Raw genomic sequence first — 57,671 nt, 5'->3', positions numbered from 1 at the left:
GGGCGCTCGCCTGCTTCGAGATCCCCATCCTCCCATGGGGCCGTTGGGCGGGCTGTGGGCCGGCTTGCTGGGGGCCCGCCACGAGTGGGCCTTGGCCCTGGCGTGCGACCTCCCGCTGGCCGATCCTCGGGTCGCCGAGTGGCTCTTCGCCCATCGCCACGGCGCAGCCGCGGTGGTCCCGGTGGACGCCCAGGAAGGCCCCGAGCCGCTGCACGCCTTCTACCATGTCTCCTGCCTCAACGCCATCGCCGCCGCCCTCGCCCACGGCCAGCGGGCTGTGGTCGCCTTCTACCCGGCCGTCCGCGTGCGCTACATCCTGCCGGCTGCGTGGCGCCAGGTGGATCCCGAGGGCCGCTCCTGGCGGAACGTCAACACCCCCGAGGAGTGGGCGCGCCTTCAGGAGGAGATGGGCGCCTCCGCCGCGCCGCGCATGCGGGCGTAGGCCAGCGCCCCCAGCAGCCCCACGTCCTCCCCCAAGGCCGTTCGGACGATCGGGGTGATGTAGTCCGGGGTCATCGCCCGCGCCCGGGCGTAGGCCTGGATTTTCTCCAGGAACCAGTCCCCCGCCCGCATCACCCCGCCCCCCAGGATCACCAAGGTCGGGTTGAAGATATGCCAGAAACTGGCGATCCCCACCCCCAGGTAGAAGGCCGCCTGATCCATGATGGCTTCGGCCACCGGGTCCCCATGGGCAGCTGCTGCAGCGACGTCCGCCGCCGTGACCGCGGCGGGGTCCGGCCAGGGCACCGGCTCTCCCCGAGCCCACGCCTCCCGCGCCATACGGGCGATGGCCCTCCCCGAGGCCATGGCCTCCAGACATCCCGTCTGGCCGCAGCCGCATCGGGGGCCCTCACGGGCCTCAACGACGATATGCCCCAACTCGGCCCCCAGGCCCCGCGCCCCCTCCAGGAGCACACCGTGAGTGATCACCCCCCCGCCGATCCCCGTGCTGATGGTCAGATACACCAAATGGCGATGGCCGCGCCCGGCCCCATAGGCCCACTCCCCCAGCGCGGCGAGGTTGGCATCGTTGCCCACTACGCAAGGGACCCCGAACAGCGTCCGGAGCCGCTCTGCCAGGGGGACGTTCTCCCAGCCCAGATTGGGGGCGGCCAAGACGACCCCCGTCTCCGGGTCCAGGGGGCCAGGGGCGCCGACGCCGATGGCCACCACCGGCTCGTCCGCCGGCCAGACCTCCCGGATGGCTTCGGCGATCCGGGCGATCACCGCCTCCACCCCCTCCTCCGGACGGGTCGGCCGATGGGCGCGGGCGGCGATCCGCCCCTCCCCGTCGCACCGGGCCGCCCGGATGTTGGTCCCTCCCAGATCCACCGCGATGTAGGCCATGGCGCACGCCTCCCTATTTGGGATGGGCTTATCCTTTCGGCGCCGTCATGCGTAGCAGGGCCCGCCGCCGCGGCGGCGTGTAGCTGCGGCCCCCGGCCGGGACGGCCCGGGCGGCCATGGTGCGCCGGCCTGACGCCACCGCTGTGCAGACCTGGTTCGGTTGAGGGTTCTCCAGATAGCGCCGCATGGCCTCGTAGCCTGCCGCCAGCATTGGGGCCGTCTGGGAGAAGTCTAGGAACGAGATGTCGCGGAAATCCATCAGGCAGATGTGGTGAACCGTGGCCCGGCTCTGCAGGGCATCGCAGAGATCGTCCAGCGTCTGCTCGTAGAGCAGCGTTTGGTAACTGGCCATGGCGATCTCCACCACCCCCCGCCGCGGCGGGAGGTCCTGGGGGCCGTAACTCAGGTCCAGGATGTAGAGTTCCTCCGCGCCCTTCTCCAGGGCGATGGTGATGGGCACCACCGCCACCACCCCGCCGTCCACCAGTTGCATGCCCCGGAAGCGGACGGGCGGGTGGATCACCGGCACGCTGGCGCTGGCCAGGACGGGCTCCAGCAACGGGGTGGCTGGATCCTCGCCGAAGAGGATGAGGCGCTGGGTGCGCAAGTCGGCCGCCGTTACATAGCACGGCCGCCGCAGATCCCCAAAGGTGCGCACCCCCGGCGGGAGGTTCGCCTGCAGGACCCGTCGCATCCCCCCGCTGTCGAACAGGCTGTCCCGGCCGGTCGCGAGGCGCCACACAACGGTCAACAGGTTCCCCGGATAGATGTCGGAGCGACGAACCCGGAGCCAGGCCGCGGCCAGGCGCTCCAGCCCCTCCGGGGTCGGATCGGCGGCGAAGGCGACGGCGTTGAGGGCCCCGGCCGAGGTGCCTACCAGGAAGTCGGGCGCGATGCCGGCCTCCAGCAGCGCCCGCAGCGCCCCGACCTGAAGCGGGCCCCGGTTCCCGCCCCCGCTCAACACGAACGCCCGCGCCATCCGGACCGACCCCCTCCGCGACAGGGTTTCTTTCAATCATCGCCAGAGGAACGGCGATCGACAAGGGACGGCCGGCGTGGCGGTCTACTGGCCGCGCGGGCTCAGGAGGCGCTCGACGATCTCCCCCCAGCGTCGGGCCGCGGCCTCCCACGTGAACCGACGGGCCCGCTCCAGGCCGGCCCTCCGCAACGCCTCTCGCCGCACAGGGTCCGCCAGCACCGCCCGCAGCCCTTGCGCGATGTCCATCACGGACTCCGGATCCACCTGCACCCCGGCCTCGCCCACCACCTCCGGCAAGGAGGAGGTCCGCGAGACCACCACGGGGGTCCCGCAGGCCATCGCCTCCAGGGCCGGCAGCCCGAAGCCCTCATAGCGGGAGACCATAGCGAAGGCGGTGGCCATGGAATACAGGATGGGGAGGTCGTCGTCGGCCACGAACCCCAGCCAGTGGATCCGGTCCGCCATCCCGGAGCGCCGGATCGCCTCGAAGGTCCCCTCGGCCTTCCATCCCTTCTCCCCTACCAAGACCAGATGGCCCTCGGGGAAGGTTCCCTCGCGGACCACGGCAGCGAAGGCCTCGATGAGGCGCGGGTAATTCTTGCGCGGCTGCACCGTCCCGACGGCGAGCAGGAAGGGCCAGGGCCCCAGCCCATACCGGGCCCGGACCCGGGCGTGGGCCGCCGGGTCCGCGATGGGCCGGAAGCGGGGCTCCACCCCGCTGGAGAGCACGGTGACGCGCTCCTCAGGAACTCCCCAGAGCCGGATGAGATCCTGGCGGGTGGATTCGGAGTCGGCCAGCACATGGGTGGCCCGGCGCACGGCGCGGGGGACGTTCCGCCGCAAATAGGCCACCAACGGCTCCGGCAGGGTCTCGGGCATGATCTCGAAGGAGAGATCGTGGACGGTGAGCAGGGTGCGCCGCCCGGGGAGCGTCGGCGGGAGCAGGAAGTCTGGGGAATACACCAGGTCCGCCGGGCCTGTGACGGCCTCGAGGGGCAAGGGCAGGCCCAGGCGGTGCCAGAGCCAGACCATCCCCTTCTCCGGCAACGGGGCGGCCCGCCATCGGACGCCCGGGACCCGGGCCTCCAAGAGGGGAAACCGGACGGGGCCGGCGTAGAACAGCGTGTAGCGGTGTTCGGGGAAGGCCTGCAGGATGGCCCGGGTCAGTTCGCGGGCGTAACGCCCGATCCCTGCCCCTTGCCGCACTGCCGCCGTGACGTCGATCAGGATGTGCGCCATCTCCACCGCGTCCCGCGAGGGATCCCAACGCCGTCCAAAAGTATAACCGCGGGCCCTCCCAGCGGCACCCCCGCCTCGCGATATAATGGACAAAGCGTGAGCGATGGACCTTCCCGCGCAACGCCCATCCACGAGTGGTCCGCGGCGGAGAGCGGGAGAGGGGAAGGACATCGACCTCGCGCAGAACATTGTCAGCATCTACTTCGGAAGGTGTCGACCGCCTATGGCGACATCCCATCGGCATCGGGCGGCCCTGCTGCTCCTCCTCGCCGCGCTGCTGGCCTGCGCCCTTGCCCTCCGGCTGAGCGGCCTGAACTGGGACGAGGGCCAACATCTGCACCCCGATGAGCGCTTCCTCACCATGGTCACCGCCGCCCTCGGCTGGCCGCACAGCCTGGCGGAGTATTTCGACACGGCCCGCTCCCCCCTGAACCCCTACAACCGGGGTTACACCTTTTTCGTATATGGAGATCTCCCCGTCATCCTGACCCGCGGGGTCGGCGAGGCGCTGACGGGCCTTTGCCGGACATCGGCTGCCCGCTGTCCCTTCGAGACGGGCACAGCCGTCGGCTATGAGGAGATCACCCTGGTGGGCCGCTTCCTCTCGGCCCTCGTCGACACCGGCACGGTGCTCTTTACTTTCCTGATCGGCCGGACGCTGCTGGGGGCGGTGGGGGGCCTGCTGGCCGCCGCGCTGATGGCCTTCAGCGTGATGAACATCCAACAAGCCCACTTCTACACCACCGACACGTGGGCCACGTTCTTCAGCACCGTCGCCCTGTGGGGGCTGGTGCGGATGGTCCGCCGCCCCACCGCGTCCCTGGCGCTGATCACAGGGGCCATGGCCGGGGCCGCCCTGGCCAGCCGGATCAACCTCTGGCCGCTGATGGCCCTGATGGCCCTGGCGGCCGCCTGCGATGCCTGGGGCGATCCCCGACGGCTTCGGCCCTGGATCCTGGCCGGGGTCGCGGCCGCCCTCGCCTTCCGCGTCGGCATGCCCTACGCCTTCGAGGGATGGGTGCGCCCGGATCCCCGCTGGCTGGCGAACATGCGGGAGATCCAGGCGCTGATCAGCGGGGAAGTCGACTATCCCCCCGGCCATCAATGGACCGATCGCGCGCCGATCCTCTTTCCCCTCAAAAACATGGTGCTGTGGGGGATGGGGCTCCCGTTCGGCGGGGCCGCCTGGGTCGGCTGGCTGGCGCTGGGGCTGGCCCTTCGCCGACGGCTCCGCCGGGGCGAGAGGCTGGACCCCACCGCGGTCGGCCTGTTGCTTCTGTGGGCGTGGAGCGGGGGCTATTTCCTCTACATGGGAACCCAATGGGTGAAGTCGATGCGCTACTTCCTTCCGATCTATCCGGCCCTCGCCGGGATAGCCGCATGGGGGCTGAACGGCGGCCCCGGCGCGACGGCGGACAGCCGGAGGCGATGGCTGCGCCTGGGGCTGACGGCCGGGGTGCTGGCGGGGACCTTTCTCTGGGCGTGGGCCTTCACGTCCATTTACCGCCAGCCGGTCTCCCGCGTCGCTGCCTCCCGCTGGCTCTACGCCCACGTGCCCAGCGCGGTGACGCTGCTGCCCGCCGACGCCGGCGGGGCCCTCTATCCCCTGCCTCTCCCGAACCGGATCCCGGTGGCAGACGAGATCGCCTTCCCCTTCCTCTTGAACGAGCCGATGGCCATAGGGGGCATCCAGATCCCGCACCTGCGCGCCACAGGGGATTCCCCCGCGACGTTGCATGTTATCCTGGAGCGGCCGGAGGGGGAGGCCCTGGCGGCCCTCACCTTCCTGGCCCCCTCCAGCGGCCGCCACCCAGAGGGCGACGCGGCCTACGGGCGCTTCGCCGTCCCGCTTCGGCTGCCGCCGGGCCCTTACGTGGTGCGGCTGCGGGCTGGGGGCGGAGCCGTTCAACTCACCTCATCGATTCTGGCCAACGAGCATTGGGACGATGGCCTCCCGCTCCGGCTGGACGGACGGGACGCCTTCGCCATGTATGTGGGCCTGGAGATGACCTGGTATGACGAGGACACGGAGGAGAAGCGCCGCCGGGCCTTGGAATGGCTGGAGCAGGCCGATTGGATCATCCTCTCCAGCCAACGGTTGGTCTGGTCGATCCCTCGCCTCCCGTTGCGCTATCCGATGACCACCGCTTATTACCGCGCCCTCTTTGAAGGCCGGCTGGGCTTCGACCTGGCGGCGGCTTTCCACGTGAAACCCCGCCTGGGCCCGTTGGAGATCGATGACATCGGCGGCCGGATCGGCTTCGACCTTCCGCCCTTGGGGTTCCAAGAGCCCCTCTGGGGGGCGGAGGAGGCCTTCAGCGTTTATGACCACCCCCCGGTGTGGATCTTCCGCAAGCGGCCCGATTTCTCCCCCGAGGTCGTCCGGCAGGTTCTGGAAGCCATTGACCTGAGCCAGGTGGTCTGGCAGACCCCCCGCCAATACACCCAGGCCCGCCACCTGCTGATGCTGGACCCGGCGACGTGGGCGCGCCAACAACGGGCCTCCACGTGGCGGGCCCTCTTCCCCCCCGAAAGCCTGCTGAACCGGTGGCCAGGGCTGGGCGTGGCCGCATGGTTTGCTTTCTTCACCCTCCTGGGCGTGGGAGCCTGGCCGCTGACCGCGTGGGCCTTCCCCCATCTGGCCGACCGGGGCTACGCCCTGGCCCGTCTGGTGGGTCCGCTGCTCTTCGCCTTCCTCCCGTGGTGGCTGGCCAGCGTTGGCCTCATGGATTTCACCCGCACGGCGATGGCGCTGACCCTGGCCCTGGGGCTGGGGGCGGATCTCCTCCTCTGGCCTCGGGTCCGGCCGATCCTGCGGGCGGCGCTGCGGGACCCCCTGTGGCGGGCGGAGGAGGGGTTGTTCCTTGGGGCCTTTCTGTTCTGGCTGCTGATCCGCATGGGCCATCCGGACCTCTGGCACCCGGTGATGGGCGGGGAGAAGCCGATGGACCTCTCGTATCTGCTGGCCACCGTCCGCTCTCTGCGCTTCCCGCCCTACGACCCCTGGTTCGCCGGCGGCTACATCAACTACTACTACTTCGGCTACGTGATCGTCGGGGCGCCGATGAAGTTCCTGGGCCTGGATGTGCGCTACGCTTACAATGCGGCCATCCCCACCCTGTTCGCCCTCACAGTGCTGGGGGCCTTCGCCGTGGGGGCCCATCTGGCCGCGGCGTTGTGGCCCCGGCGCCCCGCGCGCCGCCTGGCGGCGGGCCTCCTGGCCGCCCTCTTCGCGGTGGGCGTGGGCAACCTGGGAGAGGTCAAGCTGCTCTCGGACCTCTTCGGGGAAGTCGGGGCGGCGGCGCGCGGAGCCTCCGCGCCCGCCCCCGGCGACGCCCTGCGCGGCCTCCGGGAGGTGCTCGCCGGGAAGGCCGACCTGCCGGCGCGGATCGAATGGTGGTATTGGAACCCTACCCGGATGATCCCCGACCGGGACGTGACGCCCATCACCGAGTTCCCTTATTTCACGTTCCTATACGCCGATCTTCACGCCCATATGCTGGCCTTCCCGCTGCAACTGGCGGCGCTGCTCATCGGCCTGGGATGGCTGCGGACCTCGCGCTGGGAGGACGGACCGGGACGGCTGGCGCTGGGCCTGGGGGCGCTGGTGGTGGGGGCGCTGCGGCCGACCAACACCTGGGACTATCCGACCCACCTCCTCCTGGGCCTGACGGCCCTGACCTTGAACGCCCTCTGGCGCCGGGATCTCCGGACGTGGCCGGGAGTGGAAGGATGGCTCGCCCGAAGCGGGGCCTTCATCGCCCTGGGGATCCTCTTCTTCGTTCCCTATATCGCCCACTACGCCACCGCGTATACCTCCTTTGAGATCTGGAAGAGCGACCGGACCCCGCTGGACACCTATCTTCTGCTGCACGGCCTCTTCCTGTGGCCCATCGGCGGCCTCCTGCTCGTGGGCGCCCGGCGGCTGGGCCGGTGGGCGCTGGCGGGCTGGCGCTCGGATCCGCTGGGCGCGGCAGGATGGGTCGTGGCGGCCGCCCTCGGTGGGGCCCTCTGGTGGATCGGTGGGCACTTCGCCCCAGCGGCCTGGATCGCCCTCCCGATGGCGCTGCTAGGGGGCGCCCTGACCTTCCTCCCCTATCAGATCCCGGAGCGCCGGATGTTGTGGCTCTGGATCGCCGCCGCCGCTGTCCTCACCCTGGGGGTAGAGGGGGTTGTCCTGAAGGGGGACATCGGCCGGATGAACACGGTGTTCAAGTTCTACCTGCAGGTCTGGTTCCTGTGGGCCATCGCCGCGGCGGTGGGCGTGGTGGCCCTGGAGGACCGAGCTGCCCGGTGGCCGGGGGCGTTGCGGATCCTCTGGCGGGGGCCCATGCTCGCCCTGCTGCTCGCCGCCCTGCTCTATCCGGTCCTGGCCACCCGCGCCCGCCTGAACGACCGCTGGGAGGTCTCGGTGGGGCCGACCCTGGACGGCTTCGCCTTCATGGAGAAGGCCATCGCTGACGAGGCGGGCGTCCGCTATCCGGCCCGGGAGGAGTTCGAGGCCATCCGGTTCTTGTGGGCCCACAGCGAGGGCACGCCCGTGGTGATCGAGTCGGTCCGCACCCCCGCCTATCGGGGGCTGCGGAGCCGGGCGGCCATGTTCGTCGGGCTCCCCGTGGTGTTCGGCTGGGATTGGCATCAGCGCCAGCAGCGCACGGTGGTCCCCGAGGATTTCATCCGGCGACGCCAGGCCGACGTCGATCGCTTCTACGAGACCACCGATCCCGAGGAGGCCATGGGGATCCTGCGACGCTACGGGGTGCGCTATGTCATGGACGGCTATCCCGAGCGGCTGTATTATCCGCCGGAGGGGTTCGCCAAGTTCCCAGTGTTGATCGCCCGCGGCGACCTCCGCCTAGCCTTCGACAACGGCGCGGTGCGGATCTATGAGATGATCTCACACGAAGCGGGAGGGGGCGGCTCAGCGCTCCCCCCGCGCCGCTAGGGCTTCGAGGAGCAGACGCCGGTAACTTTCATAGCGCCGCGGGCCGATCCGGCCGCGGGCCACGGCCCGGCGGACGGCGCATCCGGGCTCCTCGAGGTGCAGGCAATCGGAGAACTCGCAGCGGCCCAGGTCGGGGCGCATCTCCGGGAAACAAGCAGCGAGATCCTCCGGCCGGATCCCCCAGACCCCGATGTCCCGCAGGCCCGGGGTGTCCGCCAGATATCCGCCGTCGAAGGGGATCAATTCGCTGCGGGTGGTGGTGTGCCGCCCAGCCCCCGTCCGCGGGTTGATCGACCCGATCCGGAGGGCCAGCCCCGGCTGCAGGGCGTTGAGGAGGCTGGACTTGCCCACGCCCGAGGGGCCGATGAAGGCGGTGATCCGTCCCCGCAACTGTTCCCGCAGAGCCTCCAGGCCCGCTCCGGTCTGGGCGCTGGTGTAGAGCACCGAGTAGCCCAGGGCCTCGTATTCCTCGAACCGTTTCCGGAAGGCCTCCAGGTCCTCCACCAGGTCGATCTTGTTCACGCACAAGAGGGCCGGGAGGCGGTTGGCCTCGGCCACGGCCAGATAGCGGTCGATCTGGAAGGGGTCGGGCTCGGGAAAGGCGGCGAAGACGGCCACGATCTGATCCAGATTGGCGGCGATGACGTGGGCCCTCTCCGGGTCCAGGGGCTCCCGGCGGACCAGGGCAGTGCGCCGGGGCAGGAGGGCCGTGATGGCCCCCTCCCGGGGGGAGACCCGCTCGAACTGGACACGGTCACCGATCACCGGGCGCTGCAGGCCGTTGGCCTGACGGCGCAGCCGGCCCCGGAGCACGCACCGCACCACCCCATCCGATCCCTGGACATCATAGGCGGCTCCCAACGTCCGGATCACCAGGCCTTCCTCCACCCGCGTCATCCGTCGCTCCCTCCGGCCGCTTGGCGCGTTTTCATGGTCTATCTTATCCGATCGATGGACGGGGGGGCAGGCCGGCCCTGCATTACAATGATGGGGGAAGGAGACATCCTTTGGGGCCGGATGATGCGGGAACTCTACGCGGAGATCCTGCGGGCTTACGACGAGAACCGGCCGGTGGCCCTGTGCACCGTCATCCGGGCCCGGGGGTCCGTCCCCCGTCACGAGGCGGCCAAGATGCTGGTCCACCCCGACGGTCGGATCCAGGGCACGGTAGGCGGCGGCGAACTGGAGGCCCGGGTGATCCGAGAGGCCCTGGAGGCCATGCAGGAGGGTCGCCCCCGCCTGATCCGTTACACCCTCTCCGACCCCCGGCAGGGGGATCCGGGCGTCTGCGGGGGCGAGGTGGAGGTGTTCGTCGAGCCCCTGCTTCCTCCGCCGACCGTCCTGATCCTCGGCGCCGGGCACGTGGGCCGGGCGGTGGCCCATCTGGCGAAATGGCTGGGGTTCCGCGTGCTGGTCAGCGACGACCGGGCCGAGCTGTGCACCCCCGAGGGGATCCCGGAGGCCGATGGCTTCCTGATCGGCCCGCCGGAGGCGGTGCTCCCCTCGGCCCCCATCCACGCGCAGACCTACATCGTGCTGGCCACCCGCAACCATCCGTTGGATGTGCGCATCCTGCCCCTGATCCTGGACTCCCCCGCCCCCTACATCGGGGTGATCGGCTCGCGGCGGCGCTGGCTGCTGACGGCCAAGGCGCTGCTGGAACAGGGGATCCCGATGGAGCGGCTGGCGCGGGTGCGTTCCCCGGTGGGGCTGGAACTGAACGCGGAGACGCCCGAGGAGATCGCTGTTTCGATCATGGCCGAGATCATCGCCTTGCGCCGCGGCGGCAGCGGACAGCCCATGGCCATCGATCCGCGGCAGGCCTTGCGAGACCTGGCGGGGGCGTAAGGGGCCGAGGGGCGGGCACCTCACTCCCGGAGGAACTCTCGGAGCCGGCGGGCGTAGTGGGGATGCCGCAGCCGGGCGAGGGCCTGGGCCTCGATCTGGCGCACCCGCTCGCGGGTCACCCCCAGCTTGCGCCCCACCTCCTCCAGGGTGTAACTCCGGCCGTCGGCCAGGCCGTAGCGCAACTTGAGGATCCGCACCTCGCGGGGGGAAAGGGTGGCCAAGGCCTCCTGCAGGATCTCCCGGAGCATCTGCTGGTTCACCGCCTCAGCAGGCGGCGTCGTGCCTCGATCCTCGATGAAATCCCCCAGCACGCTCTCCTCTTCATCGTCGGTGGGGGTCTCCAGGGAGATGGGCTGGCGGGCCATCTGCAACAACTGCTCCACCCGCGAGCGCGGGATCCCCATGGCCTCCGCCAGTTCCTCCGGGGTGGGGTCGCGGCCCAGCTCCTGGGCCAGCTGGTGCTGGAGCCGCAGGAGGCGATGGATCTGATCCCCCATATGGACCGGGACACGGATGGTGCGCGACTGATCGGCGATGGCGCGGGTGACCGCCTGCCGGATCCACCAGGTGGCGTAGGTAGAGAACTTATGGCCCCGGCGCCAGTCGAACTTCTTCACCGCCCGGATCAGGCCGATGTTCCCTTCCTGGATCAGATCCGAAAGGGGCAGGCCGCGGCCGGCGTATTTCTTGGCCACGCTGATCACCAGCCGCGTGTTGGCCAGGATCAGGTGTTCCTGGGCTGCCCGGCCGTCGGCGGCCAGCGCCTCCAACTGGCGGCGCTCTTCCGGCGAGAGGTTCCCCTGGGCCAGCCGGCGCTCCGCCGCGCGCCCCCGCTCGATCCGCTGGGCCAGTTCGATCTCCTCCTGGGGCGTGAGCAACGGGATCCGCCCCACCTCCTTCAGGTAGAGCCCCAGGGCGTCCTCCGCGGCCAGGGCCTCCTCGAGGGCCTCCGCCTCCTCCTCGCGCCATCCCTCCTCCTCTTCCTCCTCCAGCGCCGGGGGGAACGGCTCCTCCTCTGGGGCATCTGTCACCTCGACTCCAGCCTCCAGGAGGGCGGTGAAGACCTCATCCAAGCGATCCAGATCCTCCTCCGCCTCCGGGAAGAACTGGAGGATCTCCTCAAAGGTGACGTAGCCCCGGGATCGGCCCAGGGTGAGCAGGACGTTCAGCGCCGAGGCGCTCTGGTTCTTTATCTCCGGCATGGCGGCCATCGCTCCATGTCCAGTGCAAGGGTCGGGGCCCCGCTCGCCACCCCTTAACCTCCCGGCGTCGGCGAGGGCGTGGGCGACGGCCCAGGAGTGGGCGTGGGGGTGACCGTCGGCGTCGGCGTGACGGTGGGGGTCGGCGTCGGCGTGGCCAGAGGTGGCTGCGTGATCAGTTTCTTGGCCTCGTCGATGGCGAACGTCCCCACCACATAGACCGCCGGATCCCCCTCCTTACGAACATAATACCCTCCGCCGACTGGCGTCTGCACCCCTACCGTCAGGGTGAAAACGCGATCGGTGGCGCTGATCACGATCGTATAGGTCGGCGTGACCAAGCCGTAGGCCGAAAGGTCCACGGCGTCGGAGATCACCTGCTGCACGAACAAGGTGGCCAGACCCCCGGCCAGGGCATCCAGCGTGTCCTGACGGACCAGATGCCGGGTGGGGACCGTCAGGAACCACTGCCCGCTGGCGTCCCGCTCCACTTCCGCCTCGAGGCGGTTCTGGTGGTCGATGACCCGGATCCGCTGGATGGCCGCGCTGCTGAGCTCCAGCAGGTTCCGGGACGCCCCGGACGGGGTCGGGGCCGGCCGGGCGGCGATCCTCGGTTCCAAGTATACAAAGAGGGCCAGGAGCAGGAAAGCGACCACCAGGCCCACAGTACCCCATCGTTTCATCGCCGGCTACCTCCTGTGCGGTCCTCCGAATCACCGCCGCCCCCACCAGACCGCGGCGCCGGCCGCCAGGACAGCCAACGGCATCGCCACGACCGCGATCAGGAAGACCGTGCGGATCTGAGCAGGCGTGGCGGCCAGCGCCCGGGTTGGGGACGTCGGCGACTGGCGCAGGCCCATCAGTTGCTCCGATTCCGAGAGCCAGTTGATGGCGTTCACGAAAAGGTCCAGGTTGGCGAAGGGCAGGTTGGCCCCCACATTGACGTTGGCGGCAAAATCCGCGTCGCCGACGAGGACCAGGCGGCCCTTCCCGTTGACTTGCTCCACCGCCACGGCCAGGGCCAGCGGCCCCATCTTCTTGCCCGCTGAGGCCGGAAGCCGACCCTGGTTGAGGGCCTGCCGCAGCCCGGCCAGGTCCGTCTCGCTCCAGCTCGAGGGGCTGCTCTCCACCAGGCGGATGACCCGGAAGCGGTCCGGGCTCCCCGTCTCCTCGATGGAGCGGGCCGCCGGGAAGGCGGTGGCGATGTTGCCCAACTTGGCCGTGATGGGGCTGAACCCATAGCGGCTGGAGAGGGGCGTGAGGGGATCGGTGAACATGGCGCTCGCCGGGTCGACCACCACGTCCTCCCGAAAAGCCACCCCCCATTCGGCGAACACACGGTTGACCGTGGCGGCGGTCCCCTCTCCCTCGATCTGAAAGGCCGGGTCCAGGACGATCAGCATGCGGCCCCCGGCGTTGAGGTAGCGCTGGAGGGCCTCCACCTCCCGGCCCAGCAGCGGGCGGCGGGGACCGGCCAGGACCACCACGGCGGCATCGGCGGGGACGGTGGCGGTGACGGCCAGGTTCAACGAGGCCACCTGATAGCCCTCCCGCTCCAGTGCCCGCCGGGCCTGGGCGTAGCCGTTGTCTCCTTCCTCGTTGATGTCCCGCTCCCCGTGACCCGCCAGGAAATAGACCTTGGGCTGGGTGGTGCGGAGCAGCTTCACCAGGGCCGAAGTGAACTCCTGTTCGTTGTAAAGAGTGACCTCCTGGCGGCGGTCCCCCATCACGAAAAGAATGGTGCCGTCGCGGGTCACCCCCCACTGACGGGCCAAGGAAGCCTGAGCCACCGGGTCGATGAACCGATAAGAGAACTTGCCGCCGCTGTAGTGCTGATACTGACTGAGAAGGTCCTCGGCCTCCTGGCGCGCGAACTGGAAGTTCTGGGAGAAGAAGGCCAGGGCCTCCACCGGCTGGGGGAGGTTGCGCAGGATCTCCCGCGTCTGAGGGGCCAGGGAGAAGCGCCGCTCCGCCGTCACATCCCACCGCCACGAGTGGCGGGCGGCCAGGATGTTGAGGAGGACCATGATCCCCACGAAGGCCAGGCTGGCCAGGGCCGCGTTGGCCCCGAAGGCGACGGGGCGGGCCCGGATCCGCTCTCGGATCCGCTCGGGGGCCAGGTAGAGGGCCACCCCTGCGCTGAGGGCGGCCAGGATGAGAGCGACCAGGCCGGGAGCCCCCAGCCGTCCCTCCACAACGGCGAGGACGGCGGCCGCGGCCAGGGCCAGCAAGGCCACGCCCCACAGGGCACGGAGGACCATCTCCGAGGGTCGGGCCAGCTTCATCGCCACCTCCGGGAGTTCAAGACCTGAACGGTAAGGAACAGGAAGGCTGCGATGACGGTCAGATAATACACCACGTCCGTCGTGTCGATCAGGCCGCGGCGAAAGTTCATAAGGTGGTTGCGCAGATCGAGGTGGTTCAGGATCCCTTGCAGCGTCGGATTGGTGATGGCCTCGGCCGGTAGGCTGGCCACCGCCAACAGGATGATAAGGCCGGTCCCCACCACCACCGCCACCACCTGGTTCTGGGTGAGGGAGGAGGCGAACAGGCCGATGGCGAGGAGGGCAGCGCCGAAGAGCAGCATGCCCAGGTAGCCGGAGAGGATCGGCCCCACATCCGGGTTCCCGCCCATCCAGAACAGCAAGAGCGGGTAAACCCCAGTAGCCGCCAGCAGGCCGGCGTAGAAAAGCAGGGCGGCCAGGTATTTGCCCAGGGCCACCTCCGCATCCCGCACCGGCGCCGTCAGCAGCAACTCCAGGGTCCCCAGCCGCTGCTCCTCCGCCAGCAGCCGCATGGTCAGCATGGGGGCCACGAAGAGCAGGAGGGTGGTCATCACCCCGAACACATAACGCATGGTCGGCTCAGAGCGGCTGAGGACGGTGAAGACGACGTCGCTGTAGAAGAAGAAGCCCATCATGGCCAGGAAGGCCGCACCGACCAGATAGGCGATGGGGGAAGCAAAATAGGCCCCCAGCTCCCGCCGGGCGATGGCCCAGACGTTCCGCATCGCGCCCCTCCTTCAATCCTCCGAGGTGACCTGAAGGAAGAGGTCTTCCAGCGTGAGGCCGACCGGGCGCAGTTCCATCAGGCGCCAGCCCCGGCGGGTCACCGCCTCGGCGATGGCCGGGCGCGGATCGTCGCCCGCGTCCGCCGCCACCTGCACCTCGAAGACGCCGGCCTCCAGCCGCTCCACCCGCTGCACCCCCGGCAGGGATCCCAGCGCCGAGGGGACCTCCCGGTCAGCCCCTTCCACCCGCAGGAAGATGCGATCGGGGCGCCGGCTGCGCAAGGCTTCCCCCAAGGTCATGTCCGCCCGGATCCGGCCGCGATGGATGATCAGCACCCGGTCGCAGACCTGCTGGACCTCGGCCAGGATGTGGGTGGAGAGGAGGATGGTGTGGGTCTTCCCCAGTTCCCGGATGAGGTCTCGCACCTCTCTAACCTGACGGGGATCCAGGCCGATGGTCGGCTCGTCCAGGATGAGGACATCGGGGTTGTGCAGGATGGCCTGGGCCAGGCCCACCCGCTGTCGATAGCCCTTGGAGAGCTTGCCGATCAGGACGTCCGCCCGATCCTCCAGGCCGGTGAGGGCCATAGCCCGCGCCACCGCCTCCTTGCGGTTCGGCACCCCCCGGATCTCGGCCATGAAGCCGAGGTAGGCCCGCACGCTCATCTCCGGGTAGAGGGGGACTGTCTCCGGCAGGTAGCCGATGTGCCGCCGCGCTTCCAGGGACTGGAGGACGGTGTCGTAGCCGGCGATGCGGGCGGAGCCTCGGGTCGGAGGCAGATAACCGGTAAGGATGCGCATGGTGGTGGTCTTCCCCGCGCCGTTGGGGCCCAGGAAGCCCACGATCTGCCCGCGCTCCACCCGGAAGGTTACATCCTCGATGCCGACCACCCCGTTGCCGTAGATCTTGGTCAACCCCTCCGCTTCGATCATCGATGGCCACTCCCCCTCAGGATCGGATGGGAGAACCGCAGAGGCCCACGGATGCTCTCCATGCCCCCAGGCGGGGGACGGCGTTCGGCCTCCTGCGGGCGGAACCGGAGGGCATGCAGCAAAAACCCCGCTGTCGAGGCAGCGGGGCTATCCGGGGATAGTATAGGCACCCCGCTCAGGGCCTGTCAAGTCCGGCGTGCCCTCCCCATGGGCTTCCGCCTCCAGCCATGCGATGGCCTGGGCCATCCGGGCCCGGCGGGCGCACGCCCCGCGCCACCTGGTCTCGGTCTGCTTCCGCTCCGGGAGGTATCCGATCCTCCAGAGAAACTCGCGTCGATCCCGCTGCCTCCACCGGGGTCCTCTCCCCCAGCGGCCGCCGGTGGGCGCCGCTGAAGGCAAACCGGCGGGCCCGGCCGATGATCCCCAGCGCCTCCAGCTTGTCGGCATCCACCAGCCCCCGCGCCTTCAGGGTAACCGAAGGGGGCTCCTGGAGCCGATGGGCCTCGATTCCGCCAGTCGCATCACCCGTAGGGCATGGCCGAAAGCGTGAACGGGGTGGGCATAAAAGGGCCGCACCGTCTCCGGGTCGATCCACATCCGTGCCTCCCCGCTCACAGCACCCGCATCCCGTCGCGCCCGACCTCCACGATCCCGTCAAAGACCCGCGCCGCTGCTGCCTGCCACGCCGCCGGATCCACCCCCGGCGGCACGTGGATCAGGATCAGCCGGTGCGCGCCGGCCGCCTGGGCGACCCGCCCAGCGACCTCGGGATCCGTGTGCCCGGGATAGGGGCCGGTGGCCTCGTGGAGCAGCACATCGACGCCCCGGGCCAGTTCAACCATCGCCGGGCACGGTTCCGTGTCCCCGGAGTAGGCTGCGGACCCCTCCGGCAGCTCCAAGCGCAGGCCCAGGGCGGGGAGGCTGTGGACGACCGGCGCGGCCATCAGCCGTGCGCCTGCCACCGACCCAACGGGGACACCCGGCCGCAGCGGGACCGGCCGCCACTCCACCGGGAACATGCCGGCCCAGGAGCCCCAATCGAAGAGTTCCAGCAACGCCCGGGCGCGGGCCAGGGCCGCCTCGGGGCCGGCGATCCAGAGCGGGCGCTCCCGCCGCAACAGCCAGAGACCCATCAGGAGGAGGGGAAGGCCGCTGAGATGATCCGGATGGCCGTGGGAGAGGAAGACCCCTTCCAAGCGGAGCGGATCGAAGCCCAGCCGCCGCAGGCGGTGAAGGGGGGAGCTGCCGGCCTCCACCAGGATCAGCCCGCCGGGCGCTTCAACCACCAAGCCCACCACATCCCGCTCTGCGTCGGGGACCGCCCCGGCCGTCCCCAGCAGCCAAAGGCCCACGGGACCCTCCTGCCGTTAGCCCCGTCGCTTCCCGCGGGCGTTCCCGGAAGCGCCCCGGGGGCCCCGCTTCCCTTTCTCGACAGCCATTGGGCAAAGCAGGCGGGCCAGGGTCTCGCCCGGCTTCAACGGCAGGGCGAAAGTCCCCGGACGGGCCCGGGCGACCCGCGGAAGATCTTTCACCTTCACCGCCTTCACCGTCCCCCGGCTGCCCACCGCCCACAGGGTCTCTTCCTCATCGGCGGCCTCGACCCCGATCACCGGCCCGGTCTTCGCCGAGACGGCCGCCGTCTGCACCCCCACGCCGTAGCGGCCCTGGCGCGGGTACTCCCGGGCCGCCGTCCGCTTCAGGAAGCCATGGGCCGTGCCCACCACCACGAATCCCTGCGGCTTCAGCGGGGCCGCGCCGACCACCGTGTCCCGTTCCCCCAGTTTGATCCCCAGCACCCCCGCCGCGTTCAGCCCCATCACCCGGACCTCCTCCTCGGAGAACCGGATGGCCTGGCCGCCGGCGGTGGCCAGCAACACTTCCCCATCCCCCTCGGTGGTGAAGGCGGCCACCAGGGCGTCCTCCTCGGCGACCCCCATCGCCGGGAAGGCGCCGGGGCGCTGGAGGTCCGCCCACGCGACCCGCTTGCACATCGCGTTGCGGGTCACCATGAACACATACGGGCCGGCCCCGTCCCCGCCTCCACGAGGGGGCATGGGCAGGGCGGCCATCACCCGTTCCCCCTCCGGCAAGGGGACGAGGTCGGCGACGGGGAGCCCTGCCTCGCCTTCCGGGATCCGGTGCACGGGCACCCCCGCGGCCGTCCCGCGATCGGTGAAAAGATAGAGGACCCCCCGGGTGCTGGCCCGGGCGAGGGCCACCGGCAGGTCCCCCCGGGGCCAGTCCGGGCCGCCGCGCAGGGGAGAGCGGACCAGGCGGCCGCCGGCGGTCACGACCACCCACACCGGCTGGTCCGGCATCAGGTCCTCCACCGTGAGGGCCCCCCGCGGCCGGTCCGCGATCAGGGTGCGCCGGGCGTCGCCGGATTTCGCCTTGAGTTCCTCCAGTTCGGACCGGATGACGGCCAGGATCTTCTTCGGGTGGGCCAGCAGGTCCTCCAGTTCCCGGATCCGGCGCAGTTTCTCCCGGTATTCTTCCTCAATGCGCTCCCGCTCCAGCCGGGCCAAGCGGCGCAGCGGCAGCTCCAGGATGGCCTGGGCCTGGACCTCGGTGAGTTTGAAGCGGCGCACCAGGCTGGCCCGGGCTTCCTCGGCGTCCCTCGCGCGCCGGATGAGGGCGATGATCTCATCGAGATGGGCCAGGGCGATCCGCAGGCCCTCCAGGATATGGGCCCGCTCGCGGGCGCGGGCCAGCTCGTATTCGCTGCGACGGCGGACCACCTGCTGGCGGTGTTCGAGGAAGAGTTGCAGGACCCGCTTGAGGGGGAGCAGGCGGGGCTCTCCGTCCACCAGGGCCAGCATCTGGAGGCCGAAGGTGGTTTGCATCGGCGTGTGCTTATATAGGGCGGCCAGCACCGCCCGGGGGTCCGCGGTGCGGGCCACCTCGATGACCAGCCGCATCCCCCGGCGATCCGACTCGTCGCGCAGATCCGTGATGCCCTCGAGGCGGCCCTCCCGGACCAGTTCGGCGATGCGCTCGATCAGCGCCGCCTTGTTGACCTGGTAGGGCAGCTCGGTGACCACGATGCGGGCCTTGCCCCGCTCGGCCTCCTCGATGTGGGCCCGGGCCTGGACCACGAACTGGCCCTTGCCGACGGCGTAGGCGGTCCGCAGGACGTCGGTCTCCCCATCGTCCGCGTAGCGGAAGAGGACGCCGCCGGTGGGGAAGTCCGGCCCTTTGATGAAGGCCATGAGGTCGTCGACGGTGATGCGGTCCAGGCGGCCCCAGTGGTCGATCATGTAGCACAGGGCGTCGCAGACCTCCCCCAGGTTGTGGGGCGGGATGTTGGTCGCCATCCCCACCGCGATCCCCGAGGCCCCGTTGATCAGCAACTGCGGCGCCCGCGCCGGCAGCACCGTCGGCTCCCGCATGCTCCCATCGAAGTTGGGGACGAAATTGACGGTCTCCTTCTCCAGGTCGGCGAGAAGCTCCATCGCCATGGGGGCCAGCCGGGCCTCGGTGTAGCGCATGGCGGCGGGGGGGTCGCCGTCGATGGAGCCGAAGTTCCCCTGCCCCTCCACCAGCGGATAGCGCATGGTGAAATCCTGGGCCATCCGGGCCAGGGCCTCGTAGACCGCCATATCCCCGTGGGGGTGGAACTTCCCCAACACCTCCCCCACGATGCGGGCCGACTTCTTGTAAGGGGCGTTGGGGTGCAGCCCCATCTCGTGCATCACGTAAAGGATGCGGCGTTGCACCGGCTTCAGCCCGTCCCGCACGTCGGGCAGCGCCCGCGCCACAATCACGCTCATGGCGTAAGAGAGATAGGCCTGCTGGACTTCCTCCTGGATCTCCACTGGCTGGATCCGCTCCACGGCCATCCAAAACCTCCTCCGGCGAACCTAGGACATGACCTCGGCCCCTCAGTTTAGCGCAGGATCCACGGGGCGCCACGGCCGGGTCCGGCTTCGCCCTCAGACCATCCGGGATGGCGATCGACGGCCCCCCGACGAAGGGTCCGCGCGGCGCTTTCGGACATGCTCGCGAGGCCACCCTCAAACGACATCAGGAGGCAGGGGCTCGGCTTTGGCCTGGCCCAGGATGTGCCGGGCGATGACCAGCCGCTGGATCTCGCTGGTCCCCTCCCCGATGGTCATCAGCCGCGCGTCGCGGTAGAGCCGTTCTACCGGGAACTCCCGGCTGTAGCCGTAACCGCCGTGGATCTGGATCGCGTTGCGCGTCACCCGTTCAGCCACCTCGCTGGCGAACAATTTGGCCATCGCCGCCGCCTGGGTATACGGCAGCCCCTGGTCCCGCAGCCATGCTGCCCGATAGACCAGCAAGCGGGCCGCCTCGATCTCCACGGCGGCGTCGGCCAGCATCCACTGGATGGCCTGATAGGCCGCGATGGGCTGCCCGAAGGCCGTCCGCCCCTTCGCGTAAGCCACCGCCTCCTCAAAGGCCGCCTGGGCCAGGCCCACCGAAAGGGCCCCGATCCCGATCCGCCCCCCGTCCAGGACCTGAAGGGCATATGGGAGGCCCCGCCTCGGCTCCCCCAGCAGATGGTCTGCCGGCACCCGCACATGATCAAAGGTCACGGCGTGGGTTGGCGAGCCGTGAAGGCCCATCTTCTTCTCCGGCGGGGCCACGGTCACGCCCCGGGCGTCCGTGGGGACCACCAGGAGGCTGAGGCCCCGCTTGCCGGCCTCCGGATCGGTACGGCAGAGGACGACGATGACCTCCGCAATGCTGGCGTTGGTGCACCACATCTTCTGGCCGGTGATCACCCACTCCCCTCCGTCCCGGACGGCAGTGGTCCGCACGGCCCCCAGGTCGCTGCCGCAATGGGGCTCCGTGAGGGCCAGGGCGGCCAGGCCGTGGCGGCCGTCGGTCAGCGCCGGCAGCCAGCGCCGCTTCTGCGCCTCTGTTCCGAAGAGCAGGATGGGCGCCAGGCCCAGGCCGTTGTGGGCGGCCAGGGAGAGGGCCGTCGACCCGCACCCGCGGGCCACCTCCTCGAGGGCGATCGCGGCGCTGACGTGGTCCAGGCCAGCGCCCCCGTAGGCCTCGGGGACGGTCAAGCCGAGCAGACCCAGGGAAGCCCCCTTGCGCACTGCCTCCCAGTTGAACTCCCCAGTCTCATCCACGTGGCAGGCCCGCGGCTTGAGTTCCTGCTCGGCGAAGGCCCGGACGGCTTGGCGGAACAGCCGCTGTTCCTCGCTCAGCCGGAACTCCATAGTCCCCTCCGCTCCCGAACAGGTTTGCGTCTCCATTTTTCCCCATCGATGGCCTCACCGACCCCCCGGGATCTCCGGGAAGTCCGCCCCCAGGCGGATCAGGATCTCGCAGGCGCACAGCGGGTCCGGGACCGCCGTCACGGCCGTCAACGGAAGCCCCAGCCACCCGGCGATCTGGCGTGCGGCCTCCAGGGCCGGAGGTCGGGCCAGGACCCGGGTCTCGGCGTAATCCGAGCGCTCGGCGTTCCTCACCTCGACGACCTCGACCCCCAGAGGCGCCAGGGCGGCCGCGACGCGGGCCGCCAGGCCCGGCCGCAACGTCCCATTCCAAACCGCCACCCGGACCTCCAGGCGCAACCGCTGCGGCCCGAAGAGATCCGCCAGGGCCTCCTGAACCTTCTCCGGGATCCGGACCAGAACCTCGGCGCCGTCCGGGGTGGTGTAGGGCGACGTCATCGAGGGGCCGATGACGATCATCCGGATGCGGTCCTCCGGGATCTCAGCGGCCAGCCGGGCCAGCGCGATCATCTCCTCCAGGGTGAGGTTGGTCCGCACGCCCTCCCGCACGGCCTCCCACAGAGCCGGGGCCCGGGCGATCAGCGTTGGCAGCATGTTCAGCCGCAGCACCCGTTCCCGCACCGCCCGGAGCACCTGCTGCTGGCGGCGCATGCGGTCGAAATCCCCACCCGAGGTGGCCCGCGTCCGCGCGTATTTCAGGGTCGTCCGCCCGTCCAGATGCTGGCACCCGGCCGGGAGGTGGAAGGGCTCATAGCCATAGTGGGCGTCCGGGTAGCGGGGGTCGTCGATGGTCTCGGGGACACAGAGGTCGATGCCTCCCAGGAGATCGATGGCCTTCTCGAAGGCCGTGAAGTTCACCCGCACGTAGTAGGACGTGGTGATCCCGAAGTTGTAGCGGAGGGTCTCCTGGGCCAAGGCGATCCCCCCGCCCGGGTAGCCGTAGGCATCCCCGAGGAAGTGGGCGGTGTTGATGCGGTTCTCCCCGAACCCCGGGATGGTCACCCACAGATCGCGGGGGATCGAGAGCACGCCTAGGGAGCGGGCCACCGGATCCACGGTCACCACCATCAAAGTGTCCGTCCGCCAGGGCCCGGGCTCCCCCTCCCGCTGGTCGATCCCCAGGACGAGGAGGTTGACCCGCTCCCGGCCGGTCCATTCCGGAAGCCGCAGCGGCGACCCGCCGGAGGCCATGCCCGTCGTGGCTCCCACCGCGCCTGCCGGGGCTGAGGACCGCTCCTCCAGGGCCTGCTGGAAGGCGAGGCGATAAGCCAGCCGGCCCAGCCCGAGGCCCAGCCCCAGCACCGACAGGACCCACAGCAACCGGGCTCCGCGCCACCCTAGCCCCTTCAGGAGGCCAGCCGTCCAGGGCGCCATGCTCACCGCACCGATCGGAGGTCTTGCGGGCCGAAGGGCTCGGGGAGCAGGGCCCGTAGGGAGGTCTCCCGCACCTGGCCCCGCGCGTCCACCAGGAGGATCCGCAGATCCGCCGCGAACTCGGAGAGCACCTGGCGGCAGGCGCCGCAGGGTGTGCCCCCGTTCTCGGTGGCCACGACGATGGTGATGAAGGTGCGCTCCCCCTCGGAGATGGCCTTGAACACCGCCACCCGCTCCGCGCACAGCCCCAGGGGGTAGACCGCGTTCTCGACGTTGCAGCCGGTGAACACCCGGCCGGAGGCGCTGAGGAGGGCCGCTCCCACCCGGTAGCCGGAATACGGGGCGTAGGCCCGCTCGCGCATCTGCAGGGCCAGTGCGATCAATGCGGTTTCGTCCATGCCCCGGCTCCGCCGCGAAGAGTGCATAACGATTTTAGCCCACCCCGAGGGCGCGGGCCTGGAGGCTCACCCACGGCGCAGGCCCAACCGCTGTTCCAGGAAGGCCGCCAAGCGGCCCAGGGCGTAGTTCACCCCGAAGTAGATGGCCGAGACCACATAGAGGGTCTCCAGAGGATTGCGCTCCCCCTGGAACAGGATCACCCCTCGCCGATACAGTTCGATGAACCCGATAATGGCTCCGAGGGAGGTGTCCTTCACCAGGGTGGCGAACTGGGCGACCAGCGGGGGGAGGGCCCGCCGGAAGGCCTGGGGGAGGATGACCAGGCGCATGGCCTGAAAGTAAGTGAGGCCCAGGGAGCGGGCGGCCTCCCACTGCCCGCGCGGCAGCGAGAGGATGGCCGCCCGCAGGGCCTCGCCGTTCACCGCCCCGGTATACAGCCAGAGGGCGGCGATCACCGCCGCATCCGGCCGCGTCAAGGCGTCGATCCCCAACTGACGGCCGAGGGCGCTCAGGCGCAGGAACAGGTAGAACATCAGCCCCAGGAGGGGGAGCGCCCGGATCCCCTCCACGAGGGCGATCACCGGGTAGCGCAGCCAGAAGGGCCCGCTGTGGCGGGCCATGGCGAAAAAAAGGGCCAGGGGGATGCTGGCCAGGATGGCGATGGCCGAGGCCTCCAGGGTGAGCAGCAGCCCCAGCCCCAGGAACCGCCAGGTAGAGAGGTTGAGGAATGGCTCGAAGCGGGCCGGCTGCATCCGGAAGGCGAGGGGGATCAGGATCAGCACCATCAGCACGCCCGCCAGGGTCTGCCAGGGACGCTCGCGGGTCTCCACGGCCCGGCCCCTCAGAACAGGATGCGCAGTCGGCGTTCCAGGAGGTTGACCAACCCGCTCATGGGCACGGTGATCACCAGATACAGGAGGAAGGCCAGGAGCATGGGCCAGTCGGCGAAGGTGCGCCCGATGATGAACTCCGCCTGATAGAGCAACTCCTCCACCGCGATAGCGGAGGCGATGGAGGTGTTCTTCACCAGGGCGATGAACACCGTGCCCAAGGGCGGGATCATCATGCGGAAAGCCTGGGGCAACAGCACCAGGCGGACCATCTGGGGGAAGGACATGCCCAGGGAGAGGGCGGCCTCGACCTGCCCCCGATGGATGGACTGCAAGCCGGCCCGCACCACCTCGGCGACGAAGGCCGCGGTGTAAACGCCCAGCCCGGCCACCGCGCTCTCGAAGGCGGTGGGCAGACGCAGGCCAGCTTTGGGCAGCCCGCTGTAGACAAAGACCAGCACCGGCAACAAGGGGATGTCCCGGAAGAACTCCACATAGCCGGCGGCGAACCAGCGCAGGGGCGCCACCGGCGCCACCCGGAAGACCCCGATCAAGGTCCCCAGGAACAAGGCCACCCCCATGCTGGCCAGGGAGAGGCGAAGGGTGGTCCCCAGGCCCAACAGCAGATCGCTCCAGATCTCCGCCGTGCTCATCAGCCCGACGCCCGTCGTCAGCGGGGGTAGCAAGCGGGGGCGGAGCCCTCTCCGCCCCCGCCGGGAGGCGCAGCGCTCACGGCTGGCCCACCGCCCGCCAGTCGTCCGGCGGCGGCTCGGGCACCGTGTCGCTGGGGATCCACTTCTTGTAGATCTCCTTCCAGCGACCGGAGGTCTTCAGTTCCTGGATCGCCGCGTTGACCGCCTCCAGCAGCTCCTTCTCACCCTTCTTCACCCCGACGCCGTAGGGCTCCACGGTGAAGCGGCCGCCCACCACTTTCCATTTGTCGGGCTCCTGCCGGACGAAGCCGTAGAGGATGATGTCGTCGGTGGTCACCGCGTCCACCCGCCCGGCGTCCATGGCGGCCACCGCCTCCGAGTAAGTGTCGAAGAGCACCACCTCGATGTGGAGCCCCTGCTTCTCCGAAATGGATCGGATGTTCTTCTCGGAAGTGGATCCCTTCACCGTGCCCACCCGCTTGCCCTTGAGGTCCTGAAGGCCGTTGATCGGGCTGTTCTTGGGGACCAGAAGGGACTGCCCGGCCACGTAGTAGACGATGGAGAAATCGATCTCCTTGAGACGCTCCTCGTTGATGGTCATCGTCGAGGCCACGATGTCCACCACCCCCTCCTTCAGGAAGGGGATGCGGTTCTTGGAGATGGCCTCCTTGATCTCTACCGCGTTGGGATCGCCGAAGATGTATTCGGCGACGGCGCGGCAGATCTCCACATCGAAGCCCTCCACCTGATTGGTCTTCGGGTTCAAGTAGCCGAAGGTGGGGATGTCGTATTTGGTGCCGCAGATCAGTTTGCCGCGATCCTGGATGGTGCGCATGAGGGTTCCTGGAGGGGCGAGGGGGGCGCGGCCTTTCTTGGCCGGCGGGGCGGCGCCCGGCGCCTGGCACGCGGCCGCCCACAACGCCAGCGCCATCCCAAGTCCCACGAGCGCTTTCCACATGGACCGCATAGGCACCTCCCTTCCCAGAGGGTTTCCTTCGCCCGCGCCGGGGCGCGGGGAACCACGCTAATGGCGCAAGACCTGGCTCAGGAAGGCGCGGGTGCGCTCGTGGCGGGGGCTCTCGAAGATCTCGTCCGGGGTCCCGATCTCCACGATGCATCCGCTCTCCAGAAAGACCATGCGATCGGCCACGTGGCGGGCGAACCCCATCTCGTGGGTCACCACCACCATGGTCATCCCCTCCCGAGCCAGGTCCTCCATCACATCCAGCACCTCCTTGATCATCTCAGGGTCCAAGGCGCTGGTCGGCTCGTCGAAGAGCATGATCTTGGGGCGCATGGCCAGCCCCCGGGCGATGGCCACCCGCTGCTGCTGGCCGCCGGACAACTGGGCTGGATAGGCGTGGGCCTTCTCCGGGATCCCCACCCGCTCCAAAAGCTGCATGGCCAGTTTCTCGGCCTCCGCCCGGGGAACCTTCTTGACATGCACCGGCCCCAGGATGATGTTCTCCAGCACGGTGAGATGGGGGAAGAGGTTGAACTGCTGGAAGACCATGCCGATCTCCTGGCGGAGCCGGTTCACATTGATCCGCGGGTCGTGCACCGGGATCCCATTCACCCACAACTCCCCCGAATCGATGGGCTCCAGGCGGTTGATGGTCCGGATGAGGGTGCTCTTGCCGCTGCCGCTGGGCCCGAAGATCACCACCACCTCACCCTCGTAGATGTCCAGGGTGATGTCCCGCAACACATGCAGGTTCCCGAACCACTTGTTCACCCGGCGGAACGAGATGATCGGCTGGCGTTCCATGGCCGCCCTTTCCCCTCAGGGGATATTCAGCCGGATCCCTCGGCCGGCTCCCCGCGCCGGACCCGGATCTTGCGGATGCGGCGCCCGAGGACCTCCTCGACGCGGAACTCCAGGCCCTCCTCAACAAAGGTCTCGCCGACCGCGGGGATGCGCCCCAGCCGCTCGTAGACGTAGCCGGCCAGGGTGTCGGCGCCCTCCGTCGGCAGCGCCGCCCCCAGCACCTCTCGCGCCTCATCGAGATCCACCCGCCCATCGAAGAGATACGTATGGGCGTCCAAGGGCAACACCAAAGGCTCCTCGGAGCGGTCGAACTCGTCCTGGATCTCGCCGACGATCTCCTCCAGGATGTCCTCGATGGTCACCAGCCCGGCCACGCCCCCGTATTCGTCCACAACGATGGCCATATGCACCTTCCGCTGCTGCATCTCCCGGAGCAGGTCCACGATGCGCTTGCCCTCCGGGACGAAGTAGGGCGGGCGCAACAGCTCCGCCAGGGAGGCCTCCCGCACCCCATCCCGCAACAGGCGGAGCAGGTCCTTGGCGTAAAGCACACCCACGATGTGGTCCACGGTGCCCTCGTAAACCGGGATGCGGGAATACCCGGCCTGGAGGATCACGTTGAGGGCCTCGTCCAGGGAGGCGTGAACCGGGATGGCCACCATATCGGGGCGCGGGACCATAATCTCGCCGACCACGGTATCATGGAGTTCGAAGATCGAGACGATCATCTCCTTCTCGGTGGCCTCGATGGCCCCGCCCTCCTCCCCGGCGTCCACCATGGTCCGCAGCACCGCCTCGTCGATCAGGGGAGCCCCCCGCCCGCCGGCCCGCGGGCTCAGCCCTTCCGCCAGACGCCGCAGCGGCGCGAGGACCCCCCGGACCGCGGCCAGGGTGGCTGCGGCGGGAAGGGACAACGGCTCCGCGTAACGAGCCCCCAGCGCCCGCGGCCAGGCCTCCCCGGGCCCGTGCAGCCACCCCGCCAGCCCCAGCCAGAACAGGACCATCGCCCAGGAAGGCCCGTGGCCCTGGAACAGCCAGAACGTCCCCCACCCGGCCACCGCCACATCCAGCAAGAGGAAGGACAGCCGCAAGGTCTGGAGGCGGACCGTGCTCTCCTCCGCCAGGCGATCCAGGAGGGCGGCCAGGAAACGCCCCTCCCGAACCCAAGCCTGGCGCTTCTGCGGGGGGAGCGCCCGGATCGCTGCCTCCGCCGCGCCGATCCAGGCACGCAGGGCCAGGCCCAGCAGCAGGACGAGGCCGAAGGCCCAGGGACTCCTCCCATCCATCCGTCAGCTGCCCCCTCCCTCCGTATCCAGGTAGGCGCGGATGTTGTGCTCCACCGCGTAGGCGGCCGCCTCGGCCCGGTTCGAGAGGCCAAGTTTGCTGAGGATGCTGCTCACGTAGTTGCGCACCGTCCCCTCGCTGAGGAACAGCGTCTGGGCGATCTCGCGGTTGGTCTTCCCCTCGGCGATCAGGGCGAGCACCCGCAGCTCCTGCTCCGTGAGATCCTTGAAGGCGGACGCCATGGCGCTGCGCCGGGCCGCCCGCAAGTGGCGGAGCAACTTGGGGGTCATGGAGGGGTCGATGAGGGCCTCCCCTCGGGCGACCCGCTCGATGGCCGTCACCAGTTCGTCGCTGCCGATCTGCTTCAACACGTATCCGGAGGCCCCGGCCTCGATGGCCTCCAGGAGCAACTCGTCCTCAGCGTAAGAAGTGAGCATGATCACCCGGGTCTCGGGCAGGGCCTCCACGATCCGCCGCGTGGCCTCGATGCCGTTCCCCCCGGGAAGGCGGATGTCCATCACCACCACGTCCGGCCGGTGGTCCAAGGCCTTCTGCACCGCCTCCCCCGCCGATCCGGCCTCCGCCACCACCCGGAAATCCGGGCGGCGCTCCAGCAACGCCCGAAGACCCACCCGCACCACCTCGTGGTCGTCGACGATCATGATCCGGATGGTCCGCATCCCCCCGCCTCCCTATGGGCCGGCGATCTGTGGAAAGAGCCGTCGCAACCAGCGGGGCCGGGCCATCGCCCGCGCGAGCCCAGGAAGGGCCCTCCGGGCCGCCCGCTCCCCCCGCTCCAGGATCTCCGGCGCCAGATCCAGGGCGAACACCGGGATATCCCCCGTCGGAACCCGGATCAGCCCATCGGGAGGGACTTGCGCCAGGCGGGCCTCCGCGAGGCGCCGGGCCATGATCCCTACGGACCCAAAGACCACCTCCAGGGCCCGGCTCCACCGAGCCCGACGGGTCAACCAGCGCACCAGCAACGGGCCCGGCAACCTCTCCGGGAACCGGCGGTCTCCCGATGGATCATCCACCGCCGAGAGGTCCACCCCGATAACGAAGGTGGCTCCCAGATGACGGGCCACATCCACCGGCAAAGGGTTCAGGACGCCTCCGTCCACCAGGCGCCGCCCCTCCCAGAGCACCGGCGGGAAAACCCCCGGGAAGGCGCTGGTGGCCAGCATGGCCTCCACCAGCGGCCCCCGATCCAGCCAGACCTCCTCGCCGGTGTCCAGATCCACCGCCACCGCCGCGAACCGGAGGGGAAGATCCTCCATGCGGACCGTGCCCACCGCTTGGCGCAACAGCCGCCTCAACGGCTCTGGATGGATCAAGCCCATCCCGCTCGGATCCAGCCGCATAAAGAGCCGCCAGCCGATCCGACGGGCCAGCGCCTCGATCGCCTCAGGAGACCAGCCAGCGGCGAACAGCCCGCCCACGATGCCCCCCGCGCTGGTGCCGGTGACCACCTCCGGCCGCCAGCCGGCCTCCAGCAAAACGCGGAGGACTCGAATGTGGGCAAACCCCCGCACCCCGCCCCCGCCCAAGGCGATCCCGATCCGGTGCCGCATCCAGAGGGCCGCCTTCGGATCTGTCCGGTTGATTTGAACGGCTTCCCTCCACAAATCATACACGGAATGACCGCGAATGAAGAAACCGGGCGGCGTCCCAGGAGGCGGTCCGGTGCAGTATGATCCCGCCCCGTCCCCGCGCCTCAGGGTAACCCCGCATTAAAATAAAGGGCGACCCCCGGGCCCACCGGGCGTCGAAGGCAACCGGCGAAAGGAGATCGCGCATGCAACGCCGACGCGCTGCGCGCGGGGGTCTTGTCTTTCTGTTTGGCCTCTGGGGGCTCTTCTTCTGGCCGGTATGGCTCGGCGGCTACGCCATTGCCTCCAAAGGAGGGGATCTGTGGCTTCAACTGTATCCGGTGTGGTCCTTCGTCGGCGAATCCCTCCGGAAGGGGATCTTCCCCCTCTGGGATCCCCGGATCATGGCCGGGGATCCCATCGCCGCGGAGCCCCAGTATGGCTTGTTCAACCCGATGAACGGTTTGCTCTTCGCCATCCATCCCCTTCCCGAGACCCTGGTCCACCTCCGCGTCGCCTGGCCGCTTTTGATCGGCGGCCTGGGGATGTATGGCTACCTCCGCCGGTCCCCCCGCTGGCGGTTGGGGCCGACGGCTGCCTTGACCGGGGCCGTCGCCTATATGTTCGCGGATCCCTTCATCGTCCACCTAGGCCATCCCCAGATCAACGACAGCCTCGCCTGGCTCCCGTGGGCCTTCTGGGCCCTCGATAGGGCCCTGGAAAACCCAACCTGGGCCCCCCAAGCCGCCCTCCCCCTCGCCCTCCTGGGCCTCGGGGGCCATCCCCAGACGGTCCTCTACGGCGGGGGGGCCCTGGGGCTTTATGCCCTCTGGCGGATCGGCGAGCCGCCCCGCGCCGCGGCGCTCCAGCGCGCAGGGATCCTGCTCGGCATCGGGGGGATCGCCGTGGCCCTGACGCTCCCTGCCTACCTCCCGGCCCTGGAGCGCTATCCCTTCACCGAACGGGCTGGCCTGCAACTCTCCTACGATCGGAGCTACCAGTGGCCACCGGAGATGTTCCTCGACCTGCTCTCCCCATGGGTCCACGGCCGGGGCGCGGCCTTCTTCTGGGGGCCCTGGGGACGGATCGAAAGCGCCTACGTCGGGGCGGTGGCCCTCTACCTCGCCCTCCCGGGCTTCCTGGCGGACCGCGGCCGCGCCCGCACGGGGTTCTTGGTTCTGCTGGGGATCCTCGTCGGGCTCTTCGCTCTAGGATACCACGGGCCCTTCGGCCCGCTGATCGCCCGGGTGGACCTGCTGGCCCGGATCGGGAAGACCGGGCGGATCGCCTACCTCCTGGCTTTCGTCCTGGCCATCGGGGCAGCCCTGGGGATCCATCACCTTCAGCGTTCTGCCACCTTCCGCCGAGGTTGGACGCTGACCCTGGCCCTGGGGGGGCTGGTCCTTTGGATGGTTGCCCCGGCCCTGGCGGCCAGCGCCCCTCTGGGCGATCCCCGAGCCCGGGCGGTGGGAGGCCTGCGGGCCGCGGCCGCCCTGGCCTGGGGCACGGCGGGGATCTTGGCCATGATGGGCCGACAGCGGGTCTGGAGGGCTGCCCTGCCGGCCCTCCTGGCCGTCGAATTGATCGCCAGCGGCGCCCGGGTGGAGGCCGGCCCGCGTCCCCCCGCCCATGACTTCTCGGCGCCCCTGGCCTTCCTGCACGCCGATCCCGGATGGTTCCGCGTGGACGTGGACGGAGCCGCCAGCCGAATCTGGCCGCCGGCCGCGTTGCAGGCGGCTGGCTTCGAGGTGCCCCAGGGGACCGGGAACCCGATGGAACTCCGGGAGTTCAACGTCTTGCGCTGGCGGATCCCCACGGCCGCCCACCCGGCCTATCGCATGCTGGGGGTGAAATACCTCATCGTGCCCAAAGGGGCGCCCCCGGGGGGAGAGGGCATCTGGCCGGTGTTCACCGACCACCCGGCCGTGGACATCCACCTCCACACCCGGGCCCTCCCGCGGGCCTGGCTGGTTTACCGGACGGTGGTCGTGCGCACCTACGGCGAGGCCCTGGAAGGCGTCCTGCGCCCCGACTTCCGCCCGGAGACGATCGCCCTGGTGGAAAACGGCCCGTCCTTAAACGGCGCCGGCAGCGGCCGCATCGAGGTCGTCCGATACACGCCGCACACCGTCCAACTGATTGTCCACACCGACCAGGCCGCCCTCCTCGTCCTCTCGGATGCCCTCTATCCGGTCTGGGAGGCCCAGGTGGACGAACGCCCGGCGCCGATCTACCGGACCAACGCCGTCTTCCGGGGCGTCTGGGTGCCTCGGGGGACCCACCGGGTGACGATGCAGTTCCGCCCCCGCTCGGTGGGGATCGGCGGAGGCGCTGCGGCGGCGGGCGCGCTGCTCGCCGGCCTCTGGTGGGCCATCGCCCGGAAAAGCCAACCAGTCCCGCCCGCGGAGGCCGGATAAAATATTCAACAACCCGGAGGACGTGGACATGGCGCGCTGGACCCGACGGGCGTTCTTGAAGTGGATCGGTGGGATGGGCCTTGGGGTGGCGGCAGGGGCCTGCCGCAGGGCCCTGGGCGGGCAGACGCCCACGCCTTCCCCCACCATCCCCCCCGGGCCAGGCGCGCGCCCCACGCCGTGGCCCTCGGCCACGCCCATCCCCACCGACACGCCCCTCCCCGCCTCCCCGACGCCCGCCCCGACGCCGACGAAGACCCCGTGGCCGATGTTCCCCCGGCCCAGCAAACTGGGGATCGTGGTCCAGTGGTTCCGGGACCTCCACATCGTCAACCTGATCATCAACACCCGCATGCGGGTGGTAAAGATCATCGACGACTTCGGGCAGGCGCCGGAGATCAAGGCGAAATCGCCCAACACCGTCCTCATCGGCCGCATCTTCCACAACTTCGATTTCGGGGAACACATCCGGGACGGCCGGACGGACATGCGGGCGGCGGCGGAGTGGTATGTCCACCAGTTCATGGACCGCTATCTGGCCCATCCGCACATCGACTACTGGGAGGGCCACAACGAGCCACGCCCCCACAACCACGAGGTGATGCGGCTCTACGCCCAGTTCGAGATCGAGCGGATGAAGTTGATGGCCGAGCGGGGGCTGAAATGCGTCATCGGGAACTTCCCCAACGGCTCCCCTGACCTGGAACTGTGGGTGGACTTCCTGCCCGCCCTCCAGGTGGCGAAACAACTGGGCGGCCTCCTGGGCCTCCACGAATACAACGCGCCGACCATGGACGCGGGAGTGGATCCGCAGACCGGAGAGGGTTGGTTCACCCTCCGGTATCGCAAGGCGTATCGCTATATAGTCCCGCCTGCCTACCGGGTTCCCATCGTGATCACCGAGACCGGGATCGACAACGTGCCCACCTTCCAAGGCCCGCCCTCCGAGGGCTGGCGGAACTACCTGGATTACTGGGCCCGTCAGGGCTACGGAGATCCTCATTTCTTCTACTTGAAGCAACTGTGGTGGTATGACGAAGAGCTCCAGAAGGACGATTACGTGCTGGGGGCCACGATCTACATCGCCGGCGCCTTCGATCATTCTTCCTTCGAGATCATGGTCGAGCCCTTCCGGGAGATGTTCGAGGACTACCTCCGAGCGCACCCGAATCCATGATCCCCGCGCGCTGGATCCTGGCTTCCGCCTCTCCCCGACGTCGCGCCTTGATCCAACTCCTCGGGCATCCGGTGGAACCCATGCCCGTGGCGGTCGATGAGGCCCCGCGGCCTGGGGAGGACCCCATTGCCTGCGCCGTTCGTCTCGCCGAGGCCAAGGCCCAGGCCGCCGCCCGCCACGCCCCGGAGGCCCTGATCCTGGCCGCCGACACGGTGGTCGACCTGGGGGGCCGGATCCTGGGCAAGCCCCGCGACGCCGCCGAGGCCCGGGAGATGCTTCAGGCCCTGCGGAACGCCCCTCACTGGGTTCACACGGCCCTGGTGGTGCTCCCCCCGCCCCCCGGGCGGCGACAGGTGGAGGTGGCCTCCACCCGCGTGACGATGCGTCCGTACCGCGATGAGGAGATCGAGGCCTATGTGGCCAGCGGGGACCCCTTCGACAAAGCCGGGGCCTATGCGATCCAGCACCCCACCTTCCGGCCTGCCGCCGCGGTGACGGGCTGCTACGCCGCCGTCGTCGGGCTCCCCCTCTGTCACCTGGCCCGGGCCCTCCGCCGCCTGGGCTGGACCCCGCCCGCGGACCTGCCCGAGCGGTGCCAGGAGGCCCTTCACCACCGATGCACCGTCTACCCGGAGATCCTGCCCCCGGACCCCCGGGGGATTGAACCCAGCCCCGAAGCGGGATAAAATCCAAAAGCGCTTTACTGGAGGCGAAAGGATCCTTTCTGCCCGCAGCCCTCCAGCGGCAGGCGTGGGAGGCGCGGATGGAACCCCGTCCGAACGGGTCTACGTTGCCCAAGCGCATCGCCCGGCTGGCGGACCTGGCCGGCAACTTGTGGTGGACCTGGCAGCCGGAGGCCCAGCGGCTGTTCCAGCGCCTGGATCCCGTGCGCTGGGAGGAGGTCCGCCACAACCCCGTGGCCCTGTTGCGGCAGGCCGAGCGGGCCCGCTTGAACGCGGCGGCCCAGAGCCCGGCCTACTTGGAACTCTATGACCGGGTGCTGGCCGAGTTCGATCGCGCTATGGCCGGGGAGACCTGGTTCGCCCGGACCTATCCGGAGCACGCCGGCCTCTCGATCGCCTATTTCTCCACCGAGTTCGGCATCCACGAAGCCTTCCCGGTTTACGCCGGGGGGCTGGGGGTGCTGGCAGGGGACCACCTGAAGGAAGCCAGCGACCTGGGCGTGCCGCTCGTCGGCCTCGGGTTGCTGTATCAGAACGGCTACTTCACGCAGCGCATCACCGAGGACGGATGGCAGGAGGCCCTCTACGAGCGGCTAGACCTCGAGAACCTGCCCCTCGCTCCGGTCTTGGGCCCCGACGGCGGGCCACTGCAGGTGACAGTGGAGATCGCCGGCCGGCCGGTCCGGGCGCGGATCTGGCGCCTCTCCGTGGGGCGCGTCCCCCTCTATCTGCTGGACACCGATCTGCCGGAGAACGATCCGGCGGACCGCGAACTATCGGCCCGGCTGTATGATGGGGATCCGGAGCGGCGGATCGCTCAGGAGATGATCCTGGGCATCGGGGGCGTGCGGGCGCTGCGGGCCATGGGGATCCGTCCGGCGGTCTGGCACCTGAACGAAGGGCACTCCGCCTTCTCGGTTCTGGAACGGCTGCGGGAGCATCGCTCCGCGGGGCTCTCCTTCGAGGAGGCCGCCGCCCGCGTGCGGGCCACCACCGTCTTCACCACCCACACCCCGGTCCCGGCAGGCCACGACCGCTTTTCCCTCTCTTTGGTCGAACGGGTCTTCGCCGGCTACTGGGAGCAACTCGGGCTCTCCTTCAAGGAGTTCTGCGAACTGGCCCGTCAGGACGAGCCCTGGGGCCCCACGTTCAACATGACCGTCCTGGCCCTGCGGTTCGCCGATCACCGCAACGCGGTCAGCGAGCTCCACGGCCAGGTGACCCGCCGGATGTGGGCCCAGCTGTGGCCCGACCGGCCCGTGGAGAGCGTCCCCATTCGCCACATCACCAACGGCGTCCACGTGGGTACGTGGCTGGCCCGCCGGATGCGGCTGCTCTACCAACGTTACCTGGGGCCGGACTGGCTGGAGCGCCTCGACGACCCCGCCGTTTGGGAACGGGTGCTCGAGATCCCCGATGAGGAGCTGTGGACAGTCCGGCGGCACCTGAAGCGCAAGTTGATCGCCTTCATGCGGGAGCGCGCCCGCCGCCGCTGGCAGCGCAACCATGTCCCCCCGATCCAGATCGTGGCCTCCGGGGTGCTTCTGGACCCTTACGCCCTGACCATCGGCTTCGCCCGGCGCTTCGCCCTCTACAAACGGGCCTACTTGCTCTTCCGGGATCCGGACCGCCTGCGGCGGCTGGTGAACGATCCCTATCGCCCCGTCCAGATCCTCCTGGCCGGCAAGGCCCATCCAGCCGACGAGCCGGCCAAGCGCTTGATCCAGGAGATCTACCGCCTGATCAAGGATCCCTCCTTCGGCGGCCGCATCGTCTTCATCGAAGATTACGACATGGAGGTGGCCCGCCACCTGGTCCAGGGCGTGGACGTCTGGCTGAACACGCCGCGGCGCCCCCTGGAGGCCAGCGGGACCAGCGGCCAGAAGGCCGCCTGGAACGGCGTCCTCAACCTGAGCGTGCTGGACGGCTGGTGGCGGGAGGGCTACAATGGGGCCAACGGATGGGCCATCGGCGAGGACCGAGAGTATGAGGACCCCCAGGCCCAGGACGAGGCGGATGCGGCCTCCCTCTACGAGTTGCTGGAGAAGGCGGTGGTCCCCCTCTACTACGACGTCGAAGCCGACGGCATCCCCCACCGCTGGCTGCGCATGGTCAAGGAGTCCATCCGCTCCCTGGCGCCGTTCTTCAACACCCGGCGGATGCTGAAGGAATACCTCCAGGAAATGTATCTGCCCGCCCTGGAGGCCGCCCGCGGCCTCCCCACCCCCGCCGCCTAGGGCCTCAGGCCCCGGCCTCGTCCAGCACCTCCACCACGTGTTGGACCGGGAGGGCCAGGCCGGCCTGGCGCAGGCCCATGGCCAGTTGCAGCAAGCAGCCTGCGTTGGCCGTCACCACCCGTTGCGGCGCCAGGCGCTGGACGGCCTGCACCTTCTCCGCCAACAGGGCGGCTGCGATCTCCGGATGGGTCACGTTGTAGATCCCCGCGCTGCCGCAGCACACATCCCCATCCGGGAGATCGATCACGGTGAGGCCCACGGCCTGCAGCAGGCGGCGCGGCTGTGCCCGCACCCCCTGCCCGTGGGCCAGATGGCACGGATCCTGATAGACGGCCTTCCCGGCCAGGCGGCGCGGGAGTGGGCGGAGGCCCGCCGCGTCCAAGAACTCGGTCACATCCCGCACCCGCGTGCTGAAGGCCCGCGCGGCTGCCGCCCAGCGGGGATCGCGGCCGAGCCATTCCCCGTATTCTTTCATCGCTACCCCGCATCCGGCGGCGTTGACCAGGATCGCGTCCACTTCCTCCCGCATGAAGACAGCAAGGTTGCGACGGGCCAGGGCCCGCGCCATCTCCCGCTCCCCGGCGTGAGCGTGCAGGGCCCCGCAACACCCCTGGCCGGCTGGCACCACCACCTCGAAGCCCTGCCGCGTGAGCACTCGGATGGTGGCCTCCTGGATGGGCGCCAGCAGCGTCCGCATCACACAACCGGCCAGCAGCGCCACCCGACCCCGCCGTTCCCCCACCGCCGGATACACCCGGCCGGTGGGCATGGTCCGGAAGGGGATCCGCTCGGGGAGCATCCCCTCCATCGTCCGCAGCGGCGCCGGGAGCCGGCCCAGGATCCCGGACCGCCGGGCCAGACGCCGCAATCCGGTGGTGTGATAGGCCCACAGCCCCCAGGTGAGCAGCCGCAGCAGCGCCGGGCGCGCCAGAAGGCCCGCGAAAACCACCCAGCGCGCGATCCGCTCCCCCAGGGACATCGGAAGGGTCTGGCGGACCTGCCACCGCGCGGCCTCAACCAGGCGGCCGAAGGCCACGCTGGCCGGGCAGGCGGTCTGACAGGCCCGACAGGCCAGGCAGACCTCCATGTGCTCCCGGAAATCCGGGTTGATCTCCAGACGGCCCTCCGCCACCGCCCGCATCAGATAGATCCGCCCCCGCGGCGAGTCCGGCTCCCACCCCAGCACCCGAAAGGTCGGACATTGGTTCAGGCACATCCCGCAGTGAGTGCAGCGCAGGATCTCCGCGTAGTCCGGGGGATCCTCGGAGGTGAACCCCCGCCACGGGACCGTCTCATGGAGCGCGATCGGAACCCCTTTCGCAGCCGGCCGCGCCGCCATCCGTCCCCTCCTCCCTCGGAAATGCCGGACTCCGCCTCAACGCTGGGGCTCTGCGGAGCCTTCCCCCACCTGCAGCCGTTCGATCGCTTCCCGCAGGGCCTTCTGAACCGCCTCCATCTCCGCCGCGCTGCGATAGCGCTGGCGGGGCCAGAAGAAGCCGCGCAGGCCGTCCCCTTTCCGCCGGGGCACGATGTGGATATGCACATGGGGGACGCTTTGGCTCACCCGGTTGTTGATGGCCACGAAAGAGCCTTCCGCCCCCAGCGCCACCTCCATCGCCCGGGCCAGGACCTGGGCGTTTCGGAACAGGGGCCCCAGCAGCGCGGGGGGCAGATCCATCAGGGTCTCATAATGGTCCCGTGGGACGAGCAGACAGTGCCCCGGGAACAGCGGGCGGTGGTCCAGGAAGGCCACCGACGCTTCGTCCTCCAGGACGCGGTAAGCGGGGGCCTCCCCCCGCGCGATCTGGCAGAAGAGGCAGGCCATCGGCCTGTCACCCCCTTACCATCCCAGACGTCCGGGGTTCAGCCGACCCTCGGGGTCCAGTTGCGCCTTGAGGCGCTGCATCACTGCCCGCTCCGGCCGCTGGGGCGCCCACAGGCCGAGGCGCCGCTTCAAGGGTTCCGGACCGCCCAGAATCGTGAAGTGCCCGCCCTGGGCGACGGCAAAGCCCTGCAGGCGCTCCCCCCATTGGGTCAGGGCCTCCGGATCTCCCACTCCCTGCGCGTAAACCAGGCCCACCGTCCCGTGGGCGTGCCAGCGCGCCGCCACCGCCTCATCCCACTCGATGAGGGGAATAGCCTCCGGGATCTGGGCCGGCAACAGTCCCAGGCGCACCCACAACCGATCCCGTGGGGACGGATCGGCCAGCGCCGCCAGGTCCGGTACAGCGGCCCAGAGGGCCTGGGCGTTGGCCTCCGGCAGGCGCACCCGAACCCGGGCCGGGGCGGCCAGGGCCTCGGCATCCCGGCCGATCCGATCCACCTGGGCAGGCCATCCCCCCGCCCGCACCAAGACCCACACCCGCGCCCGCGGGTCCTCTGGAAGGTCCAGGGTTCCCCGAAGGGCAGCCCAGCCCGCCGCCCCCACCAGTTCGACCGCTAGCGGGAACCCCGGATGGCGGAGCATGGCCAGGACGAGCGGCATCGCCGCTCCAGGCTCGGCGAAGCCGAAGGCCCAGGTGGCCTCTGCGCGGGGCCGCGGCCACAACTTGAAGGCCGCCTCCACGATCACCCCCAGCGTGCCGAGGGAGCCGTGGAAGAGTTTGGGCAGATCGTAGCCGGCCACGTTCTTCACCACCTCGCCCCCGCCCTGGATCACCGTGCCGTCAGCGAGGACGACGCGGACGCCGATCAGGAGATCCCGGGCAGAGCCATAGCGGGCCCGCAACGGGCCGCTCAGGCCGGTCGCCAGGATCCCCCCGATGGTCGCCTGGGCCCCCAAGGGAGGGTCCAGCGGAAGCCACTGGCCGTGCTCCGCCAGCAGGGCGTTCAGTTCCCCCAGCTGGATCCCGGCCTCCACCCGGACCGTGAGGTTGGCCGGGCGATGCCGCAGGACCCGCCGCAGGGCCGTGAGATCCAGGATCCGATCCGCGCGGGAGGGCGCGTAGCCGTAGCCCTGGTGGAGACCGCTGCCGCGGGGGACCACCGTCCATCCAGCCCGGGCGGCCTCCCGCAACCCCGCCGCCACCTCCTCCACCGTCGTCGGCCGCAGCACGGGAGGCGCCAGAGGCCCTCCCCACGCCGTCAGATCCACAGTTCCTCCTCCAGGGGGGAAGGGGTGGAAGGGCCGGATCGGATGGGCAAGGCGTCCCGGGCCTTGCGCCGGCCCCACGTCTCCAGGCACATCTTGGTTGCCGGGAACATCTTACAAGGGTTCAAGCGGTTCTCCGGGTTGAAGGCCGCCTTGATCCGAGCCATGGCCTCCAGATCGGCCGGGGAGAAGAGCAGCGGCATCAGGTCCCGTTTCTCCAGGCCCACCCCGTGCTCCCCCGTGAGGGTCCCTCCGGCCTCCACGCAGACCCGGATGATCTCCGCGCCGGCCTCCACCGCCCGCCGTGTCATCTCGGGGTCCCGCTCGTCGAAGAGGATCAGCGGGTGGAGGTTGCCGTCGCCCGCGTGGAACACGTTGGCGATGGTGAGGCCGTAGCGCCGGCCGATCTCCTGGATCCGCCGCAGCACCCTCGGCAACTGATCGCGGGGCACCACGCCGTCCTGAACCAGATAATTGGGGGCCAACCGCCCCATCGCCCCGAAGGCCCCCTTGCGGCCGGACCACAACCGCTCCCGCTCGGCGGGGTCGGTGGCGATGCGCACCTCCCGGGCGTCGTAATGCTCGCAGATCCGCGCGATGTGGCGGGCCAGGTCCTCGAGCCCCTCCGACACCCCTTCCACATCGATCAAGAGGACCGCCCCGGCGTCCATGGGATAGCCGCAGCGCTTGGCGCTCTCCACCGCCTGGATCGCCGTGTGGTCCATCATCTCGATGGCGCCGGGGATGGTGCCGTCGGCGATGATGGCTGAGACCGCCTCGCTGGCCTGGTCCACGGTGTCGAAGACAGCCAGCAGCGTCACCACCGCCTCCGGCGCCGGCAGCAGGCGGAGGACCGCCTTCGTGACAATGCCCAGGGTGCCCTCCGAGCCCACCATCAGCCCGGTCAGGTCGTAACCCGGCCAGTCGCAAGCCCGCCCCCCCACCTCGATGACCTCCCCGTCGGGGAGGACCACCTCCAGGCCCAGGACGTGGTGGGTGGTCACCCCGTAGGCCAGGCAATGGGGGCCGCCCGAGTTCTCGGCCACGTTGCCCCCGATGGTGCACGCCTTCTGGCTCGAGGGGTCCGGCGCGTAGGTCAGGCCGTAGGCCGCCGCCGCCTGGGAGACCGCCAGGTTGATCACCCCCGGCTCCACCACCGCCCGCAGGTTCACCGGATCGATCTCCAGGATGCGGCGCATACGGGTGGTCACGATCATCAACCCGCCCTGGTCGGCCACCGCCCCGCCGCTCAGGCCGGTCCCCGCCCCCCGCACCACGATGGGCAGGCCGTAGCGATGGGCGATGCGGACAGCCGCCACCACCTGTGCGGTGGAGGTTGGGAAGACCACCACGTCGGGGCGGCCCTTGTCGATGGAGGCATCATACTCGTAGAGGAGGAGCTGATGAGGCTCCCAGAGCACCCCCCGCGGGCCGAAGACCGCCAACAACTCCTGCACCAGCCGCTCGCGCTTCACCGCGCCCTCCCCCGGCCGCTCCACCCAGCCCCCAGAGAGAAACCCCCGGCGGCAGCACCGTCAGCTCGGTGGGAGCTTCGACCTCAAGGCCATGATAGCACAGTCCGATGGACGCTGTGCCGACGGCAGCGTTTTGCGCTATCATAAGCCCCGGACCAACAACGGCGAGAGGAGGTTGCAAGCGGTGAGGTCCACCATCCGCGAAGACGGGGGGAAGCCAGCGCCTGGCCCGACCGGCCTCCCGGTCGGGTGACGAGGGAGGCGGTTCCCCGCGCTGCGGGGCTAACCCGGCGCCTCGCCGGGGAAAATCGAGGGTTCGGCGGATGCCGCCGGGGGCCCGGCCGCGGCCCCCACTTCCCCCCGAAAACCTCGCCGGCCGACAAAACCGCCGGGCAACCGACGGGACAAAACGGCCGGCAGCGGCCGACCGACGACGGAGGGCGCGCCTCATGACCCCTGCCGGGCGTGGGGGATTGTTGCGTCCTCCCCGTCGGCCTCTCGCTCCCGATCGCCGCCACCCTATCCTTCCGGGAGGTCGCCATGTGCGGGATCGTCGGATACGTCGGTGAGCGCGACGCCGTGCCCATCCTGATCGAAGGGTTGAGACGGCTGGAATACCGAGGCTACGACTCCGCCGGCCTAGTGGTGGTCCAGGAAGGCCGACTGGAGGTCCGCCGGCGGGCCGGGAAGATCCAGGGGCTGATCGACCTGCTGGAGGAGGAGCCGGCCTGCGGGACCATCGGCATGGGGCATACCCGTTGGGCCACCCACGGCGCCCCGGCGGACCACAACGCCCATCCCCACCGCGATTGCACAGGCCGCCTGGCGGTGATCCACAATGGGATCGTCGAGAACTTCGCGGAACTCCGCCACGCCCTGCAGGCCGCCGGCCATCGCTTCACCTCGGAGACGGACACTGAGGTGATCGCCCACCTTATCGAGGAGGAGCTCCGGGCCGGCGCTGACCTGGAGACGGCCGCCCGTCGGGCCTTCCGGGCGCTGCGCGGGGCCCACGCCATCGTCGTGCTCTCCGCCGACCACCCGGACCGCCTGATCGCCGCCCGCATCGGCAACGCCGGCGGGGTGGTCATCGGCCTGGGGGAGGGCGAGATGTTCGTGGCCTCCGATATCCCCGCCATCCTGGAGCACACCCGCCGGATGCTCTTCTTGGAGAACCGCCAGATGGCCGTGGTGCGCCGGGACCAGGTCCAGGTGTTCACCTTGGAGGGCCAGCCCGTGACGCTGCCCGTCCAGGTCATCCCCTGGGACCCGGTGGCCGCCGCCAAGGGGCCTTACCGACATTTCATGCATAAAGAGATCCACGAGCAGCCCCGCGCGGTCACCGACACGCTGCGCGGGCGGGTGGATTTCGAGCGAGGCCGCGTGCGCCTCGAGGAGATCCCTCTCACCGCCGCCGAGGCCCGCCGCCTCTCCCGCATCGTCATCGTCGCCTGCGGCACTTCCTATTACGCCGGGCTGGTGGGCAAGTTCTATTTCGAGGCCCTGGCCCGCATCCCCACCGAGGTGGACTACGGGAGCGAGTTCCGATACCGGGATCCCGTGCTGGACCGGGACACGGTGGTGCTGGCCATCTCCCAGAGCGGGGAGACCGTGGACACGCTGGCGGCGATGGAGCTGGCGCGGGAGCGGGGGGCGCGGCTGTGGAGCATCGTCAACGTCATCGGCTCCCAGGCCCACCGCATCGCCGACGCATGCATCCTGATGCACGCCGGCCCCGAGATCGGCGTCGCCTCCTCGAAGGCCTTCACGGTCTCCATGGTGGACGAACTGTTGCTGGCCCTCCGGCTGGCCGAGCTGCGTGAAACCATGGCCCCTGAGGCCGTCCAGGAACAGGTCCAGGCCCTGGCCCGCCTCCCGGACTGGCTGGGGCAAGCCCTGGACCGCGAGCGGGAGGTCGAGGCGGTGGCCCAGGCCTACGATCGCTACGAGGATTTCCTTTACCTGGGGCGGGGCCTGCTCTACCCCATCGCCCTGGAGGGGGCGCTCAAACTGAAGGAGCTCTCCTACATCCACGCCGAGGGCTACCCGGCCGGGGAGATGAAACACGGCCCCATCGCGCTGATCGATGAGCGCATGCCTACCGTGGCCCTGGCGTTGCAGGACCCGGTCATCTATGAGAAGATGCTCAGCCAGATGGAACAGGTCCGCGCGCGGCGGGGGCGGGTGATCGCCCTGGTGACCGAGGGGGATCGGGCGGCGGCGGCCCGGGCGGACGCCGTCCTGTCCGTCCCGCCCGTCCCGCGATGGCTGCAGCCGATGGTGGCGGTGATCCCGCTGCAGTTGCTGGCTTACCATATGGCCGTGCTCCGGGGCTGCGATGTCGACCAGCCCCGTAACTTGGCCAAAAGCGTTACCGTGGAGTGACCCCACAGGGATGGCTGGGACGAGGATGGCGGAGGAGGTCCGTTCCATCGTGATGGTCGGCCCCTTCGGATTGCGCCCGCGGGGGACGATGCGGGCGCGGGCGTTGCCCATGGCCCAGGCCCTGGCCCGACGCGGGCACCGGGTGACGCTGGTGCTTCCCCCCTGGCAGAGCCCGGAGGACAGCGGCCGCGACGCGGTCATCGGGGGGGTGCGGGTGATCCAGGTGCCGCTGCCCTCCCGCCGGCCCTCCTGGGTCTTCCACATCGAACTCACCCGGCGCCTGGTGGCCGCCGTCCTGCGCGAACGACCCCAGATCGTCCACCTCTTCAAGCCCAAGGCCTACGCCGGGCTGGTCCACTGGTCCCTGTGGCACATGCGCCGCCTGGGCCGCTTCGCCGGGGCCCTGGTGCTGGACACCGACGATTGGGAAGGGCCCGGCGGCTGGAACGATCGCAACCCTTACCCGCCGGCCCAGCGCCGGTTCTTCGCATGGCAGGAACGGTGGGGCATGGCCCACGCCGATGCCCTCACCGTGGCCAGCCGGGCCCTGGAGACCCTGGCCTGGGCCATGGGCCTCCCGCCCCGACAGGTGTTCTATCTGCCCAACGCCGCCTTCTTCACCGCGCCGCCCCGGCCGCGCCCGGCCGACCCGCCGCGGATCCTCCTTTACACCCGCTTCCTGGAGTTCGACCCGGGCCGGCTGGTCCGGGTGATGACGGAACTGGCGCGCCGGGACCCGGCCCTCGAATTCCTCTACGTGGGCCAGGCCCTGGGCGACGAGGCGGAGCGGTTCCGGGAAGGGCTGGCCCACGCCGGCCTCATCCCCCGCCTCCGCTGGATCGGATGGGTGGACCCTGAACGGCTGCCGGACGCCCTCCGCCAGGGCCACCTCGCCCTTTACTTGATGGACGACGACCTGATCCATCGGGCCAAATGCCCGATGAAACTGATCGACCTGCTGGCTGCCGGCCTCCCCGTGGTGGCCGACGCCGTCGGACAAGTCCCCGAATATATCCGCCATGGGGAGACCGGATGGTTGGTCCCGCCAGGGGATGAGGCGGCAATGGTGGAGGCGGCATGGCGCCTGCTCCAGGACCCGGAAACGGCGTGGCACCTGGGCGAACAGGCCCGCCAGGACATCCTGGCCCGCCATCGCTGGGAGAACCGGCTGCCCGTCCTGGAGGCGGCTTACGCGACGGCCCTGGCGAGGGCCGATCGAAGCCAGACGCGGAGGCGGCCCGCATGACCAGAAACAGCGCCCCGAGAGGGCCCGATCAGATCCCCATCGCCGTCCGCTGGGCGCTGACCGGCCTCTGGATGGGCCTGATCTTCTTCCTCTCCGCCCAGCCGCAATTGCCCCAAGCCCCGGAGCCATGGCTGGACACCTTGCTGAAAAAAGCCGGTCACGCCGCCGAATACGCGGTCCTGGCCCGGCTGGCCCGCTGGACCCTTCAGGCTTACCCCCTCGCCCGGCCCGGGCGCTGGGCGTGGCTCTGGGCCATCTTCTACGCCCTCACCGATGAGGCCCACCAGGCCCTGGTCCCCGGCCGACACCCCCGCCTGCTCGATGTCCTCATCGACGGGATCGGGGCCGGCCTGGGGCTGTGGGCCCCTTCCCTTCCCAAGAGCTCTTCCACCCACGATTGACAAGGCCGAGAGGTTGCTTTATTCTAACATTCGGGAGGACTCAGTGGCCGCACTGGGTGGAGGGCTGGCGCTGTTGGGGCTGCTGCTGGCCTACAGGGGCTGGCGCCAGAGCCAGGCCCGGTGGGCGGCCCTTTGGGCTTTGACGCTGATCGCCCTGGCCTTCTGGGGCCTGGGGGAAAGCCTGACCGTCCTGAGCCCCGCGCCGGAGACGCGGCTCCTCTGGATCCAGTTGCGGACCCTGGGGATCGTCGGGATCGCCCCGCTGCTCCTGTGGAGCGCCGTCCAGTATGCCGGCGCCGTCCTGCAGCCCCGCCCCTGGCACCTGATCGCTGTCTTCTTCATCCCCGCCCTCACCTTCCTACTGGCCCTCACCAACCCAGCCCATCATTGGGTGTGGTCCACGCTGGAGATCGACCCCCAGGGAAGGCTTCATCTCGCCTTCGGCCCGTGGTTCTGGGTGCACACCTTTTATGCACTCCTGGCCTTCCTGGCCGCCCTGGCCTTTATGCTGCCCACCTTGGTGCATGGCGTAGCGCACAGCGACCGCCGCATCCTCCCAGGCATCGGGATCCTGTCCGTCGGCGCTGCCCTGATCATGACTGGCCTGGCAGCGAGCCTCTATGATCCCTCCTACACCCGGTTGCCAGCGCCCTGGCATGGGCTACCGGCCCTCACCTTGGGCCTGGCCACGGCTCTTATGGGCGTGGCCTTCCAGAGCCTCTTACACGCGCGTCCGATCCCCATCGCCCGCAGCCTGATCGTGGAGAGCCTTCCAGAAGGGATTCTGATCCTGGACCCCAAGGGCCGGGCGGTGGATGTCAACCCCCGCATGGCCGAAGCGCTGGGCCGCCCGCTCCCCGAGATCCTAGGGGCCCCGCTGGACGCCCTTCTCCAACCGTGGCCGGCGCTGCAGGCTTTCCTGCGGGACCGGATCCGGGATCGCCAGGCAGGGGCGACCGAGGTCCGCCATCCCACCCAGGACCGCTGGTTCGGCGTCTCCCTCCAGCCGATCCAGCGCCACGGGGAGCCCTGGGGCTGGGTGGTCCGGGCCAGCGAGATCACCGACGAGAAACAGCGGGCAATGCGGCGGGCCCGGCAGCAGGAGACCTTGCTGCGGCTGGCCAAGGACCCGGAGGTTCACAGCGGAAATCTGGAGGCCGCGATGCGGCGGGTCGCCTGGGCCGCCGCGGAGGCCCTGCAGGTCTCCCGGGTGAACATCTGGCGTCTGGACCCCGCGGCCGGCCGGCTGACCTGCCTGGTCCACGTCGATTGGCCTGAGGGGACCACGGCCGCCGGGATGACGCTGCGGGCCGACGACTACCCCGCCTATTTTGCGGCGCTGCAGGCCGGGCGCGCCATCGACGCCGCCGACGCGGAGAACGACCCTCGGACCCGGGAACTGCGGGAGACTTACCTTCGCCCCCTCGGCGTCCGCTCCCTCCTGGACGCCCCGATCCGCTGGGAAGGGGAGGTGGTGGGGGTGATCTGCCACAAACAGAAAGGGGCGATCCGCCACTGGACGGAGGACGAGATCGCCTTCGCCGCCGAGATGGCCGACCTCATCGCCCTGATCTGGGCTGGCGCGGAGCGCCGGGCGGAGGAGGAGCGGGCGCGCCACTACGCTCAGCAATTGCAGTGGCTGCAGGAACTTGCCCAGGACCTCCACCGGGCGGCCGGCCTCGAGGCCCTCTACGAGCGGGCGCTTCAAGGAGCGATCGAGGTGTTGGGGGCGGACCGGGCCGCCATCCTGGTGCGGGATCCGGATGGTGTGCTCCGCTTCAAGGCCTGGCGGAACCTTTCCGAAGGCTACCGGAAGGCCGTGGAAGGCCACTGGCCCTGGGATCCCCAGGATCCCCATCCCCAGATCCTCTGGGTCGCCGACGCCGCCCACACCGACGTCCTCGGGGAGCTCCAGGACGTGGTCCTTCGCGATGGGATCCGCGCCCTCGCCTTCATTCCCATTCAGGACAAGGGCGGCCCGCTGGGGAAACTGATGCTGTATTACGACCGTCCGCGCCCGGCCGACCCAGAGACCCTGCGCCTGGCCGAGATCCTCGCCGGCGCTGTGGCCACCGCCCTGCGCCGCCGGCGGGAGACATGGCTGTGGGAGGCGGTGGCCAGTGCCCTCCAGGAGGTCCTGAGCAGCCCGCCCGCCTTCCGGGAGCGCGTCCCCGTCGTCCTGCGGGTCGCCCGGCGGCTGTTCCGCGCCGATCGGGCCGGCCTCTGGTTCTACGAGCCGGTCCGGGAGCAGGTGGCCTGCGCCGGGGTCGAGGGCCTTTCGGAAACCTACGTGCAGCAACTGTTGGCACACTACCGCCAAGTCCCCGGTGTCCGGGCCATCGAGGTTCCCACCGTGATTCACATCCCCGACGCCTGGAACGATCCGCGAACGGCGGCCTTTCGAGATCAGATCCTGCGGGAGGGCTTCCGATCGTATGTGGTGTTCCCCTTGTGGGCGTCGACCTTCGCCCCCAGCGAGTTCCCCTTCCGCGGGGTGTTGACCCTCTACTGGGATCGTCCCTGGACCCTGGGGCCGGAGGAGTTGCTGATCGGCCAGGCCTTCGCCAACGCGGCCGCCCAGGCCCTGGCCAGCGCCCATCTGTTCGAGGAGACCCAGCGGTGGGCGCGGCAGGAGGCTGCCCTCCGTCAGGTGGTGACCGCTATCCTGCACGCGGAGGACCTGGATGCCATCCTGCAGGTCGGCCTGCGCCAGGCCATGGAGGCGACCGGGCTCCGCAGGGGTGAGATCTATTTGTGGGAGGATCTTCCCGAGCGCCTGCGCCTGCGAGCGGCCGCTGGCCCCCACCCGCCCACGTCCGAGCGATCGCCCGGCGAGGATCCGGTCGGGCTCGCCTTCCAGAAGGGGCAGACCCTCCTCTTCGGGGATCTCCCCCGGGAGGCCTCGGGAAGCCTCCGGACGCCGCCTCCCTGGCATGAGGCCCGCGCCCTGATCGCCATCCCCCTCCGGTCCCGGACCTCACCGGTGGGCGTCCTCTGCCTGCACGATCCCGAGCCGCGCCTGTTCACCGAGGAGGAACTCGCCCTGATCCAGCACATCGCCGACCACCTGGCGCTGGCGGTGGAGCGGGCGGCGCTGGTCGAACGGCTGGCGGACCAGGTCCGCGAGGTCTCGCTGCTCTATGAGGCCAGCGCCAACCTGCTGGCCTCGCGGGAGGCCTCCACCACCCTGAGCCTGCTGGGCCGCTTCCTTGTCGACATCACCGGCGGGACCTACGTCCGGTTCTACCGCTATCAGGAGGAAAGCGGGGCGCTGGAGAGGTTCGCGGAGTTTCCCAGCCCGGAGACGGCCCCAGGAGAACACGCCCGGTGGATGATCCGGACGCGATCGGCCGCCTTGCGCCTGCGGCAGGAAGCCCTTCGCGAGCGCAAACTCATCACCCTCTGGGTCTCCGACCCCACGGCTTCCTTCCCCGAGGACCGGGAGATCCTGGAGGCCCTCGGCGTGCGGCGCCTCATGGTTTTGCCTCTCGTCCGCGGCCCGCACCTGCTGGGCCTTGTGGAGATCTGGGATCACCAGGGGGATCGCCCCTTCTCCCTGGCCCAGATCGCCCTGAGCATGGCCATCGTCAACCACGCCGCGGTGGCCCTGGAGAACGCCCGGCTGGTGGAGCGGCTGGATCTCGAGCGGGGCCGGCTGCGGGCCCTGATCCACGCAGCGATGGCCGGCATCCTCCTGATCGGCACCGACGGCACCTTGGTCGAGATCAACCCGGCGGCCCTTGACCTCTTGGATCCGACAGGGGATCTTGGGAAGTGGATCGGGACCCCCTGGACGAAGGCCCTGTGGGCGTTGAAACGGCGCCAGCCGGAGATGGCCCGCCGGCTGGTCCAGCACCTGCGCGCCACGGACTGGGATCCCACCGAGGCGCGGGTGTTCTCGGTGGAGGCCAACGGACGGAGCCTCCAAGTGCACCTCGTTCCCATCCGCAGCGACAGCGAGATCGCGGGCTGGCTGGTGATGACCCACGATCTGACCCCGATCCGGATGGCCGAGCGGCTCCGGGAGGAACTGTTGCACATGATCGTCCACGACCTGCGCAACCCCATCGCCTCGATCCGCACCGCCCTGGACTTCGTGCTCGTCGAGGGGCTGGGGCCGCTCACCTCCGAGCAGCAGGAGGTGCTGCGCATCGCCCGGGACAACACCGACCGCATCCTGCGCATGGTCCACACCATCCTCGACCTCCGCCGCCTGGAGGCCGGCAAGATGGCCCTCCAGCCGAAGCCCCTGGCCCTGGCAGCGTTGGTCGGGGAGATCCTGCGGGGGATGCAGCCGCTGCTCCAGGAGAAAGACCTCCGGGTCCGCGTGGAACTCCCCGAGGGCCTCCCGCCGGCCTGGGGGGACGAAGAAGTGCTCTCCCGCGTCCTTCAGAACCTGCTGGACAACGCCATCAAGCTCACGCCGTCCGGCGGCTCGATCTGGGTGCGGGCGGACGTGGCGCGGGAGGACGGCCGCCCCTGGATCCAGGTGACCGTGGCCGACTCCGGCCCCGGCATTCCCTCGGGGTTGCGGGAGCGGCTCTTCCAGCCCTTCGTGACCGGGATGGTGCCCTACCGCGGGGTCGGCCTGGGCCTGGCCTTCTGCCGATTGGCGGTGGAAGCCCACGGCGGCAAGATCTGGGTGGAGGACCATCCCTCCGGCGGCGCCGCCTTCGTCTTCACCATCCCCGTGGCCCCCGATCGGTCCGCTTCCGGCTGAGCCCTGCCTGCTCCCTTGGCTCCCCTAGGGCTTGCGTGGTAAAATTTTTTCTGGAATTTTCGGAAATTGAGGGAAACCTTGGAGTCCCTCACGCGACGACAGCGGGAGTTCCTGGCGGCGTTCCTGCGCCTGTATCGGCGGCTGCGCCGGCCTTTGCACTATGGGGCCGTGGCCCGGGCCATGCGGATCGGGCGGGCGACGGCATACGAGATGCTGGCCGCGCTGGAGGGCCTCGGGCTGGTGGCGCGCCATTATCAAAGCCCTGAAGGCCCCGGCCGCCCTCGGGTGCTGTTCCGCCCAACCGCCCAGGCCCGCCGGATCCTGGCTGGGGTTTGGGAGGCGCCTGTCTGGCGGGCCGCCCAGGCCCGGGTGCGATCCGAACTCCAGGCCCTTCAGGCCCGGTTGGAGCCCACCGCCGTGCTGCAATGGCTGACCGCCCGGGTCGAGGAGGGATCGATCCCGGAGGGGATGGCGCGCATGGCCGCCGGGATCGGCCTGGTCCTCCGCTTCCTGCAGGCGACGGAGGGCCCCTGGCCGCTGCCCCGGGGAAAGGCCCTGGACCTAGGGGCGTTGGCCAGCCTGAGCGCGGCCCTGACCGCCCTGGCCCGCGCGGAGCCCCATCAGGTCCACGCCCTGCTCTCCCGGATCCGCTGGTTCCAGGCTCAATGGGAGCGCCTGGACCCCACGGACCGCCGCCGGTTGTCCCGCTTCACCCGCCAGATCCTTCAAGAGACCGGGAGGGCCGGATGACGTCACCGGCATCGCCCTCGGCAGAGATCGGAGGAGGGTGGTCGATGAAGGTCAGCGTCATCATCCCGACGCTGAACGAAGCCGCCTATCTTCCACATCTGCTGGAGGCCTTGGCCCGGCAAACCCGCCCGCCCGATGAGGTCATCGTCGCCGACGCCGGATCGGAGGACGGGACGCCGGCCCTCGCCCAGGCCTGGGGAGCCCGGGTGGTCCCCGGCGGGCGTCCGGCTGTCGGCCGGAACGCGGGGGCCCGCGCCGCCCAGGGGGACCTGCTCGTCTTCTTGGACGCCGACGTGCTTCCCCGCCCCGATTTCTTGGAGAAAGCGCTGAAGGAGATGGCGGACCGCGGCCTGGACGTGGTCACATGCCTGATGGAGCCACTGAGCCCACGCCCCGCCGACCGGGTGTTCCACGAGGTGGCCAATGGCTACCTGTTGGCGTTGCAATGGATCTCGCCGCGGGCCCCCGGCTTCTGCATCCTGATCCGCCGGGCGTTGCACGAGGCCATCGGCGGGTTCGACGAGACTCTGCTCCTGGCCGAGGACCACGATTACGTCCAGCGGGCGGCCCGGCACGGCCGCTTCGGCGTGCTGACCACCGTCCGCATCCCGGTGTCCATCCGGCGGATGGAGGAGGAGGGCCTCTTCCCGCTGATGCTGAAATACCTGTGGGCGGAGGCCCACGTGTGGGCCGGCCGGCCCATCCGGCGGCTGCCCTTCACCTATGCCTTCGGCCGCCATCGGCCGCCCCCGGTGGGGGCGCCGATCCCGAAACGTCTGCCTCTGGGCCGTCCGCGCGGATCCCCGTGAGGAAGATCACCATAAACGCGAAGGCGAGATCGACCAAGAAGAACCCGTTGTCAACCAGGCCGTGGCCCAGGACGTCGGCCATGGCGCCGATGGCCCCCCAGCGTTGCGGATCCAGCGCGGAGGAGCCCTGTCGGCGGAGGACCGCCCGCCAGAACAGAACCTGCCAGGCCAGGCCGGCGACCAGCCCCAGGATCCCCGTCCGGACCCAGAAATCCAGGAAGATGTTGTGCGGGTGGGAAAGGTTCGGCTCCTGCCAGGCGTCGGGGCGGATGTAGCGGCTGCGAAACCAATAGAGGAAATTGTCCGGGCCGACCCCGAAGAGCGGATGCTCCCGCAGGAGATCCAGCGTGCTCGCCCAAAGGCGGACCCGGAAGAAGACGGTGCTCCCGGGCGTCACCATGCGGGCGGCCAGCGTGGGCGCCACCCGCGGCCCAAGGGTCAGGCCGAGGGCCAGGGCCAGCCCGAAGGCCAGGAACCCCAACGCCCATCGGGCCCGCCGAGACAGCCGCCCGCGGCTTTCCCACAGCCCCACGCCGCCCATCGCCAGCAGCGCTGCCGGGGCGCCCAAAAAGGTCGCCCCCTCCGAGCACGTGCCGACCAGCGCGAGGAGGACCGGGATCAGGCCCAGCCCCGCCAGAAGGCGCAAGCGGCGGGAGGGCCCGCGCAGCAGGAACGCCAACAGGAAGGGGAACACCCGGCCCAGATAGAGGGCCAGGTTGTTCGGCGATCCGAAGGGCCCCCGCATGCAGCGGGCGCCGGCCTCGCCGGTGATCAGCCCGATCCCGGTGAGGCCCTGGGCCAGACCGACGCCGGCCGCACCGATCCCTCCGAGCACGAAGGCCACCAGAACCGTCCCCCACTCGGACCGGCTCATCCGCAGCGCCCGGGCCATGGCGTAGAAGAGCAGCGGCTCCAGGATGACCATGCGCCACTCCCGCCACGCCACCCGCTGAAACGCCGCCAGGGCCGCAGAGAGGGTCGCCGCCCCGAAAAAGATCCCTATCCAACGGTCCGCGGCCTCCCGCTTCCATCTCCATCCGCCGTCCCGTCCGCGAGCGCTCACCCAACGGACCGCCCCGGCGGCCACCGTGAGCCAAAGGACGAGTTCGGCCATCGAGAATGCCTTCTCAAAGAACGGCTTGGGGTAGAGATAGAACGGCGCCCAGAAGGCCACCAGGGCCAGGCCGATGGATGGCCGTAGGACCAAAAGAACAAACAGTCCCAGGCCCGCCAGGGCGGTCAGGGCCAGGCGGGGCGCCAAATAAAAGGCCCCGCTGGCCAGCAGCCCGATCCCCAGCCAACCGACCTCGCCCCAGCGCCGCCCGCCCCACCCCTCCAGCGCCGTCCACCACATCCCTGCATACACCAGGCCGGAGAGAGCGCCCGCTCCCCACAGCCCCACCCGTCGTCCCACCGACGCCGCGATCCCCGGAAGGCCGGGAAGGCCCGCCCGCCCCCCGGCGACCAGGCCGCTGGCCAGCAGCATCCCACCGAGGGCCATCGCCCCCAAGGCGAGCACCAGCGCCCCCCGGTAGATCCGCACATCCGGGCCGAGGCCGGCGACGCTCCAGCCGACCAGCGCCCATTGTCCCCAGCCCCGCTCCGCCTCGATCTCCACCGTATGGCGGCCGTAAGGAAGCCCCTGGGCCACCGGGATGGTTACAACCTCGGGAGTGGCGTAATCGGGGGAAGTCAGGATCAGATACGCGCCCCGCTCGTCCCGGGGGAGGGCCGGCGCCGGCCGGCCGTCTACCCATATGTAAAGATGGGCGCGATATCCGCCCCGCCGCACCCGCAAGGCCAGCCCGGTCCCCTCAAAGGCAAAGCGCAGGCGATCCCCGGTCTCCCGCCCGATATCGGCCCCCAAGGCGGAGAACCGCCATGCCCCTTCGTAGAGGGCCCCAGGCGGAGGGCCATAGGTCCCGTCCGGCAGCGGAACGGCCGCCGGCGAGTATCCCGGCGGGAAAGGCGGCGCCTGCGCCGCCGCCCGCAACGCCTCCCCCACCGGCCGCATCCGGCCCTGCGGATCCACCACCGCGAAGCCCCAGCGCGGGTCGTCCGGCGGCGCGTCGGGCTGCCAGATCTCCAGAAACATGGTCCCCATCCAGGGCCACTCCCGCCGGACCCGGTCCACGGCCTGGCGCACGTAGCGGGCCTGGGTCTCCGCGTCCACCTGGCCCCAGATCGAGGGACGCCCCGCCCAGCCCGCCGGGAGGGCGTTCCAACCCCAGTGGCTGGCCCAGATCGGCTTGTAGGCGTCGCCGTGACGGATCATCACCTCCCGCAGCAGGATGACCCGGGAGAAATTGAGGATCCCGGGATCGACCCGGCGGTCCTCGGGGCCGGTGTCGAACCCGTAGGGTTTCGCTGCCACGATGTCGAAAGCGTCCCGCGCCCCGGCCGCATACAGACGCTCCAGGAACAGCCAGTCGGCCAGGTTCCACGGCCCCTCCTCCACCGTCGGCGCCAGGCCGGCCAACACGATCACGGCGTCCGGATCGGCCGCCCGGATGGCCCGGGCAGCGGCTTCCAGGAGGGCGGCGTAGGCCGCCGGATCGGGGATGCCTCCGCCCCAACCGATGGTCAGGTTCGGCTCGTCCCAGATCTGATAGAACCGCACCCAGCGCCCATACCGGGCGGCGAAGGCCCCGGCGAAGCGGGCGAAATCGAACGGGTCCAGCGGTGGAGCCATCGGGCCGGGCCGCCGGGCCGCCCACGGCGGGCTGTCCCCCAGCACCGCCACCGGCTCCAGTCCGGCCGCGGCGATGGCCGCTACCAGCGCATCCGCCGCCGCCCAATCCCAACGGTCCCGCTCCGGCTGGAGGGCCGACCAGGGGAAGAACTGGCGGACGCGGCGGATCCCCAGAGCCCGGATCTGGTCCAGGGCCTGCCGCTGGGCCTCGGGATCACGCCCGAACAAGGCGATGTTTACCCCTACCCGGGGCTCGCCCGACCACGGGATCGGCGGCGGGAAGCCGATCACGGTCCCCCGCCAGCGGGCCCGCAGGATCTGCCCCTCGAGGCCCAACCCGGCCAACCCGGCGAGCAGCAGGAGCGCCCCAAAGAGGGCGCGGAGCAGGCGCCAACGCATCCCTCACCTCGTCCGGAAGGATTTTCTGGGCCCGGCCTCCAGGCGGAGGTTTTATTTTCCGGAAAACCCCCGCCCGTTACAATCCCGGCCGGACCGGCCCCTGTGCCCCTCGCCTCTGTCTCGCCTATAATTCGTCCAAACCAGGGGGGAGGCACGTTCCATGGCCCGACGATTGCCGCCGGAGGCCCTGCGGCGCACGGTGTCGCTGGAGCATCTGCCCTGGCGCTCCACCGAGGAGACCTCACCCCTGGCCGGCCTCATCGGCCAGCCTCGGGCGGTGGCCGCCCTCGAGTTCGGCCTGGACATCCCGGATCATGGGTTCAACATCTATGTAGCGGGCCCCCCGGGCGTCGGCCGCATGACAGGGGTCCAGATGTTCCTGGAGGCCCGCGCCCAAACCCAGCCCACCCCGCCCGATTGGTGCTATGTCTACAACTTCCAGGACCCCTCTCGCCCCAAGGCCCTGCGTCTGCCCCCCGGCCAGGGCCGGGCGCTGCGCCGCGACATGGAACGGCTCCTCGAGGGGGTCCGCCGCGAGATCCCCCGCGTGTTCGAAAGCGACGAATACAACGCCCGTCGGGAGGCCATCCTGAAAGAGGTCAACCAGCAGCGGGAAGAGATCCTCAAGCGGCTGAACCAGCGGGCCATGGCCCAGGAGATGATGGTCGAGGTCACCCCCATGGGGATCGCCGTGATCCCCCTCCTCGGAGGGCGCCCCATCACCGAGCAACAGTTCGCCGCCCTGCCCCCGGCCATGCAGGAACTGCTGCGCCGGCGCCGCGAGGCCTTCGAGGAGGAGGTCAAACAAGCCCTCAAGGAGATCCGGGGGCTGGAGCGCGCCGCCCAGGAGCGCCTGCGGCGGTTGAACCGCGAGGTGGCCCTCTTCGTGGTGGAAGGGTTGATGGACGACCTTTTCGAGAAGTACCGGGACCTGCCGGAGGTGATCGCCTATCTGAAGGCGGTACAGGAGGACATCGTCGAGAACGTGGACCAGTTTCGGGGCCGGGAGGAGGGGCAGGCCCTTCCGTTCCCGCTGCCGCTGCCGGCTCTCGCCGACATGGCCCTACGCAAATACACCGTCAACGTCCTGGTGGACAACGCCGAGCAGCAGGGCGCGCCCGTGGTCATCGAGTGGAACCCGACCTTCCCCAACGTCTTCGGCCGCCTGGAGAAGGAGAGCCTCCTGGGGGTGCTCCACACCGACTTCACCCTCATCCGTGCCGGGGCGCTGCACCGGGCCAACGGCGGCTACCTGGTGATGCCCATCGAGGGGGTGCTGATCAACCCCTTCGTCTGGGAGGGCCTCAAGCGCGCCCTGCGCCAGCGCGCCGTCGAGATCGAGGAGCCTGGCGAGCGGATGGGGCTGATCACCACCCGCACCCTCGACCCGGAGCCCATCCCTCTCCATGTGAAAGTGATCCTGATCGGCAGCCCCCTGCTCTACCACCTGCTGTATCTCCTGGACGAGGAGTTCAGCGAGTTGTTCAAGGTCAAGGCGGACTTCGACATCGAGATGCCGTGGGACGAAGGGGGGATGCAGGATTACATCACCCTCATCGGGACTCTGTGTCGGAAGGAGGGGCTGTGCCACCTGGACGCGGGGGCGATGGCCCGCATCATCGAATACGGCGGCCGCCTGGCCGAGGACCAGACCCGCCTCTCCACCCGCTTCGCCGAGATCGCGGACCTGGTCCGCGAGGCGAACTTCTGGGCCCGCAAAGCCGGCTCCTCCCGGGTGACCGCGGAACATGTCCAGCAAGCCCTGGAAGCCAAGGTCTACCGCTCGAACCTCATCGAGGAGCGCATCCGCCGGCTGATCGCCGAAGGCACGTTGCTCATCGACGTGGACGGGGCAAAGGTGGGCCAGGTGAACGGCCTGGCGGTCCTGGACCTGGGGGACTACCGGTTCGGGCGGCCCAACCGGATCACGGCCACGGTGGCCCTGGGCCGGGAAGGGGTGATCGACATCGAGCGGGAGGCCCGGCTGGGCGGCCCCATCCACACCAAGGGGGTGCTCATCCTGAGCGGCTACCTGGCGTCCAAATACGCCCAGGACAAACCTCTGACCCTCTCCGCCCGCCTGGTTTTCGAGCAGAGTTACTCGGGGGTGGAGGGAGACAGCGCCTCCTGCGCCGAGCTCTGCGCCCTGCTCTCGGCCCTGGCCGACGCCCCCATCCGCCAGGGGATCGCCATCACCGGCTCCATCAATCAAAAAGGGGAACTCCAGGCCATCGGGGGCGTCAACGAGAAGATCGAGGGGTTTTACTACGTGTGCAAGGTCAAGGGCCTCACCGGCGAGCAGGGGGTGATCATCCCCGAGGCCAACGTCCGCAACCTGATGTTGCGGGAGGAGGTGGTGGAGGCCGTGCGGGCGGGGAAATTCCACATCTGGGCGGCCCGCACGGTGGACGAGGCCATCGAGATCCTCACCGGGATCCCTGCCGGGGAGCGCGGGCCGGACGGCAGGTATCCGGCAGGGACGATCAACGCCCGGGTGGACCAGCGGCTGCGGGAGATGGCGGAGGCCCTGCAACGCTTCGGCCGGGAGGACCGCGCGGGTCGTCCGGAGGCCGAGGCCCGGAAGAACGAAGAGGGGACCCCCAAATCGAACGGAGGCTAGCAGGAGCAGCACCCACCCTCCTCCTGTCTGCGCCGGGCGGCGCACGGTGCGTCAGGGCAGATGCGCTCGCTATCTCGCTTCCCCGATCCGGCGGGTGGCCGGCGATCTCCCCCGGGCCTTCGAAGGGTGCCGCTGGGATCGCCTGGATCTCCTGCGCTTCCTGGCCCACCCGACGATGGCTCCGCGGCGCCGGCCCTCCGGCTCCGTCCGAACGGGATCCCTCCCCCGCGCAATGGGCCGGGCGGGATTCGAACCCGCACGGGTTGCCCCACGTGGTCCTAAGCCACGCGCGTCTGCCGGTTCCGCCACCGGCCCTCGGTTTTATTATAACCTCAGCCCCCGGGCGTCCTCCGATTGCCCTTCCCCATCCCCCAGGATAGAATCAGGGGCGGCGGACCGCTTCATACGAGGAGGGGCAATGCCCGTCGTTCTGCTGCTGGACATCGACGACGTCCTGGTGCTCCCCCGGGGTTACAAGCAGGGGATCCCCGCCACCCTGGGGACCTTCCTCCGCCGCTGGGGGTGGGAGATCCCTTTGCCCACCGAGGCCGACATCGAGTGGTTCGAGGCCGCCGGCGTGACCAGCGAATGGGACTCGACGGCCATCTGCCTGGCGGGGCTGCTGCTGGAGGCCGCCCAACTGGACGATGCATGGATCGTCCCGGATTTCGAGGAAGCCAGCGACCGGCTGGCCCAGCGAGGGCTGGACGGCCGTCGAATCCGCCCGGACTACCGGTCCTGGGTGCGGATGGCGGGGGAGGCCGCCGCGCCCGGTGAACGCCCCTCTTGGGCCGCCCTGCGCCTCTGGCGACGGACCGAACGGCCGCAACGCCCCCGCTCCGAAGCCCTGGGCGCCTTGTTGGACCGTCTGCTGCGGGACACCCACAGCCTGTCTTGTCCGACCACAGCGGTCTTCCAGACCTGGATGGTCGGCCACGAGGCCTTCGAACGCACCTACGGGCGGCCAGCACCCCTGTCGGTCCCCCAGGGCCTGCTGGAACTGGATGAGCCTCTCCTGGATCGCAGCGGCGCCCAGGAACTGATGAACGCGTGGTATGAGGGCCGGCTGGCCGCGGCCTTTTACACCTCCCGCCCCTCCCGGCCGCCGACGCCGGATCCGGCCCCTCCGCTCCCGGTTTACTCCCCAGAGGCCGAACAGGCCGCCCGCCAGGTCGGCCTGGAGGACTGGCCGGCGGTCGGCTTGGGGCGCCTGTTCTGGTTGGCCCACTCGGTGGGGCTGCCGGAGAACCCCACCAAGCCCCACATATTGCACGCCCTGGCCGCCTTCACCACCGCCATCGCCTGGGCGAATGGGATCGACGAGACCCGAGCGCTGCATCTGGCCTACGAGGGTTTCACGCTCCCGCATCGGATCGGCCCCCTGGCTCACTGGGTAGAACTGCCATGGCACGTGGTGCTGGTCGAGGACTCGACGAAGGGGATCCAGGGGGTCTTCCGCGCGGTGCGCCGGCTCTATGAACTTGGGATCTCGGTCCGGCTCACCGTCTTTGGGGTGGCCCCTCACCCCGGCCCCAAGGCCGAGCGCCTCGCGGGCTACGCCGATCCCATCGTGTCCTCGGTCAACGACGCGGTTGAGGAGATCGTGCGGCTGTGTCGGACTTCCCCGTGACGCCGTCGGTGGAACCGGCCGAGACCGCTCCCGTCGAGGCCGCGGGAGGGCCGGTGGTGTTCCTGACGGTCTGGCCGGACGACGATTGGGCCTCGCTGCGCTTCCGCATCGCGCGCGCTCCTGCGCCCCGGGTCGCCCTGGAGGTCCCCCCGGATCACCCGGGGCCCGATCCGGTGCTGCTGCGCCGGCTACAGCGCTTTGCGGAGGGGCGGGGCAAGGCCCTGGCCCTGATTGCCCCCCATCGGGAATGGCGCGCCATGGCCCGGGAGGCCGGCTGGGCGGCCTTTCCAACCCGCGCCGCTGCCCTGCGCCACCCATGGCCGGCGGAGGCC

General features: G+C 70.0%; 42 protein-coding genes and 1 tRNA gene (1 of these 43 running past the window's edge). 16 read left to right on the top strand and 27 right to left on the bottom strand.

All coding sequences use genetic code 11. The features are described from left to right. Positions 1-442 carry the 3' portion of a molybdenum cofactor guanylyltransferase gene (mobA, locus tag C4313_RS02025; protein WP_352428211.1) on the top strand. It extends 170 nt beyond the left edge of the window, so the window shows 442 of its 612 coding nt (coding positions 171-612); its start codon lies off the left edge, out of view; it ends in the stop codon at positions 440-442. Here the strand turns inward: mobA and C4313_RS02020 are convergent. The 3 genes from C4313_RS02020 to C4313_RS02010 all read right to left on the bottom strand — a co-directional run bounded on the left by C4313_RS02020 (position 397) and on the right by C4313_RS02010 (position 3,565). Next, the gene (locus tag C4313_RS02020) at positions 397-1,347 is read right to left on the bottom strand and encodes an ROK family protein (RefSeq protein ID WP_352428210.1); all 951 of its coding nucleotides are present in this window, start codon (positions 1,345-1,347) and stop codon (positions 397-399) included. The two genes, mobA and C4313_RS02020, sit on opposite strands and share 46 nt — an antisense overlap. Positions 1,348-1,375: 28 nt before the next feature. Continuing rightward, positions 1,376-2,326 carry a patatin-like phospholipase family protein gene (locus C4313_RS02015; RefSeq protein WP_352428209.1) on the bottom strand — a complete coding sequence of 317 codons (951 nt, stop codon included), beginning with the start codon at positions 2,324-2,326 and terminating at the stop codon, positions 1,376-1,378. 84 nt (positions 2,327-2,410) lie between these two features. Continuing rightward, on the bottom strand, positions 2,411-3,565 hold the full coding sequence (locus C4313_RS02010; RefSeq protein ID WP_352428208.1) for a glycosyltransferase family 4 protein: 1,155 nt from the start codon (positions 3,563-3,565) through the stop codon (positions 2,411-2,413). 223 nt (positions 3,566-3,788) lie between these two features. On the opposite strand from C4313_RS02010, the gene C4313_RS02005 reads away from it, so the two are divergent. After that, positions 3,789-8,510 (top strand): DUF2298 domain-containing protein, encoded by a 4,722-nt coding sequence (locus C4313_RS02005; protein ID WP_352428207.1) that lies wholly within the window; start codon positions 3,789-3,791, stop codon positions 8,508-8,510. On the opposite strand, the gene rsgA is transcribed toward C4313_RS02005, so the two are convergent. Further along, the gene (rsgA, locus tag C4313_RS02000) at positions 8,487-9,407 is read right to left on the bottom strand and encodes a ribosome small subunit-dependent GTPase A (RefSeq protein ID WP_352428206.1); all 921 of its coding nucleotides are present in this window, start codon (positions 9,405-9,407) and stop codon (positions 8,487-8,489) included. The genes C4313_RS02005 and rsgA overlap by 24 nt on opposite strands. A 123-nt stretch (positions 9,408-9,530) precedes the next feature. Here rsgA and C4313_RS01995 point away from each other — a divergent pair, with 123 nt between their 5' ends. After that, positions 9,531-10,358, top strand: coding sequence for an XdhC family protein (locus C4313_RS01995; protein ID WP_352428205.1), 828 nt, complete (start codon positions 9,531-9,533; stop codon positions 10,356-10,358). 20 nt (positions 10,359-10,378) lie between these two features. On the opposite strand, the gene C4313_RS01990 is transcribed toward C4313_RS01995, so the two are convergent. From C4313_RS01990 to C4313_RS01910, 17 genes are all read right to left on the bottom strand, one after another. Beyond that, a complete protein-coding gene (locus tag C4313_RS01990; RefSeq protein ID WP_352428204.1) occupies positions 10,379-11,560 on the bottom strand; it encodes a sigma-70 family RNA polymerase sigma factor in 1,182 nt (393 codons plus the stop codon). Between the two features lie 53 nt (positions 11,561-11,613). Further along, positions 11,614-12,240 (bottom strand): DUF4340 domain-containing protein, encoded by a 627-nt coding sequence (locus C4313_RS01985; protein ID WP_352428203.1) that lies wholly within the window; start codon positions 12,238-12,240, stop codon positions 11,614-11,616. A gap of 30 nt (positions 12,241-12,270) precedes the next feature. Beyond that, positions 12,271-13,842 (bottom strand): GldG family protein, encoded by a 1,572-nt coding sequence (locus tag C4313_RS01980; protein ID WP_352428202.1) that lies wholly within the window; start codon positions 13,840-13,842, stop codon positions 12,271-12,273. Further along, on the bottom strand, positions 13,839-14,567 hold the full coding sequence (locus C4313_RS01975) for an ABC transporter permease (protein ID WP_352428201.1): 729 nt from the start codon (positions 14,565-14,567) through the stop codon (positions 13,839-13,841). Before C4313_RS01975 ends, C4313_RS01980 begins: the two co-directional genes overlap by 4 nt. Before the next feature lie 12 nt (positions 14,568-14,579). Next, positions 14,580-15,500 (bottom strand): ABC transporter ATP-binding protein, encoded by a 921-nt coding sequence (locus tag C4313_RS01970; RefSeq protein WP_352428200.1) that lies wholly within the window; start codon positions 15,498-15,500, stop codon positions 14,580-14,582. 611 nt (positions 15,501-16,111) lie between these two features. After that, on the bottom strand, positions 16,112-16,852 hold the full coding sequence (locus tag C4313_RS01965) for an MBL fold metallo-hydrolase (RefSeq protein ID WP_352428199.1): 741 nt from the start codon (positions 16,850-16,852) through the stop codon (positions 16,112-16,114). A 15-nt stretch (positions 16,853-16,867) separates the two neighbouring features. Beyond that, positions 16,868-19,339 carry a DNA gyrase subunit A gene (gyrA, locus tag C4313_RS01960; protein ID WP_352428198.1) on the bottom strand — a complete coding sequence of 824 codons (2,472 nt, stop codon included), beginning with the start codon at positions 19,337-19,339 and terminating at the stop codon, positions 16,868-16,870. 174 nt (positions 19,340-19,513) lie between these two features. Beyond that, positions 19,514-20,692: an acyl-CoA dehydrogenase gene (locus C4313_RS01955; RefSeq protein WP_352428197.1), complete on the bottom strand. Its 1,179-nt coding sequence runs from the start codon at positions 20,690-20,692 to the stop codon at positions 19,514-19,516. Between the two features lie 54 nt (positions 20,693-20,746). Next, entirely contained in the window at positions 20,747-22,030 is a 1,284-nt protein-coding gene (locus C4313_RS01950; RefSeq protein ID WP_352428196.1) for an LCP family protein, read from the bottom strand. Positions 22,031-22,086: 56 nt separating this feature from the next. Beyond that, positions 22,087-22,482 (bottom strand): cytidine deaminase, encoded by a 396-nt coding sequence (gene cdd / locus C4313_RS01945; RefSeq protein ID WP_352428195.1) that lies wholly within the window; start codon positions 22,480-22,482, stop codon positions 22,087-22,089. 66 nt (positions 22,483-22,548) lie between these two features. Further along, on the bottom strand, positions 22,549-23,313 hold the full coding sequence (locus tag C4313_RS01940) for an amino acid ABC transporter permease (protein ID WP_352428194.1): 765 nt from the start codon (positions 23,311-23,313) through the stop codon (positions 22,549-22,551). 11 nt (positions 23,314-23,324) lie between these two features. Next, positions 23,325-23,966 (bottom strand): amino acid ABC transporter permease, encoded by a 642-nt coding sequence (locus tag C4313_RS01935; protein ID WP_352428193.1) that lies wholly within the window; start codon positions 23,964-23,966, stop codon positions 23,325-23,327. Between the two features lie 76 nt (positions 23,967-24,042). After that, positions 24,043-24,924 (bottom strand): transporter substrate-binding domain-containing protein, encoded by an 882-nt coding sequence (locus tag C4313_RS01930; protein WP_352428192.1) that lies wholly within the window; start codon positions 24,922-24,924, stop codon positions 24,043-24,045. 66 nt (positions 24,925-24,990) lie between these two features. Then, positions 24,991-25,719 carry an amino acid ABC transporter ATP-binding protein gene (locus tag C4313_RS01925; protein WP_352428216.1) on the bottom strand — a complete coding sequence of 243 codons (729 nt, stop codon included), beginning with the start codon at positions 25,717-25,719 and terminating at the stop codon, positions 24,991-24,993. A gap of 41 nt (positions 25,720-25,760) precedes the next feature. Further along, on the bottom strand, positions 25,761-27,020 hold the full coding sequence (locus C4313_RS01920; protein WP_352428191.1) for a hemolysin family protein: 1,260 nt from the start codon (positions 27,018-27,020) through the stop codon (positions 25,761-25,763). A 3-nt stretch (positions 27,021-27,023) separates the two neighbouring features. Then, positions 27,024-27,698: a response regulator gene (locus C4313_RS01915; protein ID WP_352428190.1), complete on the bottom strand. Its 675-nt coding sequence runs from the start codon at positions 27,696-27,698 to the stop codon at positions 27,024-27,026. 12 nt (positions 27,699-27,710) lie between these two features. Next, positions 27,711-28,592, bottom strand: coding sequence for a patatin-like phospholipase family protein (locus tag C4313_RS01910; protein WP_352428189.1), 882 nt, complete (start codon positions 28,590-28,592; stop codon positions 27,711-27,713). A 224-nt stretch (positions 28,593-28,816) separates the two neighbouring features. On the opposite strand from C4313_RS01910, the gene C4313_RS01905 reads away from it, so the two are divergent. From C4313_RS01905 to glgP, 4 genes are all read left to right on the top strand, one after another. Next, positions 28,817-31,027, top strand: a complete 2,211-nt coding sequence (locus C4313_RS01905; protein WP_352428188.1) for a hypothetical protein — start codon at positions 28,817-28,819, stop codon at positions 31,025-31,027. A 28-nt stretch (positions 31,028-31,055) separates the two neighbouring features. Next, positions 31,056-32,201: a hypothetical protein gene (locus tag C4313_RS01900; RefSeq protein WP_352428187.1), complete on the top strand. Its 1,146-nt coding sequence runs from the start codon at positions 31,056-31,058 to the stop codon at positions 32,199-32,201. Continuing rightward, the gene (locus C4313_RS01895; protein WP_352428186.1) at positions 32,198-32,887 is read left to right on the top strand and encodes a Maf family protein; all 690 of its coding nucleotides are present in this window, start codon (positions 32,198-32,200) and stop codon (positions 32,885-32,887) included. Before C4313_RS01900 ends, C4313_RS01895 begins: the two co-directional genes overlap by 4 nt. Positions 32,888-32,964: 77 nt before the next feature. Continuing rightward, positions 32,965-35,121, top strand: coding sequence for an alpha-glucan family phosphorylase (gene glgP, locus C4313_RS01890; protein WP_352428185.1), 2,157 nt, complete (start codon positions 32,965-32,967; stop codon positions 35,119-35,121). 4 nt (positions 35,122-35,125) lie between these two features. Here the strand turns inward: glgP and C4313_RS01885 are convergent, their stop codons facing one another. The 4 genes from C4313_RS01885 to C4313_RS01870 are packed head-to-tail and all read right to left on the bottom strand — an operon-like array spanning position 35,126 to position 39,687. Continuing rightward, positions 35,126-36,460: a (Fe-S)-binding protein gene (locus C4313_RS01885; protein ID WP_352428184.1), complete on the bottom strand. Its 1,335-nt coding sequence runs from the start codon at positions 36,458-36,460 to the stop codon at positions 35,126-35,128. Positions 36,461-36,496: 36 nt separating this feature from the next. Then, positions 36,497-36,946: an HIT family protein gene (locus tag C4313_RS01880; protein ID WP_352428183.1), complete on the bottom strand. Its 450-nt coding sequence runs from the start codon at positions 36,944-36,946 to the stop codon at positions 36,497-36,499. A gap of 15 nt (positions 36,947-36,961) precedes the next feature. Beyond that, the gene (locus tag C4313_RS01875) at positions 36,962-38,215 is read right to left on the bottom strand and encodes an FAD-binding oxidoreductase (RefSeq protein WP_352428182.1); all 1,254 of its coding nucleotides are present in this window, start codon (positions 38,213-38,215) and stop codon (positions 36,962-36,964) included. Beyond that, on the bottom strand, positions 38,206-39,687 hold the full coding sequence (locus tag C4313_RS01870) for an FAD-binding oxidoreductase (RefSeq protein ID WP_352428181.1): 1,482 nt from the start codon (positions 39,685-39,687) through the stop codon (positions 38,206-38,208). The genes C4313_RS01875 and C4313_RS01870 overlap by 10 nt, the downstream gene beginning before the upstream one ends. Before the next feature lie 540 nt (positions 39,688-40,227). Here C4313_RS01870 and glmS point away from each other — a divergent pair. The 6 genes from glmS to C4313_RS01840 all read left to right on the top strand — a co-directional run bounded on the left by glmS (position 40,228) and on the right by C4313_RS01840 (position 49,998). Beyond that, positions 40,228-42,072 carry a glutamine--fructose-6-phosphate transaminase (isomerizing) gene (gene glmS / locus C4313_RS01865; protein WP_352428180.1) on the top strand — a complete coding sequence of 615 codons (1,845 nt, stop codon included), beginning with the start codon at positions 40,228-40,230 and terminating at the stop codon, positions 42,070-42,072. Positions 42,073-42,097: 25 nt separating this feature from the next. Beyond that, positions 42,098-43,318 carry a glycosyltransferase family 4 protein gene (locus C4313_RS01860; RefSeq protein WP_352428179.1) on the top strand — a complete coding sequence of 407 codons (1,221 nt, stop codon included), beginning with the start codon at positions 42,098-42,100 and terminating at the stop codon, positions 43,316-43,318. Then, entirely contained in the window at positions 43,315-43,719 is a 405-nt protein-coding gene (locus C4313_RS01855; RefSeq protein ID WP_352428178.1) for a VanZ family protein, read from the top strand. Before C4313_RS01860 ends, C4313_RS01855 begins: the two co-directional genes overlap by 4 nt. Positions 43,720-43,762: 43 nt before the next feature. Beyond that, complete coding sequence (locus tag C4313_RS01850) at positions 43,763-48,439, top strand: GAF domain-containing protein (protein ID WP_352428177.1); 4,677 nt, start codon at positions 43,763-43,765, stop codon at positions 48,437-48,439. 78 nt (positions 48,440-48,517) lie between these two features. Continuing rightward, a complete protein-coding gene (locus tag C4313_RS01845) occupies positions 48,518-49,189 on the top strand; it encodes a helix-turn-helix domain-containing protein (RefSeq protein WP_352428176.1) in 672 nt (223 codons plus the stop codon). 44 nt (positions 49,190-49,233) lie between these two features. Continuing rightward, a complete protein-coding gene (locus C4313_RS01840) occupies positions 49,234-49,998 on the top strand; it encodes a glycosyltransferase (protein WP_352428175.1) in 765 nt (254 codons plus the stop codon). Here C4313_RS01840 and C4313_RS01835 read toward each other — a convergent pair. Continuing rightward, entirely contained in the window at positions 49,907-53,089 is a 3,183-nt protein-coding gene (locus tag C4313_RS01835) for an O-antigen ligase family protein (protein WP_352428174.1), read from the bottom strand. The genes C4313_RS01840 and C4313_RS01835 overlap by 92 nt on opposite strands. Before the next feature lie 160 nt (positions 53,090-53,249). Between C4313_RS01835 and C4313_RS01830 the strand changes: the two genes are divergently transcribed. Then, positions 53,250-55,709 (top strand): Lon protease family protein, encoded by a 2,460-nt coding sequence (locus tag C4313_RS01830; RefSeq protein ID WP_352428173.1) that lies wholly within the window; start codon positions 53,250-53,252, stop codon positions 55,707-55,709. Positions 55,710-55,942: 233 nt separating this feature from the next. Here the strand turns inward: C4313_RS01830 and C4313_RS01825 are convergent. Beyond that, a tRNA-Leu gene (locus tag C4313_RS01825) sits at positions 55,943-56,024 on the bottom strand. 103 nt (positions 56,025-56,127) lie between these two features. On the opposite strand from C4313_RS01825, the gene C4313_RS01820 reads away from it, so the two are divergent. Together C4313_RS01820 and C4313_RS01815 are read left to right on the top strand one after the other, a co-directional pair. Beyond that, the gene (locus C4313_RS01820; RefSeq protein WP_352428172.1) at positions 56,128-57,339 is read left to right on the top strand and encodes a hypothetical protein; all 1,212 of its coding nucleotides are present in this window, start codon (positions 56,128-56,130) and stop codon (positions 57,337-57,339) included. A gap of 53 nt (positions 57,340-57,392) precedes the next feature. Next, a partial coding sequence (locus C4313_RS01815; RefSeq protein WP_352428171.1) for a hypothetical protein occupies positions 57,393-57,671 on the top strand: 279 nt, incomplete at its 3' end.

Origin of the sequence: Thermoflexus sp. (assembly GCF_040289485.1) — a bacterium.
Taxonomy (GTDB): domain Bacteria; phylum Chloroflexota; class Anaerolineae; order Thermoflexales; family Thermoflexaceae; genus Thermoflexus.
The sequence above is the reverse complement of the archived record's forward strand: the minus strand, read 5'-3'. Positions and strand labels throughout refer to the sequence as shown.

Coding starts and splice junctions, on each gene's coding strand:
- C4313_RS02020 (WP_352428210.1), bottom strand. CDS start 1,347: ATGGCCTACATCGCGGTGGATCTGGGAGGGACCAACATCCGGGCGGCC.
- C4313_RS02015 (WP_352428209.1), bottom strand. CDS start 2,326: ATGGCGCGGGCGTTCGTGTTGAGCGGGGGCGGGAACCGGGGCCCGCTT.
- C4313_RS02010 (WP_352428208.1), bottom strand. CDS start 3,565: ATGGCGCACATCCTGATCGACGTCACGGCGGCAGTGCGGCAAGGGGCA.
- C4313_RS02005 (WP_352428207.1), top strand. CDS start 3,789: ATGGCGACATCCCATCGGCATCGGGCGGCCCTGCTGCTCCTCCTCGCC.
- rsgA (WP_352428206.1), bottom strand. CDS start 9,407: ATGACGCGGGTGGAGGAAGGCCTGGTGATCCGGACGTTGGGAGCCGCC.
- C4313_RS01995 (WP_352428205.1), top strand. CDS start 9,531: ATGCGGGAACTCTACGCGGAGATCCTGCGGGCTTACGACGAGAACCGG.
- C4313_RS01990 (WP_352428204.1), bottom strand. CDS start 11,560: ATGCCGGAGATAAAGAACCAGAGCGCCTCGGCGCTGAACGTCCTGCTC.
- C4313_RS01985 (WP_352428203.1), bottom strand. CDS start 12,240: ATGAAACGATGGGGTACTGTGGGCCTGGTGGTCGCTTTCCTGCTCCTG.
- C4313_RS01980 (WP_352428202.1), bottom strand. CDS start 13,842: ATGAAGCTGGCCCGACCCTCGGAGATGGTCCTCCGTGCCCTGTGGGGC.
- C4313_RS01975 (WP_352428201.1), bottom strand. CDS start 14,567: ATGCGGAACGTCTGGGCCATCGCCCGGCGGGAGCTGGGGGCCTATTTT.
- C4313_RS01970 (WP_352428200.1), bottom strand. CDS start 15,500: ATGATCGAAGCGGAGGGGTTGACCAAGATCTACGGCAACGGGGTGGTC.
- gyrA (WP_352428198.1), bottom strand. CDS start 19,339: ATGGCCGTGGAGCGGATCCAGCCAGTGGAGATCCAGGAGGAAGTCCAG.
- C4313_RS01955 (WP_352428197.1), bottom strand. CDS start 20,692: ATGGAGTTCCGGCTGAGCGAGGAACAGCGGCTGTTCCGCCAAGCCGTC.
- cdd (WP_352428195.1), bottom strand. CDS start 22,482: ATGGACGAAACCGCATTGATCGCACTGGCCCTGCAGATGCGCGAGCGG.
- C4313_RS01935 (WP_352428193.1), bottom strand. CDS start 23,966: ATGAGCACGGCGGAGATCTGGAGCGATCTGCTGTTGGGCCTGGGGACC.
- C4313_RS01930 (WP_352428192.1), bottom strand. CDS start 24,924: ATGTGGAAAGCGCTCGTGGGACTTGGGATGGCGCTGGCGTTGTGGGCG.
- C4313_RS01920 (WP_352428191.1), bottom strand. CDS start 27,020: ATGGATGGGAGGAGTCCCTGGGCCTTCGGCCTCGTCCTGCTGCTGGGC.
- C4313_RS01915 (WP_352428190.1), bottom strand. CDS start 27,698: ATGCGGACCATCCGGATCATGATCGTCGACGACCACGAGGTGGTGCGG.
- C4313_RS01910 (WP_352428189.1), bottom strand. CDS start 28,592: ATGCGGCACCGGATCGGGATCGCCTTGGGCGGGGGCGGGGTGCGGGGG.
- C4313_RS01905 (WP_352428188.1), top strand. CDS start 28,817: ATGCAACGCCGACGCGCTGCGCGCGGGGGTCTTGTCTTTCTGTTTGGC.
- C4313_RS01900 (WP_352428187.1), top strand. CDS start 31,056: ATGGCGCGCTGGACCCGACGGGCGTTCTTGAAGTGGATCGGTGGGATG.
- C4313_RS01895 (WP_352428186.1), top strand. CDS start 32,198: ATGATCCCCGCGCGCTGGATCCTGGCTTCCGCCTCTCCCCGACGTCGC.
- glgP (WP_352428185.1), top strand. CDS start 32,965: ATGGAACCCCGTCCGAACGGGTCTACGTTGCCCAAGCGCATCGCCCGG.
- C4313_RS01885 (WP_352428184.1), bottom strand. CDS start 36,460: ATGGCGGCGCGGCCGGCTGCGAAAGGGGTTCCGATCGCGCTCCATGAG.
- C4313_RS01880 (WP_352428183.1), bottom strand. CDS start 36,946: ATGGCCTGCCTCTTCTGCCAGATCGCGCGGGGGGAGGCCCCCGCTTAC.
- glmS (WP_352428180.1), top strand. CDS start 40,228: ATGTGCGGGATCGTCGGATACGTCGGTGAGCGCGACGCCGTGCCCATC.
- C4313_RS01860 (WP_352428179.1), top strand. CDS start 42,098: ATGGCGGAGGAGGTCCGTTCCATCGTGATGGTCGGCCCCTTCGGATTG.
- C4313_RS01855 (WP_352428178.1), top strand. CDS start 43,315: ATGACCAGAAACAGCGCCCCGAGAGGGCCCGATCAGATCCCCATCGCC.
- C4313_RS01840 (WP_352428175.1), top strand. CDS start 49,234: ATGAAGGTCAGCGTCATCATCCCGACGCTGAACGAAGCCGCCTATCTT.
- C4313_RS01835 (WP_352428174.1), bottom strand. CDS start 53,089: ATGCGTTGGCGCCTGCTCCGCGCCCTCTTTGGGGCGCTCCTGCTGCTC.
- C4313_RS01830 (WP_352428173.1), top strand. CDS start 53,250: ATGGCCCGACGATTGCCGCCGGAGGCCCTGCGGCGCACGGTGTCGCTG.
- C4313_RS01820 (WP_352428172.1), top strand. CDS start 56,128: ATGCCCGTCGTTCTGCTGCTGGACATCGACGACGTCCTGGTGCTCCCC.